The 57,671-nt window shown below is 39.0% G+C and carries 51 protein-coding genes (2 of these 51 cut by a window edge); 25 read left to right on the top strand and 26 right to left on the bottom strand.

Annotated features, from left to right (window positions below):
* On the top strand, nucleotides 1-1,316 hold the 3' portion of the coding sequence (gene clpB, locus SKC36_RS03635) for an ATP-dependent chaperone ClpB (protein WP_459464643.1). Its footprint begins 1,288 nt before the window's first position; 1,316 of the gene's 2,604 nt are visible here — the last part of the coding sequence; the start codon falls outside the window, past its left edge; its stop codon occupies nucleotides 1,314-1,316.
* 114 nt (nucleotides 1,317-1,430) lie between these two features.
* Here the strand turns inward: clpB and SKC36_RS03630 are convergent, their stop codons facing one another.
* Genes SKC36_RS03630 through SKC36_RS03620 form a run of 3 tightly spaced genes read right to left on the bottom strand, consistent with a single transcriptional unit; the run spans nucleotide 1,431 to nucleotide 4,369 of the window.
* Entirely contained in the window at nucleotides 1,431-2,921 is a 1,491-nt protein-coding gene (locus SKC36_RS03630; RefSeq protein WP_459464641.1) for an aldehyde dehydrogenase (NADP(+)), read from the bottom strand.
* Nucleotides 2,921-3,760, bottom strand: coding sequence for a fumarylacetoacetate hydrolase family protein (locus tag SKC36_RS03625; RefSeq protein WP_459453164.1), 840 nt, complete (start codon nucleotides 3,758-3,760; stop codon nucleotides 2,921-2,923). Before SKC36_RS03625 ends, SKC36_RS03630 begins: the two co-directional genes overlap by 1 nt.
* A gap of 18 nt (nucleotides 3,761-3,778) precedes the next feature.
* On the bottom strand, nucleotides 3,779-4,369 hold the full coding sequence (locus SKC36_RS03620) for an IMPACT family protein (protein WP_459464639.1): 591 nt from the start codon (nucleotides 4,367-4,369) through the stop codon (nucleotides 3,779-3,781).
* 26 nt (nucleotides 4,370-4,395) lie between these two features.
* Between SKC36_RS03620 and SKC36_RS03615 the strand changes: the two genes are divergently transcribed.
* The 4 genes from SKC36_RS03615 to miaA all read left to right on the top strand — a co-directional run bounded on the left by SKC36_RS03615 (nucleotide 4,396) and on the right by miaA (nucleotide 9,299).
* The gene (locus SKC36_RS03615) at nucleotides 4,396-5,952 is read left to right on the top strand and encodes an NFACT RNA binding domain-containing protein (protein ID WP_459464637.1); all 1,557 of its coding nucleotides are present in this window, start codon (nucleotides 4,396-4,398) and stop codon (nucleotides 5,950-5,952) included.
* Between the two features lie 96 nt (nucleotides 5,953-6,048).
* Complete coding sequence (locus SKC36_RS03610) at nucleotides 6,049-7,722, top strand: sodium/sugar symporter (RefSeq protein ID WP_459453161.1); 1,674 nt, start codon at nucleotides 6,049-6,051, stop codon at nucleotides 7,720-7,722.
* Between the two features lie 9 nt (nucleotides 7,723-7,731).
* Nucleotides 7,732-8,391 (top strand): hypothetical protein, encoded by a 660-nt coding sequence (locus tag SKC36_RS03605; protein ID WP_459453160.1) that lies wholly within the window; start codon nucleotides 7,732-7,734, stop codon nucleotides 8,389-8,391.
* A complete protein-coding gene (miaA, locus tag SKC36_RS03600; RefSeq protein WP_459453159.1) occupies nucleotides 8,388-9,299 on the top strand; it encodes a tRNA (adenosine(37)-N6)-dimethylallyltransferase MiaA in 912 nt (303 codons plus the stop codon). Before SKC36_RS03605 ends, miaA begins: the two co-directional genes overlap by 4 nt.
* Before the next feature lie 78 nt (nucleotides 9,300-9,377).
* On the opposite strand, the gene SKC36_RS03595 is transcribed toward miaA, so the two are convergent.
* The 5 genes from SKC36_RS03595 to SKC36_RS03575 all read right to left on the bottom strand — a co-directional run bounded on the left by SKC36_RS03595 (nucleotide 9,378) and on the right by SKC36_RS03575 (nucleotide 13,603).
* Nucleotides 9,378-9,659: a rhodanese-like domain-containing protein gene (locus tag SKC36_RS03595; RefSeq protein WP_459464635.1), complete on the bottom strand. Its 282-nt coding sequence runs from the start codon at nucleotides 9,657-9,659 to the stop codon at nucleotides 9,378-9,380.
* A 1-nt stretch (nucleotide 9,660) separates the two neighbouring features.
* Nucleotides 9,661-9,960 carry a rhodanese-like domain-containing protein gene (locus tag SKC36_RS03590; RefSeq protein WP_459453157.1) on the bottom strand — a complete coding sequence of 100 codons (300 nt, stop codon included), beginning with the start codon at nucleotides 9,958-9,960 and terminating at the stop codon, nucleotides 9,661-9,663.
* 4 nt (nucleotides 9,961-9,964) lie between these two features.
* A complete protein-coding gene (locus tag SKC36_RS03585; protein WP_459464633.1) occupies nucleotides 9,965-10,738 on the bottom strand; it encodes a PASTA domain-containing protein in 774 nt (257 codons plus the stop codon).
* A gap of 139 nt (nucleotides 10,739-10,877) precedes the next feature.
* Nucleotides 10,878-12,212, bottom strand: a complete 1,335-nt coding sequence (locus SKC36_RS03580) for a Gfo/Idh/MocA family protein (protein WP_459453156.1) — start codon at nucleotides 12,210-12,212, stop codon at nucleotides 10,878-10,880.
* Between the two features lie 29 nt (nucleotides 12,213-12,241).
* Entirely contained in the window at nucleotides 12,242-13,603 is a 1,362-nt protein-coding gene (locus tag SKC36_RS03575) for a 3-keto-disaccharide hydrolase (protein ID WP_459453155.1), read from the bottom strand.
* 202 nt (nucleotides 13,604-13,805) lie between these two features.
* On the opposite strand from SKC36_RS03575, the gene SKC36_RS03570 reads away from it, so the two are divergent.
* The 7 genes from SKC36_RS03570 (at nucleotide 13,806) to SKC36_RS03540 (ending at nucleotide 22,014) form a co-directional block, all read left to right on the top strand.
* A complete protein-coding gene (locus SKC36_RS03570; RefSeq protein ID WP_459464631.1) occupies nucleotides 13,806-14,969 on the top strand; it encodes a trans-sulfuration enzyme family protein in 1,164 nt (387 codons plus the stop codon).
* 3 nt (nucleotides 14,970-14,972) lie between these two features.
* Nucleotides 14,973-16,061, top strand: coding sequence for a complex I subunit 1/NuoH family protein (locus tag SKC36_RS03565; protein WP_459453153.1), 1,089 nt, complete (start codon nucleotides 14,973-14,975; stop codon nucleotides 16,059-16,061).
* Between the two features lie 156 nt (nucleotides 16,062-16,217).
* Nucleotides 16,218-18,533 (top strand): TonB-dependent receptor, encoded by a 2,316-nt coding sequence (locus SKC36_RS03560; RefSeq protein ID WP_459464629.1) that lies wholly within the window; start codon nucleotides 16,218-16,220, stop codon nucleotides 18,531-18,533.
* Between the two features lie 2 nt (nucleotides 18,534-18,535).
* The gene (locus SKC36_RS03555; RefSeq protein WP_459464627.1) at nucleotides 18,536-19,690 is read left to right on the top strand and encodes a DUF4249 domain-containing protein; all 1,155 of its coding nucleotides are present in this window, start codon (nucleotides 18,536-18,538) and stop codon (nucleotides 19,688-19,690) included.
* A 36-nt stretch (nucleotides 19,691-19,726) separates the two neighbouring features.
* Nucleotides 19,727-20,737, top strand: coding sequence for a ferrochelatase (gene hemH, locus SKC36_RS03550; RefSeq protein ID WP_459453150.1), 1,011 nt, complete (start codon nucleotides 19,727-19,729; stop codon nucleotides 20,735-20,737).
* Nucleotides 20,738-20,741: 4 nt separating this feature from the next.
* Nucleotides 20,742-21,608 carry an EamA/RhaT family transporter gene (locus tag SKC36_RS03545; RefSeq protein ID WP_459453149.1) on the top strand — a complete coding sequence of 289 codons (867 nt, stop codon included), beginning with the start codon at nucleotides 20,742-20,744 and terminating at the stop codon, nucleotides 21,606-21,608.
* Nucleotides 21,609-21,618: 10 nt separating this feature from the next.
* Nucleotides 21,619-22,014, top strand: a complete 396-nt coding sequence (locus tag SKC36_RS03540; RefSeq protein ID WP_459453148.1) for a DUF6941 family protein — start codon at nucleotides 21,619-21,621, stop codon at nucleotides 22,012-22,014.
* Between the two features lie 306 nt (nucleotides 22,015-22,320).
* Here SKC36_RS03540 and SKC36_RS03535 read toward each other — a convergent pair whose 3' ends face one another.
* The 6 genes from SKC36_RS03535 to pdxA form a co-directional block, all read right to left on the bottom strand.
* The gene (locus SKC36_RS03535) at nucleotides 22,321-23,211 is read right to left on the bottom strand and encodes a YicC/YloC family endoribonuclease (RefSeq protein ID WP_459464625.1); all 891 of its coding nucleotides are present in this window, start codon (nucleotides 23,209-23,211) and stop codon (nucleotides 22,321-22,323) included.
* Nucleotides 23,212-23,215: 4 nt separating this feature from the next.
* Nucleotides 23,216-25,651: a hypothetical protein gene (locus SKC36_RS03530; RefSeq protein ID WP_459464623.1), complete on the bottom strand. Its 2,436-nt coding sequence runs from the start codon at nucleotides 25,649-25,651 to the stop codon at nucleotides 23,216-23,218.
* 9 nt (nucleotides 25,652-25,660) lie between these two features.
* Nucleotides 25,661-26,089 carry an FKBP-type peptidyl-prolyl cis-trans isomerase gene (locus tag SKC36_RS03525; RefSeq protein WP_459453145.1) on the bottom strand — a complete coding sequence of 143 codons (429 nt, stop codon included), beginning with the start codon at nucleotides 26,087-26,089 and terminating at the stop codon, nucleotides 25,661-25,663.
* Between the two features lie 85 nt (nucleotides 26,090-26,174).
* The gene (locus tag SKC36_RS03520) at nucleotides 26,175-28,616 is read right to left on the bottom strand and encodes an endonuclease MutS2 (RefSeq protein ID WP_459464621.1); all 2,442 of its coding nucleotides are present in this window, start codon (nucleotides 28,614-28,616) and stop codon (nucleotides 26,175-26,177) included.
* The gene (locus tag SKC36_RS03515; RefSeq protein WP_459464618.1) at nucleotides 28,613-29,539 is read right to left on the bottom strand and encodes an NAD(P)-dependent oxidoreductase; all 927 of its coding nucleotides are present in this window, start codon (nucleotides 29,537-29,539) and stop codon (nucleotides 28,613-28,615) included. Before SKC36_RS03515 ends, SKC36_RS03520 begins: the two co-directional genes overlap by 4 nt.
* A 1-nt stretch (nucleotide 29,540) precedes the next feature.
* Nucleotides 29,541-30,548 carry a 4-hydroxythreonine-4-phosphate dehydrogenase PdxA gene (gene pdxA / locus SKC36_RS03510; RefSeq protein ID WP_459464616.1) on the bottom strand — a complete coding sequence of 336 codons (1,008 nt, stop codon included), beginning with the start codon at nucleotides 30,546-30,548 and terminating at the stop codon, nucleotides 29,541-29,543.
* A gap of 213 nt (nucleotides 30,549-30,761) precedes the next feature.
* Between pdxA and SKC36_RS03505 the strand changes: the two genes are divergently transcribed.
* From SKC36_RS03505 to SKC36_RS03485, 5 genes are all read left to right on the top strand, one after another.
* Nucleotides 30,762-34,622: a pyruvate carboxylase gene (locus SKC36_RS03505; RefSeq protein WP_459464614.1), complete on the top strand. Its 3,861-nt coding sequence runs from the start codon at nucleotides 30,762-30,764 to the stop codon at nucleotides 34,620-34,622.
* Nucleotide 34,623: 1 nt separating this feature from the next.
* Complete coding sequence (locus SKC36_RS03500; protein WP_459453140.1) at nucleotides 34,624-35,370, top strand: PI-PLC domain-containing protein; 747 nt, start codon at nucleotides 34,624-34,626, stop codon at nucleotides 35,368-35,370.
* A gap of 40 nt (nucleotides 35,371-35,410) precedes the next feature.
* Nucleotides 35,411-36,313 carry a sugar phosphate isomerase/epimerase family protein gene (locus SKC36_RS03495; protein WP_459453139.1) on the top strand — a complete coding sequence of 301 codons (903 nt, stop codon included), beginning with the start codon at nucleotides 35,411-35,413 and terminating at the stop codon, nucleotides 36,311-36,313.
* A 20-nt stretch (nucleotides 36,314-36,333) separates the two neighbouring features.
* Entirely contained in the window at nucleotides 36,334-37,554 is a 1,221-nt protein-coding gene (locus SKC36_RS03490; protein WP_459464612.1) for a TCR/Tet family MFS transporter, read from the top strand.
* An 84-nt stretch (nucleotides 37,555-37,638) separates the two neighbouring features.
* Nucleotides 37,639-38,376: an outer membrane lipoprotein-sorting protein gene (locus SKC36_RS03485; protein ID WP_459464610.1), complete on the top strand. Its 738-nt coding sequence runs from the start codon at nucleotides 37,639-37,641 to the stop codon at nucleotides 38,374-38,376.
* 261 nt (nucleotides 38,377-38,637) lie between these two features.
* Here the strand turns inward: SKC36_RS03485 and SKC36_RS03480 are convergent, their stop codons facing one another.
* Genes SKC36_RS03480 through SKC36_RS03470 form a run of 3 tightly spaced genes read right to left on the bottom strand, consistent with a single transcriptional unit; the run spans nucleotide 38,638 to nucleotide 40,671 of the window.
* On the bottom strand, nucleotides 38,638-39,558 hold the full coding sequence (locus SKC36_RS03480; RefSeq protein ID WP_459453136.1) for a sugar phosphate isomerase/epimerase family protein: 921 nt from the start codon (nucleotides 39,556-39,558) through the stop codon (nucleotides 38,638-38,640).
* 3 nt (nucleotides 39,559-39,561) lie between these two features.
* Nucleotides 39,562-39,921 carry a transmembrane 220 family protein gene (locus tag SKC36_RS03475; protein WP_459464608.1) on the bottom strand — a complete coding sequence of 120 codons (360 nt, stop codon included), beginning with the start codon at nucleotides 39,919-39,921 and terminating at the stop codon, nucleotides 39,562-39,564.
* Between the two features lie 18 nt (nucleotides 39,922-39,939).
* Nucleotides 39,940-40,671, bottom strand: a complete 732-nt coding sequence (locus SKC36_RS03470) for a tetratricopeptide repeat protein (protein ID WP_459453134.1) — start codon at nucleotides 40,669-40,671, stop codon at nucleotides 39,940-39,942.
* 181 nt (nucleotides 40,672-40,852) lie between these two features.
* Between SKC36_RS03470 and fsa the strand changes: the two genes are divergently transcribed.
* Nucleotides 40,853-41,512 carry a fructose-6-phosphate aldolase gene (gene fsa / locus SKC36_RS03465; RefSeq protein WP_223144211.1) on the top strand — a complete coding sequence of 220 codons (660 nt, stop codon included), beginning with the start codon at nucleotides 40,853-40,855 and terminating at the stop codon, nucleotides 41,510-41,512.
* A gap of 8 nt (nucleotides 41,513-41,520) precedes the next feature.
* A complete protein-coding gene (locus SKC36_RS03460; protein WP_459453133.1) occupies nucleotides 41,521-42,192 on the top strand; it encodes a cell division ATP-binding protein FtsE in 672 nt (223 codons plus the stop codon).
* An 80-nt stretch (nucleotides 42,193-42,272) separates the two neighbouring features.
* Here SKC36_RS03460 and porX read toward each other — a convergent pair whose 3' ends face one another.
* Nucleotides 42,273-43,838 (bottom strand): T9SS response regulator signal transducer PorX, encoded by a 1,566-nt coding sequence (gene porX, locus SKC36_RS03455; protein WP_459453132.1) that lies wholly within the window; start codon nucleotides 43,836-43,838, stop codon nucleotides 42,273-42,275.
* Between the two features lie 141 nt (nucleotides 43,839-43,979).
* Between porX and SKC36_RS03450 the strand changes: the two genes are divergently transcribed.
* Both SKC36_RS03450 and SKC36_RS03445 read left to right on the top strand, forming a co-directional pair.
* Complete coding sequence (locus SKC36_RS03450) at nucleotides 43,980-44,276, top strand: HesB/IscA family protein (protein WP_459464606.1); 297 nt, start codon at nucleotides 43,980-43,982, stop codon at nucleotides 44,274-44,276.
* The gene (locus tag SKC36_RS03445; protein WP_459453130.1) at nucleotides 44,273-45,163 is read left to right on the top strand and encodes a Ppx/GppA phosphatase family protein; all 891 of its coding nucleotides are present in this window, start codon (nucleotides 44,273-44,275) and stop codon (nucleotides 45,161-45,163) included. Before SKC36_RS03450 ends, SKC36_RS03445 begins: the two co-directional genes overlap by 4 nt.
* 601 nt (nucleotides 45,164-45,764) lie before the next feature.
* On the opposite strand, the gene SKC36_RS03440 is transcribed toward SKC36_RS03445, so the two are convergent.
* The 5 genes from SKC36_RS03440 to SKC36_RS03420 form a co-directional block, all read right to left on the bottom strand.
* Complete coding sequence (locus SKC36_RS03440) at nucleotides 45,765-46,655, bottom strand: DUF3078 domain-containing protein (RefSeq protein ID WP_459453129.1); 891 nt, start codon at nucleotides 46,653-46,655, stop codon at nucleotides 45,765-45,767.
* Between the two features lie 26 nt (nucleotides 46,656-46,681).
* Nucleotides 46,682-47,641, bottom strand: coding sequence for an aldose epimerase family protein (locus tag SKC36_RS03435; protein WP_459464604.1), 960 nt, complete (start codon nucleotides 47,639-47,641; stop codon nucleotides 46,682-46,684).
* Entirely contained in the window at nucleotides 47,632-48,414 is a 783-nt protein-coding gene (locus SKC36_RS03430; protein ID WP_459453127.1) for a TIGR02757 family protein, read from the bottom strand. Before SKC36_RS03430 ends, SKC36_RS03435 begins: the two co-directional genes overlap by 10 nt.
* Nucleotides 48,415-48,584: 170 nt before the next feature.
* Nucleotides 48,585-49,520 (bottom strand): septal ring lytic transglycosylase RlpA family protein, encoded by a 936-nt coding sequence (locus SKC36_RS03425; RefSeq protein WP_459464601.1) that lies wholly within the window; start codon nucleotides 49,518-49,520, stop codon nucleotides 48,585-48,587.
* Nucleotides 49,510-50,265: a hypothetical protein gene (locus SKC36_RS03420; RefSeq protein ID WP_459464599.1), complete on the bottom strand. Its 756-nt coding sequence runs from the start codon at nucleotides 50,263-50,265 to the stop codon at nucleotides 49,510-49,512. Before SKC36_RS03420 ends, SKC36_RS03425 begins: the two co-directional genes overlap by 11 nt.
* 72 nt (nucleotides 50,266-50,337) lie before the next feature.
* Between SKC36_RS03420 and kdsB the strand changes: the two genes are divergently transcribed.
* The 3 genes from kdsB to metF all read left to right on the top strand — a co-directional run bounded on the left by kdsB (nucleotide 50,338) and on the right by metF (nucleotide 55,909).
* Nucleotides 50,338-51,090, top strand: a complete 753-nt coding sequence (kdsB, locus tag SKC36_RS03415) for a 3-deoxy-manno-octulosonate cytidylyltransferase (RefSeq protein WP_459464597.1) — start codon at nucleotides 50,338-50,340, stop codon at nucleotides 51,088-51,090.
* Between the two features lie 100 nt (nucleotides 51,091-51,190).
* Complete coding sequence (gene metH / locus SKC36_RS03410) at nucleotides 51,191-54,952, top strand: methionine synthase (protein ID WP_459464595.1); 3,762 nt, start codon at nucleotides 51,191-51,193, stop codon at nucleotides 54,950-54,952.
* A 3-nt stretch (nucleotides 54,953-54,955) separates the two neighbouring features.
* Nucleotides 54,956-55,909, top strand: a complete 954-nt coding sequence (gene metF, locus SKC36_RS03405; RefSeq protein ID WP_459453121.1) for a methylenetetrahydrofolate reductase [NAD(P)H] — start codon at nucleotides 54,956-54,958, stop codon at nucleotides 55,907-55,909.
* 35 nt (nucleotides 55,910-55,944) lie between these two features.
* On the opposite strand, the gene SKC36_RS03400 is transcribed toward metF, so the two are convergent.
* The gene (locus SKC36_RS03400) at nucleotides 55,945-56,517 is read right to left on the bottom strand and encodes an NUMOD4 domain-containing protein (protein WP_459453120.1); all 573 of its coding nucleotides are present in this window, start codon (nucleotides 56,515-56,517) and stop codon (nucleotides 55,945-55,947) included.
* 352 nt (nucleotides 56,518-56,869) lie between these two features.
* Between SKC36_RS03400 and SKC36_RS03395 the strand changes: the two genes are divergently transcribed.
* The gene (locus SKC36_RS03395) at nucleotides 56,870-57,226 is read left to right on the top strand and encodes a CoA-binding protein (protein ID WP_459464593.1); all 357 of its coding nucleotides are present in this window, start codon (nucleotides 56,870-56,872) and stop codon (nucleotides 57,224-57,226) included.
* 39 nt (nucleotides 57,227-57,265) lie between these two features.
* Here SKC36_RS03395 and purS read toward each other — a convergent pair whose 3' ends face one another.
* Nucleotides 57,266-57,517 carry a phosphoribosylformylglycinamidine synthase subunit PurS gene (purS, locus tag SKC36_RS03390; protein WP_459453118.1) on the bottom strand — a complete coding sequence of 84 codons (252 nt, stop codon included), beginning with the start codon at nucleotides 57,515-57,517 and terminating at the stop codon, nucleotides 57,266-57,268.
* Nucleotides 57,514-57,671: the end of a CDP-diacylglycerol--serine O-phosphatidyltransferase gene (gene pssA, locus SKC36_RS03385; RefSeq protein ID WP_459464591.1), read on the bottom strand. The gene runs 565 nt beyond the window's last position; 158 of the gene's 723 nt are visible here — the last part of the coding sequence; the start codon falls outside the window, past its right edge — the gene reads right to left on this strand; it ends in the stop codon at nucleotides 57,514-57,516. The genes purS and pssA overlap by 4 nt, the downstream gene beginning before the upstream one ends.

The following is a 57,671-nucleotide window of genomic DNA, read 5'->3' as shown; positions in this document are numbered from 1 at the left end:
AGAATAATAAAGAAAAGGAAACGATTTTAAGTCGGGATTTGGCAGATTTATCTGAAAAGCGTGATGCTTTAAAGGCTCGTTGGCAATCGGAAAAATCGGTCTTAGATACCATTCGTTCTGAAAAAGAGAAGATAGATAAGTTGAAGTTGGAAGCAGAACAAGCGGAGCGTCAAGGTGATTATGGTAAAGTTGCGGAGATTCGTTATGGCCGTTTGGTTGAGTCCGAACAAAAATTAAAAGACTTACAATCGGCTTCTTCAGGAGAGAATACCATGTTGCAAGAAGAAGTGACTGCCGAGAATGTAGCAGAGGTGGTGGCAAAATGGACGGGAATTCCGGTAAGTAAAATGTTGCAGACGGAGATCGATAAGCTTTTACACCTAGAAGATGAATTGCACAAGCGAGTAGCTGGTCAAGATCAAGCGATTGAGTTGGTTTCAGATGCGGTTCGTCGCTCCAGAGCTGGCTTACAAGACCCTCGTAAACCGATAGGCTCTTTTATATTTCTAGGTACAACGGGAGTAGGTAAAACAGAATTAGCGAAGTCTTTAGCTTCTTATTTATTTAATGATGAGAATGCTATCGTACGCATAGATATGTCAGAGTACCAAGAGCGTCATGCGGTGAGTCGCTTGATAGGAGCGCCTCCGGGATATGTGGGATATGATGAAGGGGGACAATTGACAGAAGCCGTACGTAGGAAACCTTATTCGGTGGTCTTGTTGGATGAGATAGAAAAGGCCCATCCGGATGTTTGGAATATCTTATTGCAGGTCTTAGATGAGGGTCGATTGACCGATAATAAGGGAAGAACTGCCAATTTCAAGAATACTATCATCATTATGACCTCCAATATTGGTAGTCATTTGATTCAGGAGAAGATGGGACAAATGGAAGGATGGAATAACCAGATAATAATGGATGAGACGAAGGAAGAAGTGATGACTTTGTTGAAACAAGTAGTTCGTCCAGAGTTTTTGAACCGAGTGGATGAGGTGGTATTGTTTGAACCATTGTCTGAGGAACATGCTCGTAAGATTTTGGGTATTCAGTTTAAAGAAATCCAACGTCGATTGGCGGATCAACAAATCACTTTGGAGGCTACAGATGAAGTATTATCTAAATTGGCCAAAGATGGATATGATCCTAATTATGGAGGAAGACCAATGAAGCGAGTACTTCAACGTGCGGTTTTAAATGAATTATCGAAAGAGATACTTTCTGGCAAAGTGAAAAAGGATTCAGCCGTATTGATGGATTTAGATGCAGCTGGAAATATTGTCTTCGAAAATGTACCCAATCCTGAAGTAGTCTAACATATTGGGGTAAAAATAGGTAGCCTGAGAATAAATTCTCAGGCTATTTTTTTTGTAACGTTGTCAAGGTTCCAAACCTTGCCAACGTTGAGAAAATCGAGTTTATTGTATCAATTAATTGATTAAATCAGCTGGAAAATTTTGGTAGCAAATTGGACGTGTAAAGCGGTAAATAGCTTGTGTCCCTACCGAGGTTCCTCTTGAATCACTGGTGGCAGGAAATGGTCCTCCATGCACCATGGCTGGAGAAACTTCCACACCCGTAGGGAAGCCATTTAACAAAATTCGGCCCACTCGAAGGCTTAATGCCTCAATCAATTCGGGAAATGCCTTAATCTCTTCCAAGGTTCCATGAATAGTCCCTGTTAATTGACCTGGCAATGATTCAATAAAGGCAATAAGCTCTGCTTCGTCTTCTACCAACACAGCTAAGGTACTTGGACCAAAAACCTCTTCTAAAATTTCTTGGTCTTTCATGGCCGCTTTGGCGGTAGTCACAAATAAGCTGGGCGAAGGGATATCCTGAGTCGTGTAACGTTGTACGTCAGCATGCTGGTCTAACTTTTGACAGCCATTTTTATATGCTTGGGCTATTCCTTGAGTTAAAAAAGCATTCAAAGGCATGGTGTCTAATTGTGCTGCCAAATCCTTTAAAAATGCCTGGTCTGCTTTCTTGATGACGATTAGGCCTGGATTGGTACAGAATTGACCTTGACCTAAACAAACAGATTGACTGAAATTGGCCGCAAGGCTAGCACCGTTTGCAGCTAATCCTTCAGAAAGTAAAACCACCGGATTAATGCTGCCCATTTCAGCATAAACTGGGATTGGGTTCGGTCTTCTCACCGCTAAATCATATAAGGCTTTTCCTCCACGATAAGATCCTGTGAATGCCACGGCTTGAATGTCGGGATGTTGTACTAAATATCCTCCTAATTCATGGGACGTGGTATGCACTAAAGAAAATATGCCTTCGGGCATTCCCGTTTTTTGTGCAGCAGCCTGAATAGCTCTTCCAACCATCTCACAAGTGTTAGGGTGAGCAGGATGTGCTTTGAATACCACTGGACAGCCAGCGGCCAAGGCCGACATGGTATCACCACCTGCCACAGAAAAGGCCAATGGGAAATTACTTGCCCCAAATACAGCTACGGGACCTAAGGGGATTTGTTTTTGAAATAAGCTAGGTTTAGGTAATGGCTGACGCTCAGGAAGGGCAGGGTCATCTATGGGATTTACCCAAGCTTTATTTTTAATGAAATTAGCAAAAGCCAGGACCTGTCCTGTGGTTCGACCACGCTCGCCTTGGATTCGTGCCGTAGGTAATCCTGCTTCAAGGCAGGCCATTTCGATTAAGGGATCTCCAAGGGCATTGATTTCCTCTGCGATAGCCTCTAAAAATGCGACTCTTTTTTCATCCGATATTTTTCTTAAGCTAGCAAATGCCGATTTGGCTTTGGCTACTGCCAAGTCAATTTCAGCTTTGGTAGCTTCATAAAATGGAGTCGAAATGGCTATGCCAGAATCAGCTTGCATGCCTTGAAATGTACTTGTACCTAGTTTGGAAAATGATTTTCCTATGATTTGTTCACCTGTAAGGTTCATTATGCTACAATTTGAATTAAAGTTCCGATGGGTTCAATTTGAATTTCAATGCGATCGCCAGACTGCAAGGTGAAAGGATAATCAGGTACCACGCAGGTTCCGGTCATGAGGTAAGTACCCTTTGCAAAGCTCATCTCTCTGGTCAGAAATTCCACTAATTCCGCATGAGTTCTTTTCATTTGAGATATTTGAGTATCACCTTGGAAAACCTCAATACCATCCCGGAAAATACGCATGTCAATCACTGTCTCAGGTGCCAAGGCTTGGTCGGTCACCAATAAACAGGGTCCAATTCCCGCTGCACCATCATAAACTTTAGCCTGGGGTAAATACAAAGGGTTTTCGCCTTCAATATCACGCGAACTCATGTCATTACCTATGGTATAGCCGGCTAATTTACCTTGGGAATTGATGAAAAGCGTTAATTCTGGCTCTGGTACATTCCAGGCTGAATCTTTACGAATTCTTACTTTGCCTCCATGACCTACGGCCCTATGGCTATTTCCTTTGTAAAAAATCTCTGGTCTTGGAGCAGAATATACCTTATCATAAAATGTATCTCCTCCTGAATCTTTGGATTCTTCCATTCTAGCCACTTTGCTTCGCAAATAGGTAACTCCCGCCGCCCAAATTTCTTGCTGGTCTACTGGATGCAATAAATGAATATCACCAAAATTCACTTCGGTACCATGGGCAAAAGCGGAGGCACAAGCATCAAATAAGTTTTCTTGATTGATGAAATCATCCCAAGAGCTGGCTTGATGAAAAATTGATTTATCCGAATTACTGGATTGAATGACATGTCCGTGAGGAGTACGGTACAGTTTAAAATAGTTCATTTGAAATAGGTTTATGTATTATAGTCGGCTTATTTTTTCAAGGGCTTTCATGACTTCGGAAGCATTTCTTTGAGTGAATGAAAGATTGAAAGTACAAAGATTGTCAATTTTTTGATTTAGTATTCGAATTGGCAATTTTTTACAGATTTTCATCACCTCATTTAATTCAGAATACGGAAATCGAATTTCTTCTTCCACTAAGGGTTCATACTCGATGATTTCCGCTTGAGACAAAGCATCCAAACTAGCTTCTTTGTAAGCATGTATTAAGCCAGGAACTCCCAGTAAGGTACCTCCAAAATATCGAATCACGGCAATGAAAACATAGTGTAATTTTTGAGACAGAATGGTATTCAAAATAGGTTTCCCGGCACTTCCCGCTGGTTCTCCATCGTCGTTAGATCGGGCTTCTTCTGGACTAAATCCTAAGCGATAAGCATAACAAATATGCCGAGCTTTGGGGTGAAGTACCGCTAATTCTTGCAGGCGCATTTTAATTTCTTCCAGATCTTTCACGGGATAAGCCATGCCGATGAATTTACTTCCTTTATCTTTGTATAGACCTTCAGAAGGCGAGGCAATGGTTAAATAGGAATCTTGCTGAGACATGAAGACGATTAAATTCCCCGCAATTTATGCACAATAATTATTATTTCTTGCGCGTGTTGGCTTCGAACCTACGTCAAAAATTGATGTATGCACGATTGAAGCAATGTTTCTCTCAAGAAAAAGATGAATTGGTGTTGGGGTTTGAACGTCAGAATGGCGAAGATTTTTGGATCAAATGTTGCTTGGGCCCAACTTTTTCTTGCTTTCAGTTTCTAGAAACCTTTCACAGAGCAGGAAGGAATTCCGTTGATTTGTTTTCGGATGTTTTATTGGCTGAGGTACAGGAAGTTGAAATGTATGAGAATGAAAGAGCTTTTAGCATTCATTTTTTAGGAGATTTTGTGCTTTTGTTTAAAATGTATGGCAATCGGGCAAATATCATCCTGTACCGTGATGCTGAGTACCAAAGTCTTTTTCAATCTCGCCTAAAAAAGGATTCAGAATTATCTTTGGCTTCTATTCATCGGCCTTTAGATCAAAGTTGGGAGGCCTTTCAAAACCAAGACGGGGAGTGGCAAACCCTTTTTCCTACTTTTGGAAAGGAGATAAAATCTCATTTATTAGGTTTGGGTTTTGAGGAGGCTAATTTGAAATCTCGTTGGGAACTCATACAATCTTTGCTTGCCGAATTAGAAGAACCTACGATATACGTGTATCATCGTGAGGATGGAATCTATTTAAGTCTATTAAAATCCAAAGGCGAAGCTTTGTATGTTGGCCATGATCCTTTGGAGGCTTTAAATGCACTATATAAATTTCATTATTCCATTGGGAAGTTTCTCAAAGAGAAAAATCAGCTTCTGGCATTTTTTCAAAGAGCGCAGGATAAAACGCGGCTCTACCTTCAAGATTTAGAAAATCAAGGTAATAAACGAGGCGCTAGTGTTCCTTATGAAGAAATGGCTAACATCATTATGGCACATCTGCATTTGATTCCTGCCAATGTTAGCTCGGTGGAATTACCTGATTTTTACCGAGATACCACCATTAAAATTAAACTAAATGCTAGTTTAACGGCCTCTCAAAATGCTGAGAATTATTACAGGAAGTCGAAAAACTTTACCAAAGAGTTAGCTCATTGGCAGGAACAAGTCGACCGTAAAAAAGCCGAAATTCAAGTTTGGGAGGAGCGCTGGCAACAAGTTCAACAAGCCACTTCTCGTAAACAATTGAAGGCTTTCATTCCATTGTTGACTAAGGATACATCACAAAAAGCTGCAGAAGAAATTCCTTTTCGAGTTTTTGATATACAAGGTTGGACCGTTTGGGTGGGAAGAAATGCTAAAAACAATGATTTGTTAACCATGAAGTATACCAAGCGTCAGGATGTTTGGTTGCATGCTCGGGATGTTGCAGGTTCTCATGTGGTGATTCGCAATCCCCAACAAAAGGTAGTTCCCAAATCAGTTATCGAGGAGGCCGCTGGCTTGGCTGCGCATTTTTCTAAAAGGCAACATGAGAGTTTATGCCCGGTGATTATCAGCTCAAAAAAGTACATTAGAAAGACTAAAGATTTATTACCCGGTCAAGTGATTGTAGACCGAGAAGAAGTAATTTTAGTACCACCCACTAGAATAGATTAAATTACATTTTGTCTAACTATTCTGCAATATTTTTTTATTTTCCTTCGGATTCCTCTAAATTAGTAAACTTTTGACCCATTCACTTTAAGAAAAACTATGCAATCTCAAGGTTTACAATTACTCGATTACCTCGTGTTCCTCTTTTATTTTATCGTTGTTTCCGGATATGGTTACTGGATTTATAAACAAAGACAATCAAAAATTTCTAATTCCAACGACTTCTTTTTAGCAGAAGGTTCATTGACTTGGTGGGCTATTGGAGCCTCATTAATCGCCTCTAATATCTCCGCTGAGCAGTTTATTGGTACCTCAGGAGATGGTTTTAGATTAGGATTAGCCATTGCCACCTATGAGTGGATGGCTGCTGCCACCTTGTTAATTGTGGCGATTTTCTTCATGCCTATTTATTTGAAGAACAAGATTTTTACCATGCCTCAATTCTTGACTCAACGCTATAGCCCTACGGTTAGTTTGATCATGGCCGTGTTCTGGTTGATGTTATACATTACCGTTAACTTAACATCTATTTTGTATTTAGGGGCTTTGGCTGTAACTACCATCTCGGGTGTTGACTTTACCGTATGTATGATCGGTATGTCGGTATTTGCTATTTTCATCACCTTGGGTGGTATGAAAGTAATTGGTTATACCGATGTGATTCAAGTGGTGTTCTTGGTCTTAGGAGGTTTAGCAACTTCTTATTTAGCCTTGAATATGGTGACTGACCGTTTCGGTGGTTCAGGTGTGGTTGACGGCGTTAATCACTTATTGACCAAGGCTCCTGAGCATTTCCACATGATTTTACAAAAGGGAAATCCAAATTACCCAAGCTTACCAGGTTTAGCGGTTTTGATTGGTGGTATGTGGATTATCAATTTGAACTATTGGGGATGTAATCAATACATTACCCAAAGAGCCTTGGGTGCCGACTTAAAAACGGCTAGAAACGGTATTTTATTTGCTGCTTTCTTGAAGTTGATGATGCCAATCATTGTAGTATTACCTGGAATTGCCGCTTATTTATTATATAAAGACGGGATGTTCCAAACAGAGATGTTAAAAGACGGTGTCTTAAATAAGGATAATGCCTATCCTGTATTATTGAATTTGTTGCCAACAGGATTAAAAGGTCTTTCGTTTGCAGCTTTAACGGCAGCGGTGGTAGCTTCTATGGCAGGTAAAGCCAATTCCATTTCTACCATTTTCACCTTAGATATTTATAAGAAATACATCAACCCGAACGCTTCTGAAAAGAAATTAGTGAACGTTGGTCGCTTTGCGGTAGTAGGTGCTATGGTTACATCGGTGATTGTGGCTCCTATGATGGGAATCGATAAAAAAGGTGGTTTTGAGTTTATTCAAGAATATACGGGCTATGTTTCTCCAGGTATTTTTGCCTTGTTTACCCTAGGTTTCTTCTGGAAGCGTGCCACATCTAAAGCAGCATTGGTTGCATTATTGGGTGGAGTTACTTTCTCTATTTTGACAAAATACATACCTTCTTGGACAGGTGTAACGGAGTGTATGTTCTATTCTTCTTTCCCAGATGAAACAGGCCGCATGATGATTCCATTCATGGATCGTATGGCTTGGGTATTTATCTTTTGTGTGACTTGTATGGTGATTATTTCATTGGCAGATCCAGAAAGCAAAAACAATCCAAAGGGCTTAGAAATCGACGCGAGTATGTTCAAATTATCTCCTTCCTTCATTGTAGGATCGGTGGTTATTTGTACCATTTTGACTTTCTTATATACCTATTTCTGGTAAACTCAAAACATGAAAGAAGTATTTCAAATTCTTTTATGTTTACATATTGCTGGAGGAGGCCTAGGCTTGTTGGTGGGAACTTTGATTCTTTTTCTAAGAAAAGGGGATCGGAACCATCGGAAGCTGGGCCTTCTTTTTTATGGGGGTATGTGCCTTGCTGGTGCTACATCTTTGCTTATGGCCATCATCCATCCCAATTACTTTTTATTCATAGTCGGGATTTTTACCTTATACATGAATTTGAGTGCCAAACGCTACCTTCGGTTTAAAAAGAAAGAGCAACAGGCTCAGTTTTTTGATTATGTGATAAGCGTATTTATGCTCATTTTTGGACTGATTTTCATCGGATTTGGAGCTTATTTACTTTTTAAATCTCAAATTTTCGGTTTGGTTTTTCTTACATTCGGTTTTATTGGCTTGCGTTTTGTCTATCAAGATTACCGATTTAAACAATCAGCTTATAGCATCAAGCTAGCATGGCTTTCCAACCACATTCAGCGGATGATGGGGACGTACATTGCTTCATTGACTGCATTTTTAGTGGTGAATAGTTCCATTTTCCCTCAATTTATTCCTTCCTTTGTTTTTTGGTTATTACCTGGCATCATCGTGGGTCCATTGATTGGACGCTTTGTCAGGAAATATACCCAAAAAGTGAAGATTCAATGAAGGTAAAACAACCCATTTTATTGGTGATTGCAGGCCCTACGGCGGTGGGTAAAACGGCTCTTTGTGTGGAGTTAGCCAAACAGTTAAAAACAGAGATCATCTCCGCGGATTCCCGCCAGTTTTATCGGGAATTGTCCATCGGTACTGCCAAACCCAGTCTAGAGGAACAAGGTGGAATCAAACATCATTTCATCGATTCTCATTCGATACAAGAATATTTCTCACCCGGAGATTTTGAACGAGAGGCTTTAATTCTGTTGGAGGAATTATTCCAACAGCATGAGGTCGTGATTTTAACGGGTGGATCAGGTTTGTACATCAAAGCCTTATTGGAGGGTTTGGATGAAATGCCCGAGGTGGACTTAGCCCTGAGAGAACAATTGAATCAACAATTATTGACCGAGGGAATAGCGCCTTTGAGGAAACAGTTACAGGATTTAGACCCAGAATACGCTGCTCAAGTAGATGCCCAAAATCCTCAACGTATTGTTCGGGCTTTGGAAGTATGCCTCTCGACAGGAAAACCATATTCTGATTTTCGTAAAAAACAATCCGTAGAACGCCCTTTCCACGCCATAAAAATTTGTTTGGATAGGCCAAGAGAAGAATTGTATGCCCGCATCGATCAACGAATGGATATGATGTTGGCTCAAGGTTTGGTGGAAGAAGCCAAGCACTATCAGGATTACCAGCATTTGTATGCGCTCAAAACCTTGGGCTATAAGGAAGTTTATGCGCATTTGAGAGGCGAATACGATGAAAAAGAAATGATTCGCTTACTGAAGCGAAATAGCCGTCATTATGCCAAAAAACAGTTGACTTGGTTCAGACACCAAGGAGAGTTTCAATTTTTACATCCGGATGATGTGAAGGGGGAAGTTTTGAGGAGGATGAAGAATGAAGAATGAAGAATGAAGAATGAAGAATGGAGGCGGTGCAGATTTGTCAAATTTTCAAAATTTGACAAATCTTAAGTTCACATTACCTCATAAGCCCAAATACGCCTCTAATCCACCCTCCAGATTCTGGCATGAAATACCTTTCGCTGAAAGAAGTCGACAAGCGATGCTGCTCTGGGTGCCGTTATAGCAAAGAATGGTGATGGGTTGGGGTAGGGTTCGGAGCTCTTCGATGCGCTCCAATACCTGATCTAAAGGAATATGAACACCTCCCAGATTGAATTCATCCCACTCGCGGGGCGTACGAATATCTAGGAGGTGTAAATGGCTGAATTGTTCTTTGAATTGAACCGCCGAAATGGATTGCATCTTAATATCCAGCTGCCTGCCAAGCGAGCATGCCGCCAATTAAATTACGGACATTGCTGTACCCTTCACTGCTTAAATATTCTTTGGCACGACCAGAACGTGCGCCTGAGCGACAATGCACAATGATTTCCGCATCTTTATCAGCTTCAATCTCATCTAAACGCTCGGGTAATTCTCCCAATGGAATCAATTGAGCTCCAATATTGAACTCATCAAATTCATGTTCTTCACGGACGTCAATGATGTACAAAGACTCATTTTTATCCATTCTTTCCTTTAATTCTTCTATTGTAATATCCATGTGATTATTGGTTTTCTCCTCCGCCAACTACCCAAAGGTCGATGGTATCTCCCGGGTGAATACTTGTTCCGGTGCAGGTAGCACATACCTGTTTAAATACCACACCCGGTTGAAATTCTTCGTTGGCCTCGTAATAAATTTTACCGACGGTCAGGTTCATACCTGCCAAAATAATATTGACTTCATCCAAAGGTTTACCTACTAAATCGGGTAATTCCATTTCTACATTGGCCGTTCCGTTTCCAATAAACAAATCAACCATGGTTCCCTTTGGTATAATAGCCCCAGCTTCAATCTTGCGTCCATTCACTTGCATTTCAATCACTTCCTTCACTCGTGGGTCATTGATTTCATGCACTATGCCTTTTCTCAGACCAGAAATTAACAGCTGCTGCTCCGCACTTCTTACTGATAGCCCAATTAGGCCCGGCATTTTGATGGTAGGAGGGGTCTCGGAATTGATGGTGATGTAAATTTTACGACCCGATTTCACCAAGGCATTAGGCAAAGGATATTGGGATAAAATCGTCAAGGGAGGTTTATCTGCCGTAAAAGTACAGTCGGAAATTTCGTAGGTTAAATCATTAGCATCCACCAATTCTTCCATTTTTTCCATGGTCATTCCCTTCAAATTTGGCACTTTGATGGTTTCCCCATGGTGGGTGCTCCAAGGTAAATACACAAAAAAGAACCCGAAAAATAAAACCAGAAATAAGGAGATCAGAATCGCGATGTGCGTGTACAGATCTTTTTTGGTTTGGGTAGGGATTTTCATCATGAGGGATGCGTTCAAATAATGCATGCAAGTTAGGGAATTGTCGGGAAAACAAAAACCCATTTTGTTAGGCCAATCTACGAATTTGACATAAAAAAACCGGGTAGTGTTTCACCACCCGGTTCATTAAAATTAGCTATTCTTAGTATTTGAATACTTTTGAACCTGCCATTACTTCTTGTGTCTTCTCGTTGAAAGTAACACGCTCTCCTGTACGGTAAGCCGCATTGGCCATGATCGTAGCAATTGAGTGTTGGTAACCTGCTTCGATAGGAGCATTTGGCGTTTTACGTGAACGTACGCATTGCATCCAGTTTTTGATGTGCTCAAAAGTCAAGCTATCACCACCCGTGTTAGAACCTGTTTCTACTTTAGGGCCTTCAATTTTCAAAGTAGGTAACAAATTCGCTTGCATACCCATGCCTCTAGCTTCACCTTCTGTCAATCCTCCATTAGGAGAAATCATGTTGGTATCTAAGTTTAATTCACCACCATTTGAATAGTAAATTTCTTTCGTTCCACCTGCTGAGTTAGAGAAACGAGACGTAAAGCTTACTTGGAAGCCTTTGTTTGGTTGATCTGCTGGGCCGTAATCAAATACAGTAGTCATGGTATCTGCATTCTTACGTCCGTCGTTCCATTGGTAAATACCTCCATTAGAAACCGCCGAACGTGGATGAGCTAAGCCAGAGAACCAGTGTACGGTATCAATTTGGTGAGACATCCACTGACCTGGAATTCCTGAGGAATATGGCCAGAATAAACGGTACTCTAAGTATTTACGAGGATCGAATGAGTCTTTAGGACGGTTCATCAAGAAACGGTTCCAATCGATATCGGATTCTTTTAAGTCTTTGCAAAGGTTCACTCTTCTCCAACGACCTGGCTGATTCACGTTCCACATCAATTCCACCATTTTGATATCGCCAAATTTGCCTGACTTGATGAATTCATCCGCAGCCCAGTAGTTGGCACCACTACGGCGTTGAGAACCAATCTGTACAATTTTACCCGATTCTTTTACAGCTTTTAATACCGCACGAGCATCTTCCATGGTTTCTGCCAAAGGCTTCTCTGCATAAACATCACAACCTGCTTTTACGGCTTCGATGGTGTGTAATGCATGTTGGAAATCGGCAGTGGAGATAAATACGGCATCTACTCCTTTAGCCGCATATAATTCGTCGTTATTTCGGTAAGTAGTGATTTTACTTCCTAATTGGGATTCCAGATAAGCCTTACCTTCTTCACGTCTGCGGTTCCAAAGGTCAGATACTGCTACCATTTCAAAATTCATTTCTTTTTGTAAAATTTTGAATGGAGGAACGTGGGAAGAACGGTGACGGTCAGAAAAACCTACACAGGCTACACGAACACGGTCATTTGCTCCCAGAATCTTGCTGTAAGATTTTGGACTGAAGGCAAATGTTCCAAGGGAGGCAACAGCGCTCTTTTGGATGAAATCTCTTCTTTTCATGTTAAAAATTATTTTTGAGGTATCGTTTGTTATTTAATTTCTCTGATTTTGATGTTCTTGTAAAATACCGAATCACCATGCTCTTGCAACAAGATAGGACCTTTTGCCTTCATACCAAAACCTGGCCATTTGTTGTATTTACTATGAGCTACTAATACTTTATAAATATTACTTCCGCGAACATATTCAAGCACTTTATATCCGTTTAACCAATGCTGTACTACGTTATTCGGATAAACTACTACTCGTCCACGGTTCCAATCACCAATCTTTTTGATAGACCGTTTGTCTTTGTCTGAAGGAATCAAGTCGTATAAACTAGACAAAGTTCTGTTTCCTTCGGTACCTAATTTAGCATCTGGATGCTTTTCATCATCCAATACTTGATATTCTAAACCGATGGCTGACATACCTGAGTTATACGATTCATCTACGAAATACTTCACCCCAGAATTGGCCCCTTCGGTTAATTTGAAATCAAAAACCAATTCAAAAGCTCCGAATTGTTCATTGGTTAAAATATCACCACCATTTCCTGATTCTTTTCCACCTTTACTATTCACGTGCAAAGTACCATCAGATTCAACAGTCCAAACCGATGGAGGTGCTGTTGTTTTAAAAGCTGAACGCCAGCCGCTCAAATCTTTACCGTTGAACAATAATTTATAACCTTGAGCCTCTTCTTGTGGAGAAAGCGTGTTTAGGGTATAATTTTCAACAGGAGTAGTCTTATCCAATGGACGAGGACGCATCTGACTTCCAGTTTGAATCTTGATGTTTTTCCACATCACTTGCGTTCCTTCTTTTTGATCTTTACCTATGGCATGTACTTGGAAAGCAATAAATCCTTTGGCAGTCATATCATCTACTAAGTAGGTAACTGGGATATTATTTACCCAAGTACGAATAGTATTTCCGATAGCCTCTATACGATAGTGGTTCCATTCTCCTTTTTTGAAGGCTTTTTTAGCCTCTACATTTTTCTCAACTGGGTATAACCAACCTCTACGGGCTTCATCATACAATCCACCTGACCAAGCACGATCTGAAGGATCTATTTCCACTTGGTAACCATGTACGCGGCCATTCATTACATCTGGAGAGGAAAGGCTACGTATTTGAATACCTGAATTCATGGAGTTGTCAACCTTTAGGTCTACTTCTAAAATAAAGTCACCATATTCTTTTTCTGTGGCCATGAAAGAATTGGGAGTATTAGCTACGGTTGTGCCCACCATGACGCCATTTTTGACTTCGTATTTGGCTTGACCGTTTAATTGTTTGAATCCTTTGAACGTTTTACCATCAAAAAGATTGGTCCATTGTTCATTTTGAGCCAAAACTGGCATCATTACCCCTAAAGCAAGGAGTAGTGTAAATAATTTCTTCATAGTTTCTTTTAAATGTATTAATTACCCGTAAAAGTCCAAAAAAGAATTGATTTACTCAAATTCCGGGAATTAATCCTCTTAATTTTCTGTAGGGTCTTGACCTTATTCCATTTTGAGCTTCTTTTTATACCAGCCCGCTTCAGAAATATTAAATTTGATATTCGGTCTATTCCATTAAATTTGTAGATTAAATTTAGCCTATATGAAGAAACAAACTCAAGCCATCCGTATTCAAGCTAAGCGTTCACATAACCGTGAGCACTCAGTGCCATTGTACCTGACCTCTAGTTTTACCTTTGAGGATTCAGAGCAAGGTAGGGCTATTTTTGCGGAGGAGATTCCTGGGAATATTTATTCTCGTTACCAAAATCCCAACGTGGATGAGTTTGTAGAGAAGATGTGTATGCTGGAAAATGCCGAAGCTGGATTGGCTTTTTCTACTGGAATGGCGGCTATTTTTTCATCCATGGCGGGTTTGTTGAAGCAAGGAGATCATGTGATTGCATCCAATGCACTTTTTGGTTCGGCGATTCAAATCTTAACAAAAATTACTGCCAAATGGGGCATAGAATGCACATTTGTAGATGGTCATGATATCAAAGCATGGGAAGCTGCTATCAAGGATAATACCAAATTCTTTTTCTGTGAAAGCCCTTCCAATCCCGGTTTGGATTTAATCGATATTGCGGAATTAGCTGCGTTAAAGCAAGGAAAGGATATTATTCTTGCCGTAGACAACTGTTTCGCAACCCCAATTTTACAAACTCCTTTGGATTTAGGTGCTGATTTAGTCATACATTCAGCCACTAAATACATCGATGGTCAAGGTCGTGTTTTGGGGGGAGTTATTTGCGGAAAAGCTGAATACATTGCTGAAATTCGTTTCTTTGCTCGCCATACAGGGCCGTCCTTATCTCCATTTAACGCTTGGATATTGTCCAAGAGTTTGGAATTATTGGATCTACGCATGCAAAAACACGCTGAAAATGCCTTAGCCTTGGCAGAAGCCTTAGATGGGCATCCTGCCGTTCATGCGGTAAAATATCCTTTCTTGAAAAGCCATCCACAATATGAATTGGCTAAAAAGCAAATGAAATATGGGGGAGGTATTCTTACTTTGGATATCAAAGGAGGTTTTGAGAAAGTACAAAAATTAAGTCAATTGCTTCAAGTGGTGTCTATTTCACCCAATTTGGGAGATACACGTACTATTTTAACTCATCCTGCTTCTACAACTCACTCCAAGTTATCTGCGGAAGATCGGGCTGCTGTAGGCATCACCGATGGATTAGTACGAGTGGCGGTAGGTTTGGAGGCGATTGAAGATTTAAAAGAAGATTTTTTAAACGCGTTAAATCAGCTTTAATCCATGTGGATAGCCCTAGTGGTATGTTTGGTATTACTGACTATCAATGTGGTCGTAGGTGTTTACGTAGAACGTAAACTCTCTGCGTTTATGCAGGACCGTTTGGGCCCAATGGAAGTTGGGAAGTGGGGCTTATTGCAAGTTTTTGCTGATTTATTGAAGTTATTTCAAAAGGAGGATATTGTTCCCGCGTCCGCCCAAAAGCAATTGTTCTTATTTGCCCCCTGGATTATATTTCTAGCGGTATTTGGTTCATTTTCAGTGATTCCCCTCAGTTCCGGTAGTTTTTTGCAAGGAAGTCAAACCGAAATGGGCATCATGTTGCTCATGGGCATTGTTTCTTTAGATTCCTTGGGGATTTTATTGGCGGGCTGGACATCCAATAACAAATATTCTTTACTTGGAGCAATTCGTTCAGCCGCTCAATTAATCTCTTATGAGATCCCCATGGGATTAAGTATTCTTTGTGTGGTATTAATATCCTCTAGTCTGAATTTGCAAGATATTGCCATGCAACAAGGGGTTTTTAGTCCTAAGACCAATTACCTTTTTGGATTATCTTTTTTAAACTGGGATGTTACCCAGGTAGGCGGGATATTAACCTGGAATGTGGTACGTGTACCTTTCTTTTTTTTCCTATTCATTTTGTTTTTTATCGCTAGTTTAGCCGAGGCTAATCGGGCTCCTTTTGATATTCCTGAGGCAGAATCTGAGCTGGTAGGCGGCTTTCATACAGAATACGCTGGTATGCGTTGGGCATTATTGTTTTTGTCAGAATACGGAATGATGCTGCTGGTTAGTGTTCTGGGTGTTATCCTTTTTTGGGGTGCCTGGTATTCTCCTTTTCCCAATGTAGGAAGTCTGCGATTAGCTGATTGGACCAATGGAACTCCTGGAACTTTAAGTGCCACTCTCATCGGTTTTGTTTGGCTCATGCTAAAAACTTACCTGTTAATTGCTTTACAAATGTGGGTTCGTTGGACCTTGCCACGTTTACGTGTGGACCAGTTGATGTATTTGTGTTGGAAAGTATTAACTCCGGCCGCTTTGGTTTTCGTCGCAATATCCTCCATTTGGTCGATGTTCATGTAATTCCATTTCCCCATCTCAAGGATTATACGTAACATTGATTTTATTACCTCAAACCAAAGTATGATAAAACTCTTTACCAGAGTCTTTTGCGTTTTATGTTGTCTTTTCATCTTTCACAAAAGCTATTCCCAGTCCCCCACAACTACCTTACCCTATTTGGAAGGGAAAGTAGTTGATGCACAAACAGGAGAACCCCTCCGTGGTGCGGATATATCAGTTGATTTCAAGAAATCAGGAACTTCCACAGACTCTTTAGGTCAGTACCGTATTTATTTGCCCTATGGTGAATTTGTGGTTAAAATTAGTCATGTAGGATATAACCCCTATCGGACTAAAGTATACATCAAATCTAATACGACCCTGAATGCTCAATTGAATGACGTGACCAAGCAATTGGAAGAGGTTATTGTTTCTAGTGCTGCTACCAAGCGAGACATTCAAACACCTTCCTTGGGAGTGACCGTTTTAAGTTTAAAGGGTATCAAAAAGCTACCTACCATGATGGGGGAGGTGGATGTTATCCGAAGTTTACAAACGCTTCCCGGCGTATCTTCCGTAGGTGAAGGCGCCAATGGTTTGAATATCCGAGGATCTAATGTGGATCAGAATTTGATTTTCATTGACAACACACCCATTTTCAATCCAACACACATGTTTGGTTTGTTTTCGGTTTTTGCCTCAGACGCTATTCGTGATTTGGAATTATACAAAGGAGGAGTACCCTCACGGTTTGGAGGTAGAACGGCAGCAGTTTTGGACATCAAAATGATTGAACCCAATACCGATAAATTTAAAATGCAAGGAGGGGTAGGTTTGGTTTCCAACCGTGTCATGGCAGAGATTCCTTTGATCAAAGAAAAATTATCCATCTTAGTGGCGGGTCGATTGTCCGTGAATGATTTTATGTTCAAATGGTTTGCTCCGACCGAGTTGAAAAACATTCGTGCCAATTTCATGGATGTGGCTACCAAGGTTTTTTATCGCCCCAATAATAAGAATACCATTTCTATTTCCAATTATTTGAGTCAGGACTACTACCGAGTAGACTCCCTGTTTAGTATCGAAAACGTCGTGGCTAAGCGGACATCCTTTGATTATGGACATAATAATTTGGCTGTACATTGGAATCATTATTTTTCAGATAAGCTGAATATGATGTTAAGCGCCACGAGTACCCTGTACAAAACAAAAACGTATTCTCCTGATTCGGTCAATGCGATAGATTTACAAAGCTCCATTGATTATAAAAATGTGCACTTGAGTTTTGATTACCAACCGATAGAAAATCACAAAATGAATTTTGGGGCTATGGCCACCCGCTATTATGTCAAACCAGGGTCCTTAAATGATGGGGTTGTTTCTCGGGTAGCAAAAGTGGTATTACCAGATGAACAATCCATTGAAGCCGCCATTTATGCGGATGATGAATGGACTGTGAGTCCTAAATTTACCATTCAGGCAGGTTTGCGATATGCACAATATTGGCGAATAGGAGCAGGAGTCGTTAATCAATATGATCCAAGTCGAATGCCAGCAGCCAATACTATTATTGCCAAAAAGGTGTACGGAGACGGCGAGGTGATGGCCAGCTATGGCGGTCTAGAACCTCGTTTGACCATGAAATACTCTCTGGCAGAAAATACCACCATGAAATTTGGGTATAATCGCATGCAGCAGTTTTTTCAATTGCTTTCCAATAATACTACGCCACTACCTACTTCCCGTTGGAAAACGGCCGACTCTTTCATTAAACCACAGCAGTCCGACTTTTATTCTTTAGGTTTCTTCAAAACCTACAATGAAAACGTATTTGAAGCCTCACTGGAAGCCTATTACCGTGATGTAAGAAACACCTTGGATTTTGTTTCAGGAGCCAATTTACAATTGAACCCGAACATAGAGACTCAATTGATTACGGGTAAGAGTAAGGCTTATGGAATGGAGTTAATGGTTCAAAAGAAAAAGGGCGAAGTCTCGGGATGGGTGAGTTATACTTATGCTCGAGCATTTAATCAAATGATTGGCGATTTCCCAGAGGTACAAGCCATCAATGGTGGAGAATGGTTTGCCACCAATTATGATAAGCCTCACACCTTTAACATGATGTTAAATATTCAGCCAACCACGCACCATAGTTTCTCCTTTACCTTTGCCTACAATACAGGAAGACCTTTCTCTTCTCCTTCAGGAAGCTATGAAATTGCAGGTAAACGTTATCCTGTTTTTGCGGCTAGGAACAACGACCGTATTCGTGATTACCACCGTTTGGATTTCTCCTGGACCATCAGTAACCCATCTATGGTTAAAAAGAGATGGGAAGGCAGTTGGGTTTTTACCGTCTATAATTTGTACGGAAGACAAAACCCTTATTCGGTGTTTTTTAAATCGAATAAACAATCCTTACAGCCCTATGAACTAAGCGTGTTTGCTGCTCCATTTGTATCCTTGACCTATAATTTTAAATTTTTATAGAAATGCCTAATAAGTTAATTAGCTATATTTTCTTGAGTTTTTCCCTGTTTTTTATGACATGGGCTTGTATAAATCCGATCAAGGATTTTAAGCAAATAGACTCTACTTCTTACTTGACTATTGAAGCTGACATTGTAAACGATCCTTCCATGTGTAAGATTCGTATCACCAATTCAGCCAATAAAATCATGTCGGTGCTTTCTTTGCCGGTGACTAAGGCGGATGTTTACATTGTTGACCAAAACGGCCTTAGAACCACTTTCAAGGAAGTTACTGGAGGAGCCACGGGTACTTACCTACCACCTACGGGTTTTGCGGGAAAGGTAGGCTCAACCTACCAGCTTTTCATCAAAACCTTGGACGGTAGACAATATCAAAGTAATCCAGAGGTCATGAATGCCGTGCCTGAGATTGAAAATATTGTCACTCAATTTGAGGTATTAGATCAATATTCCAAAGGCGATATTCGTCGGGTAGGATATACGGTTTATTTAGATTTTCAAGATAGTCCCAAAGAAGGAGATTATTACATGTGGAATTGGAGACATTATGAACCTATATCTATTTGTGCTACTTGTGATGGTGGTGGAACTTGGAATTTTAGGACAAACATGTGTATCACTCCTGTTGTGGCTACAGATCAAATCTTAAATTATGGATGTAACGGAAAATGTTGGGATATTACTAGTAATAATGATTTGAACGTGTTTTCGGATGTATTGACCAATGGCCAGCGGGTTGTGGGAAGGCAAGTGGCTCGTGCGCCATTTGATAATTATACTCCCTACTACTTTCGTTTAGAGCAAAGAGGTATTTCCAAAAGTGCCTTTACCTTCTACCAAAGTTTAATCGCTCAAGTTCAATCTAGCGGGTCTTTGTTTGATGTTCCTGCCGAAACTAGGTTCTCGGTCAATATGAAATCGATTACCAACCCAACAGAAAAAATCTTAGGAATTTTCAACGTTTTCTCCATCAGTAAGAAAATCTTTTACATAGATCGCACCAAAGGAATTCCTCCGGGCGAAAAGGCGTATATCCCTCAAGTTCCGGGAGAAATGTTTTATTGTCCAGGTGTTTCTCCAGGATGCCAAGACAAAGTTCCTTGCGTGGAAGGACCCTCAAGAACAAAGATTACACCAGAAGGGTGGACTTTATAAGAATTTTGCATCATCTTTGCGGCAAATTAGGAACAAATGGTAGGAGTTTTATTGGTTAATTTAGGTACGCCGGATGCCCCGGATACTGCTTCAGTACGTCGATATTTAAGGGAATTTTTAATGGATGGTCGGGTCATAGATATCCCCTATCCTTTTAGATTCTTATTGGTCAATGGCATCATTGCTCCCTTTAGAGCGCCTAAATCGGCCAAAATTTATCAACAACTTTGGGAAGAGCGTGGTTCTCCTTTGAAATTTTACGGAGAGGATGTACGTGATGAGCTTCAAAAAAGTTTGGGCGATGAGTATGTGGTAAAATTAGCCATGCGCTACCAAAATCCCGATTTGCCGTCTGTTTTGAAGGAAATGGAAAAGATGCAATTGAAAAAAATGATCATCATTCCTTTCTTTCCACAATATGCATCTGCTACAACAGGCTCTGTATATGAACGCGTAATGGAACTAATGAGTTCTTGGCAAATTATGCCCGATGTTTCCTTGGTTAGTTATTTCTATGATCGACCTGGATTTGCGGCATATTTTGCGGATAAAGCAAAGAAGTACCAAGCGGAACATCAGTTTGATTATTATTTATTCTCCTATCATGGTGTTCCAGAGCGACATATCAGAAATGGAGATATCACGAAAAATACCTGTGTTTTTGGGACATGTTGTGAGCAAATCACCGAGAAAAATCATGGATGTTATCGGGCACAATGCTTTGAAACTACACGTCTTATAGCCAAGGAAATGGGTCTGAAGGAAGGAACTTATGGAACAGCCTTTCAAAGTAGGTTGGGAAGAGATCCGTGGCTTCAACCCTATACCGATGAGACGATCAAAAAATTGGTGAAAGAAGGCAAGAAAAATATCTTGGCATTTTCTCCGGCTTTTGTGTCAGATTGCTTGGAAACTACCATCGAGGTAGGAGAGGAATACAAGGAATTGTTTGAAGAAGCAGGCGGAGAGCATTGGCAATTGGTGGAAAGTTTGAATAATTCACCAGAATGGGTTACGTTCTTGAAAGATTTGGTGCATCAATACTAAGTATATGCTATACTTTATCTTAAGTGTTTTCTTTTCGGTATTGCTCCTGGTTAATTTTCGGATGCATGCCAAATTCAAGGTTGACACCAGCTTGACCATTTTATTAAATTATCCCATTTGTTTTTTGACAGGTTGGGCAGTTCAACCCAATGCCCTACCATTTCATTGGCCAGCTATGCCTTATTCCATGGGTATGTTGGCACTAGGCTTGGGTTTTGTGGCTACTTTTTTGCTGACGGGTTTTTCGACTCAGAAAAATGGTATGGCGACCACCTCTTTGGCCAATAATATATCATTGGTGATTCCTGTGCTGTTTAATTTGTTGATTTGGAATCGGGGAGGGGCAAGCTGGACATGGCAAATTATAGTGGGTTTGATTTTGGCTTTTGGAGCTATTTATTTCTGTAGTCCGCCAATGGATGGAAAAGAGCAGAATAAATCATTGACAGCATTATTGTTAGTTTTTGTTGGATATGGTATTACCAATACCGCCTTCAATTTTTTAAATGCCGAAGTGGCTAATGAAGCTAGAGGAACCATTCCCTTTATGCTGATGATTGTTGCTGGAGCCATTGGTGCCTCCATCTTAGAATTGATTCGCGGAACAATCCTTGGAAAGTTTACTTGGAACAAATCCTCCATATTAGCCACTATCCCCTTGGGTTTGCCTAATTTTTTCTCCTTTTATTTTTTATTGAAGACTTTAGACTATTTTGGAAATAATGGAGCCATAGTTTTACCTATCTTTAACATAGGTGTCATTGTAGGTTCTACGGCAGTAGCTTATTTATTTTTTAAGGAGAAAATTAGTGGCCGCCAGAGCATAGGCATAAGCTTAGGATGTATTGCCATTGTGTTATTATTGCTTTAATGAAACAACTATGGAAGTAGAAATATTTACGTTGGCGGATTATGCTGCTGATTACGGTCAAGGGAAATTAGTGATAAATGGCACATTTGATAATATCTCTGCCAAGGACTTTCCCGCTATTCATCCCTCTTGTGCGGTAGTTGCTCGAATTCGTATTGCCAATTCAGAAGCAGGATTGCATTATTTTCAAATTGATGCGCTTAACCCCCAAGGTGATAATTTTCATGAACCCTTTAAAGGGGAGTTTACTACAGTCAAGAATCCGAATGCTGAACATACTACCTTAAATATTATTTGGAATTTAGTACATTCCAAATTTGATGTACCAGGTAAATATGCCTTTGAATTTTACTATGATGGCGAATTCAGAACAGGATTAGGGCTTACGGTTGGGAAGCAGGGCTAGGGGAAGAATGTAGAATGTAGAATTAAGAATTAAGAATTAAGATTTTTTTGCTACCAGAAATTGAAAAGAACAATCTTAATAACAAATAATTCTTCATTCCAAATTCTTCATTCTACATTCTTCATTCTTCAATCTTCATTCTTCATTCTACATTCTTCATTCTTCATTCTACATTCTTCATTCTACATTCTACATTCTTCATTCTACATTCTTCATTCTACATTCTTCATTCTACATTCTTCATTCTACATTCTTCATTCTTCATTCTACATTCTTCATTCTACATTCTTCATTCTACATTCATAATTACAGCACATTCGCTGTTTGCTCCTTGATTTTCTCCAATTCATCTTTCATGTTCACAACCAATCGCTGGATTTGAGAATCATTCGCTTTAGAACCTATGGTATTGATTTCACGGCCGATTTCCTGCGCCATAAAGTTTAATTTTTTACCATTTCCTTCTTTCAATACTTCTAAGAAATATTCCAAGTGAGTCGAAAGGCGCACTTTTTCTTCTGAAATGTCAAATTTTTCAATGTAGTAAACTACTTCTTGCTCAAAACGATTTTGGTCGAAATCTTCATTTAAACCTAAATCAAGCAATGATTTTTTCATCCGCTCCCGAATGTTAGGCATGCGGATTAAATCTTGCTCCTTTACAGCATCTAGTCCCGATTTAATCGAGGCTATATATTCTTTGAATTTCTCTTCCACCACATTGCCTTCTCTCAATCGAAAGGCTTTACATTCTTGTGTGGCCTCCTGAATGATTTCAAAAATGGATTGCCATAAGGCCTCTATTTCTTCTTCCGATTCTTGAGTTTGTTCTGGCTGAATGGTATTGGGCATAGAAAGCGCATGTAAATACAAGGCAGTTTCGTTAATAGGCTCCACGCCAATTTGCGTCGCAACACGCTTTAATTCACTAAAAAGATCTTCTATTTGCTTTTCAGGCAGTAAACTAGTGGAAGTAGTTTCGTTGGCCTTTTGCATGGTCAGCGATAACTCAATTTTACCCCTTTCTAATTGTTGAGTTAGGTAATTCCTTACTTCAATTTCTCTAGCAGATAAGGATTTAGGTAATCGACAAAATAAATCGGTGAACTTGGAATTCAAACTTTTGACCTCTACTTTGATTTGAAGATCTTGTATTTCTTTTTGGGCTTTACCAAAGCCGGTCATGGAATAAATCATATACTTATACTTTCTTTTTTCTATACTCTAATCCCAAGGACAATCCAAGGAATATAATCAAACCGATAGAGGCTAATCCATCTATATTAGCTCCAGTCTCTACTGATTTAGGAGCAAATTTAAACTCTATTTGATGCTTTCCTGCAGGAACAACCATGGCACGTAAGATATAATTAGCTCTTACATGTGGGCTTTCTTTGCCATCTATAAAGGCTTTCCAATCTTGATTTCCTCGGTAATAAATTTCAGAGAAAACCACCAAGGTAGGAGCGCTTAATTGACTTTGATAGCTTAATTTATTGGGGGCATAGTTAGTTAAAACTACTGTTCCACTGCTCGGGACAGGCTGGAAATTGCCTAGCCATTTTTTATCTTGGTTTTCTAAAATAGCTTCTTGCGCGGGATTGATTTTTTCAACGGCATTCAAAGCCTCATCGGCATTATTCGTCCATTTGATTTGGGAAACGACCCATGCATTACCAAGGGCACTTGGATTGGTTTGAGCAATCGGTCGATTGGTAGAATCCATACCAATCACATATTTGGTATTCAACATGTTCAATACCGTCATTTGAGCAGGATTACCTGCAAAATACTTTTCAATCAATTCTTGATAACGACGAAGTTTTGCACCATGGTAACCTCCAATGGAATGGTGGTAATAACTGGTGGTGGCATCATTCATAAAGGATACCGTAGAATTCAATACTCTGAATTGGCTTTTGTCAGCGAATATTTGTTGGTCCGCCGGACTAGGCTCAACCTGCTCATCTAAGGTACTTTTTGAAACAAAAAAATCTTTGCCAAAATAGCGTTTGGCTACGGGTGCAACGTCCAAAACCAACAAAAGTACCATACCAAAAACCCAAATGCTTTTCTTGACTTTTTCTATTGTGCTTAAAAATACTAATCCAGCTCCCAACAAAATAAAGAAGAAGCTTCTCCAAGCATCTGAAGTAAATAAGGCAATACGGTCTAGGCGAATGCTATTCCAAATGGCATTATTCAAATTGGTGTCTTGGATTAATTGGATACCGTCTTGTGGTCCTTTAAAAGATAGAAATACATCAGGTAAAAGGGCCAAAATAAGACATAAACCCGCAGTTAATCCCGTGGAAATCCATAATGGCTGTTTAATTTCAGCAAAGCTTGGTTTCTCTTTGGATAATTGAATTAAGCCTAACATGGCTAAAGCCACTAAACCAAACTGAACGAAAGACAAGACCATGGTGATGGCTCTAAATTTATTAAAGAGCGGAAAATGGTCGAAAAGAAAACCGTTGAATCCAAAGTTCTTACCCCAGGAAAAGGTGGTAAATAATACGGTAATGAAGATAATCCACCATTTTTCTTTGCTTTTGACATAAAGTGCAGCAAATAAAAATAAGAAAATAACTAGGGCACCGGCATAAGCTGGCCCAGCCGTATAACTTTGTTCTCCCCAATAAGTAAATCCTTTTTCCACGAAAGCTAAGGTTTGTTCCTCAGGAATCCCCGCATCTGTCATGGTTTTGTAGGTGTTCGATTTTGTTCCTCCAAGGTCACCTTGAGAAGCTCCTCCCATGAAATTAGGGATTAATAAAGTGCCTGTCTCCGCTATTCCGTAAGACCAGTCAAAAGCATACCCTTTTTCTAATCCGTTTCCACGGCTGGCATTGGCTTTTAATTCTGAAGGTCCACGGGTTGTTTCCTTGCTATATTCATAATTATTCCACAAGCGCATGCTGTGCGTTCCTAGGGCTAAAACGAGTCCCAAGGCCATCCATAATCCATTGATTAGCCAGCGTTTAAATTGGCCGGTTTTAATGGCTTCACTTAGTAAATACAGCTTTATTGCTCCAATGATGAAGAATAAATAATAGGTTATTTGAATGTGGTTGGCATAAAGTTCTAAGGCCATTCCCAAGGTAAAAATGGCTAATCCTAGCCATTTACGTTGACCCCAGCAAAGTCGTAATCCTGCCAATACCACGGGTGCATAGGCTAAAGCAAGCACCTTGGAAGTATGTCCAGCAGGAATAATGACCATGTTGTAGGTAGCAAAAGCATAGGCTACCGAACCGGCAAATCCCAAAATGGGCGATATGCCCATAGCCCATAAAAATAGGTACATGCCTAATAATTGTAAAAATATTAGGTTGACAGGGTTAGGTAGTATGTTAGTAATCCAGCTACCTAAGTAGCTGGAAATACTGTATGGATAAGATCCTGAAATTTGGTAGGTGGGCATTCCACTAAACATGGAGTTGGTCCACCAAGCATCTTGACCCGTTTCATTTTTGAATTGAACACTTTCCCTTGCCGCAGCTTGCGCTTGCTGTATGTCGTGCTGAATTAATACTTTTCCCTGTAAAACAGGACCACAGTAAATAAAAGCAATGACAATAAAGCCTAGAATTACTAATCCATGGGGCAAAAAGGAACGAAAATCAATTTTCATGAGTGTGAATTATTTAATCGCTACTAACTCTAATTCAAAGGTTAAATCTTTTCCTGCCATCGGGTGATTGGCATCTAAAGTCACATGTGTATCTGTCAAATCTGTTACAGTTACCTCAATGACATGTCCACCATCCTGGTGCATGTTTAAAGTAACACCCAATTCAACTGGGATATGGGAAGGAATTTGACTTCTTTCGATTGTTACCGTATTTTCTGGAGAATGTTCGCCATAAGCTTCTGCTGCAGGGATGGTAATGGTTTTTTTCTCTCCAATGCTCATTCCTGTCACGCCATCATCAAAGCCTTTGATAACCATGCCTGAACCTAATTGAAATTCTAAAGGATTGCTTCCTACGGATGAATCGAAGATACTGCCATCAGTATGTTTCCCTGTGTAATGAACGGCAACGTTGTCGCCAGTTTTTGCAATAGACATAATGTATTGTTAAGTGTAAAAAATCAGAGACAAAGGTCAGTATTTTTTTTATTAATCGAGGTATGAAAGTCTGGAAGTTTTTCGGCTATTTCATGGTAACTACACTGATACCAGCACCTCCTCGGTCCGCATGCTCATCTTGTACTTGCTTAATTTGAGCATATCGTTTTAACTGCTCTCTCACTAAATTCCGTAAAATCCCATCTCCTTTTCCATGCAGTATTCGTACTTCAGGCGCCCCCAAAAGCAGCACATCATTGATGTATTGATCTAAGCTAACCCAAACCTCTTCACCTCTTTTGCCACGTAAATCTAACGTTAGGCTAAATTGAGCCATACGGTCGTTGATATCAATTCCTTTTAAGGGAGATGTCTTCGTTTTTTCTGATTTAGGCGCTTGAACTTTTTGTAATCGTTTCAATTTGATGGTTGTACTGATGGAGCCTAAGGCCAACAAGGCATCTTTTCCTTTGATTTCAAGGACTTGCCCAATAGTAGGTTCACTACCTCCATCTTGAATTGCGACCCAATCCCCCACGGTGATAGGACCATGAATGGCTTTTAGCACAGGGTTGGTGTTGACTTTCGGTTTCACAGGTGCCTCAACCAAAGCTTTTTGAGCAAAATCATCCAGTTTTTCCCGTAATTGTTTCGTCTCTTCCTTTCCTGCGGCTTTCTCTTTAATTTCTCGAATGGTCTGCTCAATACGTTGGTTAGCTTCTTTGACTAAAAGTTTTGCCTCTGCCTTCGCCTTGTTAATGATGTTTTTTTGTTCTTCTTGTAAATGGCTTTTTAGCTGCTCATACTGTTGCTTGATGGCATCTACTTGCTCATTTTGTAAACTAAGACTGTGATTTTTACTTTGCCAAATTTGTTTCTCTGTTTCCGTTTCAAGCAATAATTTGTCGAAGTCGACCTGTTTTTTACCTAGTTTTTTTCTAGCATTTTCAATGATTCCAGTTGGTAAACCAATTTTTTGGGCAATTTCAAAGGCAAATGAACTACCCGGTTTTCCCATATCTAGGATAAAAAGTGGTTCCAAATGGGCCGTATCATAGCGCATGGCGGCATTGAATAATCCCTCTTTTCGGTCAGCTAAACTTTTTAGATTGCCAAAGTGGGTATTGATTGCACCGTAACAACCTTTGTCCGACAATTTTTCCAATATGGCCTCTGCAATGGCTCCGCCAAGCGATGGTTCAGTGCCTGTTCCAAATTCATCCACCAATATCAAGGTTTTGGCATTAGCATGTTGGAGAAAGTAACGCATGTTACTCAAATGAGAACTGTAGGTACTTAATTCATTTTCAATATTTTGCTCATCTCCCATGTCCAGGAAGATTTGCTGAAAGAAGCCCATGCTGGATCCTTCTTCGATAGGTACTAAACAACCCGATTGATATAAGTATTGTAGAAGTCCTACCGTACTCAGTGTAACTGATTTACCTCCGGCATTCGGCCCTGAGACTACCATTAGACGCTTTTTTTCATCTAGAAGAATCGACAAGGGCTTAATTTTCTTGCCAATTTTTTCTAAAGATTTTTCCAATAAAGGATGACGTGCATTCCGCCAATCCAAACTCGGTTTCTCTTCTAAATGCGGTAAAATAGCTTGATGCTCTTGTGCCCAAATGGCTTTGGCACGAATAAAATCTATTAATCCTAACCACTGAAGCCATTGGCCAAGCATAGGCACCAAGGGTCTCACGCGGTCTGATAATCGGGAAAGTATTTGAATAATTTCTCTTTTTTCAGCAGACTCTAAGGATTTGATTTCATTGTTGGCCGTTAGTGCATCTGCCGGTTCTAAGAATACTGTTTTTCCCGTATCTGATTCATCTTGTACAAATCCTTTGATCTTCCGCTTATGCTCAGCGGCTAAAGGAATTACCATACGGCCATTTCTAAGGGTCAATGAAAAATCTTTGGAAATCCATCCTTGTTGTTGTGCTTGATTCAATAAGCTATCCAACTTCTTTCTTAATCCTTGTTCCTCAGCATTTTTTTTCCTTCTAATCTCGCCTAATTCTGAAGAGGCATTTTCTTTAATTTGCCCATTGGCATCAAATACACGGGATAATTCCTGGAGAACAGGCAATAGTTGCATGTAATCCTGATCTGATTTTTCAGCTATTTTTTGAGAAAATTGCCTAGTTAATTGATGTAATTCTGGGTAGGCCTCTGAATCCAATAAATGAAAGAATCGAATGCATTGGTATAATACTTCTATTCCTCTTTGCCAATCTCTCCATTGGTCTGCTGAAAGGTAATTTCCTTCTAAAGTTAAAGGTGCCAACCAAGGACGTAAATCATAATAATCCACTTGGGGCCACTCGCCACCTCGTTCCGCCATCAATTGTTTCATTTCATGTACCTGATTGACCCATTGTTTTACCATGGGAAATCGGTTAGAAAATCGCATTTTTTCGGCAAATTCAACTCCCATAGGGCTGAGGCATGCCGCTTTGATGTCGGCCTGAACATGGCTAAAGCCAATTTTGTCAGCTAATCCTTCTGGGTAATTCATGCGGTGTAAAAGGCTTTAATTTTGGCTAGAAGTACCTCGTTGATTTTTCGGTAACTTTCATGGGTCCATCCAGCCACATGAGGGCTGAAGACGGTAGCAGGGAATGAACTGATTTTTTGGAAGAGTGATTTTTCTTCCTCTGTCCAAGTAGCTAATTTTTCATTTGGCAGGACATCCAGAATTAATCCTCTAATTTGGCCTTTTTCCAATCCTGATTTTAATGCAGCTAATGGACTGATGGGTCCGCGTGAACTATTGATTAAAACAATGGGCTTTTTAAACTGAGCAAGCCATGATTCATTGACCATGCCACGTGTTTCATCTGTTAATGGAATATGTAAAGAAACAATGTCAGCTTGATCAAAAATATTCTCCATTGTGGCGCTATATTGATCTACAGCTTGGTATTTATCATAGGCCAAAATCCTTAATCCAAAACTGCTTAAGCGACTAGCGACTGATTGTCCCATGTGACCATATCCAATGATTCCGATTGTTTTTCCTGAAATTTCCCAACCTCGATTTCCCTCTCTGTCCCAAATTCCTTGCCTAACTTCACGGTCTGATTTATTCAAATGATGTGCCAAGCTTAATAATTGCCCAATCACATGTTCTGCTACAGCTTCTTTATTTCCTTCATTGGCGGCAAATACCTCAATCTTTTTTTGACGAGCCGCCTCCAAATCGATTAAATCCAAACCAGCCCCAGCACGAGCGATAAAGCGAAGAGAGCTAGCTTGCTCTAGGAATTGGGCATCTATTTTGAGCTTACTTCTGACCACTAAGCCTTCTATATTTACTAGCTGTGCCAGTATCTCCTCTTTGGTCCAACTAACTCCATTAACCACTTGAAACCCCATAGCCTCTAGACCTAGGGGCATGGATTCATGTACTTCATCAATGATTAGGACCTGAGCGCGCATATTATGCCTGCATTCTATTTTTTACTAAATCCATTGCCAAAAAGATGGCGTGCATGAATGAACTTGGATCCGCTTCATTTTTTCCAGCGATATCATAGGCAGTTCCATGATCAGGAGAAGTACGAATGATGGGTAGACCAGCGGTAAAGTTCACTCCAGTATCAAAAGCAATGTATTTAAATGGAATCAAACCTTGATCATGATACATGCCTAAAACGCCATCAAACTCTTTGAATTGTGCTTTACCAAAAAATCCATCTGCAGGATAGGGCCCAAAAACTAGATTTCCTTGGCTTCTAAACTCATCAATAACCGGCTGAATAATTTCTAATTCTTCTTGTCCTAATAATCCCGATTCGCCTGCATGTGGATTCAAACCTAAAACAGCAAGTTTAGGTTTATCGATGCAGAAATCTTCTTTCAAACTTTTTAAAAACAGAGCAATCTTATCCTTAAGCATTTGAGTATTTAAAGCTTTGCTTACTTCTTGTAAAGGCAAGTGGCCAGTTACAACCCCCATTCTCAAATTGTCACTTACCATCATCATTAATGATGATTTGGAATCAAATCTTTCGGTTAAATATTCTGTATGACCTGGAAAGGCGAAATCGGCTGATTGAATGTTATGCTTATTGATAGGAGCGGTCACTAAAGCAGCTAATAAACCTCGATCTAAATCTTTAATAGCCATTTCTAAACAATCAAAAGCAGCTTTTCCAGCTTCTGCTGTTACTTTTCCGGGCTCAACTAGCGTGTCTTTGTCGTCCCAGGCCTTGACCAAATAGCTTTGTCCTTCATTAACTTGGTTTAGGTTATCCACAATCTTGATGGACCAATCCTTTAGTTCTAATTTTTCACGATAGAAATCTAAGACCTTTTTGGAACCATAAATAACGGGCGTACACCATTTTAAAATTCTTGGGCTTCCCAATGCTTTTAAAATGATTTCTGGACCAATGCCATTATAATCACCTAGGCTAATACCAATCAATGGTTTATTTGTGTTCATGCTTCAAAAATTCAGCCTGCAAGTTAAGAAATTTCGAGGGAAGAGGGCCTGATTTTTTTTATTAGCCACATTTGAGAAAATATTCTATCGCTAAATTGGTAACGAACCCTATAATTATTGTAAATTTTTAATATTCAGCAAAGAAAATGGGGCAATTAATGCAAAAATGCCAATTATTTTAGCATTTTTGTTAGAATGCAATAATTGAAGATAATGCCAAAGTCATACGTAAGAAAAATTTCTAGTCTCCTTATCGCCAATCGTGGTGAAATCGCTATTCGTATCATGCGTGCAGCTTCCGAGTTGGGGATTCGGACCGTCGCTGTTTATACCTTTGAAGACAGGTATTCCTTGCACCGCTACAAGGCGGATGAGGCCTATCAAATTGGTAAAGACGATGAACCATTAAAACCTTATTTGGATTACGAGGGCTTGATTGCTTTGTGTAAAAGCAAAAACATTGATGCTATTCACCCAGGATATGGGTTTTTATCTGAAAACGTCAATTTAGCGCGTAGGTGTAGAGAAGAAGGAATCGTTTTTGTAGGACCTTCTCCAGAAGCGATGGACGCACTTGGAGATAAAGTAGCAGCAAAAGTGGCGGCCATGAAGGCCAATGTTCCCATGATTCAGGATTCCAAAGGTGATTTGTCTGTTTATTCTTTGGCTTTGTCAGAAGCAAAACGTATCGGTTTTCCTGTCATGGTGAAGGCTGCAGCTGGTGGGGGAGGACGTGGTATGCGGGTGGTTCGTTTAGAAGAGGATTTAGAAAAGGCTTATAATGAGGCGCGGAATGAAGCTAAGAATGCTTTTGGAGATGAAACAATTTTCATTGAAAAATTCATTGATCAGCCGAAGCACATCGAAGTTCAATTATTGGGGGATCAGCATGGAAATTTAGTGCATTTATATGAGCGTGATTGTTCCGTTCAGCGACGTTTCCAAAAAGTAGTGGAGATAGCTCCCTCTTTTGGTCTAAAAGATGAAACTAAAAAGAAATTATACCAATATGCCTTGGCGATTGGTAAAGCGGTAAACTACTACAATGCAGGTACGGTTGAGTTTTTAGTAGACCGTGATGAAAATATCTATTTCATTGAAGTTAACCCTCGTGTACAGGTAGAGCATACCATTACGGAAGAGGTGACAGGAATTGATATCGTTCGTACACAAATATTAATTGCCCAAAATTATAAACTATCTGATCCAGGTATTTATATTCTATCACAAGAAGATATTCCTTTGCGAGGATTCGCCATTCAATGTCGAATTACTACCGAGGATCCTACCAATGGTTTCAAACCCGATTTTGGCACGATCATTGCCTACCGCAATGCAGCTGGCTTTGGTATTCGTTTGGATGAAGGATCTTCTTATCCTGGGGTAAAAATTTCACCTTATTTTGATTCCATGTTGGTCAAGGTATCTGCTAAAGGTAGAACTTTATTAGGTGCAGCCGAGCGTTTAAATCGTGCTTTGACAGAATTCCGTATTCGTGGGGTGAAAACCAATATTCCATTCTTGAGAAATGTTATTTCACATCCCATTTTTCAGAATGGACAGTGTACCGTTCAATTCATCGATACCCATCCTGAATTATTTAAATTTATTCCAACCAGAGACCGTTCCACTAAAGCCTTACGTTATTTAGGTGAAGTGATTGTCAATGGTAATCCAGATGTTAAGGTTAAGCCCACCAATAGTTTCAGACCACCAATTATTCCTTATTCAGATCCTTTGTCTGATTTTCCAAAGGGAAATAAGCAATTATTGATGGAATTGGGACCTGAGAAATTTGCCAAACACATACGGGAAACCAAACAAGTATTGTTTACCGATACTACTTTCCGCGATGGTCATCAGTCTTTGTTGGCTACTCGGGTGAGAACACAAGATATGTTGGCCGTAGCTTCTGGCTTTGCCAAATCCTTTCCTCAGTTATTTTCCATGGAAGTTTGGGGAGGGGCAACTTTCGACGTGGCCATGCGGTTTTTACAAGAATCACCATGGAAGCGTTTGCAAGAGTTTCGTCTTGCCATGCCCAATATGTTGCTTCAAATGCTTTTCCGTGGTTCTAATGCCGTGGGATATTCGGCTTATCCAGATAATTTAATTGAGAAATTTGTAGAGAAATCCTCTGAGGCGGGTATCGATGTCTTCCGTATTTTTGACTCACTAAACTGGGTAGAGGCGATGAAAGTGTCTATCCGAGCGGTGAGAGAAAGAACTCCGGGAATTGCGGAAGCGGCTATTTGTTATACAGGGGATGTATTTACCAATGAAAAATATAACCTACAGTATTATTTAGATTTGGCGCGTCAACTGGAAGATGAAGGAGCCCATATGTTAGCTATCAAAGATATGGCTGGCTTATTGAGGCCTTTCCAAGCAGAGCTTTTAGTGAAAGAATTGAAAAAAGCAGTGGATATTCCTATCCATTTGCATACACATGATACGGCTTCCATTCAATCAGCTACTTATTTAAAGGCCATTGAAGCGGGTGTTGATGTGGTGGATGGTGCTTTAGCTGCTATGTCAGGATTAACCTCTCAGCCTAATTTAAATTCCTTGGTAGCTATGATGCAAGGTCAAGCCAACCAGGATACTTTAGATTTGGAAGAAATGAACCAATATTCCAATTATTGGGAAGCGGTAAGAACTTGGTATACGCCATTTGAATCTGAACTAAAAGCAGGTACTGCTGAGGTATATGACAATGAAATTCCGGGTGGACAATACACCAACCTACGTGGACAAGCTGTTGCCTTGGGCGTAGGTGATAAGTTTGAGTTATTAAAGGACAATTATTCAGAAGCGAATAAGTTGTTTGGAGATATCGTTAAAGTAACACCGTCATCTAAAGTTGTAGGTGATATGGCTATTTTCATGACGGCTAATTCCTTAACAGCAGAAGATGTATATGCTAAGGGAGCGACATTATCTTTCCCAGAATCTGTAAAAGATTTCTTCAAAGGCGGCTTAGGTCAACCATATCAAGGATTCCCTAAGCAATTGCAAGAAATTATCTTGAAAGGAGAGGTGCCCATGGATGGAAGACCAAACGACCACTTAGCGCCAATCGATTTCGATAAAGATTTTGCTGCCTTCCAAGCCAAATTCCCTGATAATGAAGGAGGATTCTATGATTATTTGTCGTACAAAATGTATCCAAAAGTATACGAGGACTACTACAAAAATCATCAAATATATGGGGACTTAACGGCTATGCCTACTCCAGCCTTCTTCTATGGCTTAAAGCAAGATGAAGAAATCATGATTACCATTGAGCCTGGTAAAACCATCATTGTGAAGTTCCTACACATGTCGGAGCCTGATGAATCAGGTTTACGTAATGTTACCTTTGAATTGAATGGTCAAGCACGTAGGATTAAAGTCTTAGATAAAAATATCAAAGTTGAGCGTCCACAACATGTGAAGGCTTCTCAAAAAGGAGATATTGGTGCTCCATTACAAGGTCGCCTGAGTCGTATTTTGGTGAAACCGGGTGAGGAAGTTAAGAAAAATGCTCCTTTGTATGTGATTGAAGCCATGAAAATGGAATCCATAGTTTCTGCTCCATTTGAAGGTATCATCGGAAATGTGGTATTGCATGAAGGAACGGTGGTAGAACAAGATGATTTAGTATTAACCTTAGAGGAGGCTAAATTACCAGAACCTAATGTAGAAGAGTATTTATTTGTTTATGGTACGCTTCGTCGTGATTGCGGTAACGACTTACACCGTTTATTAGCTCGAAATTCGGATTATGTGGGTATGGCGACCTACCAAGGACGTATGTACCAAGTAGCAGAATATCCGGGTATAATTGCCTCGGAAGATTCGAAAGATCAGGTAGTAGGTGAATTGTATTTATTGTCAAATACGATTAAATTGTTGGGCGTGCTAGATGAATATGAGGAGTTTGATGCTGATAAACCAGATAAAAGTTTGTTTGTTAGAACCAAAGTTCCAGTGAAGTTGAATGGTCAGGTGGTAGAAAGTTATGCTTATTTATACAACAGACCAACGCAAGCAGACACACAAATTGTATCAGGAGATTATTTAAAGAAATAAGATGAAAGTATTTTTCGGGTTTTTGCTTTGCCTATTTGCCAATCATTTGGTAGCTCAAAAAGCCTTATTGAAAGCACATGCGCACAATGATTATGAGCATACGAAGCCCTTTTACGAAGCATATAATTTAGGATTTGGTTCGATTGAGGCAGATGTTTATTCCATCAAAGGAGAGTTATTAGTAGCCCATGATGTAAAAGATGTAAAGGCAGACAGAACGCTTAAAACCTTGTATATTGACCCCATTGTTAAAGTCTTATCAGAAAACAAACAAGGGAATTTTCATCAATTTTTAATTGATTTCAAAACAAGTGCAGATTCTACCTTGCCTGTCTTGATTAAGGCATTGGAACCTCATAAAGACTTGTTTATCAAACGAGGTTTGCGGATTGTTATTTCAGGAAATAGACCAGCCATAAAAAATTATGTTTTGTATCCTACATGGATTACTTTCGATGGGCGGTCGACAGAAACTTATCCTGCAGGCTTGGGTAATCGAGTTATCTTAGAAAGTGAGTCATTGTATAAATTTGGTGCATGGAGTGGACAGGGGCCCATTAGTCCGGAGTTGAAAGAAAAGTTAAAAGCCTATGTCGACCGAGTACATGCTCAAGGAAGAAAATTGAGATTATGGGCCACGCCAGACAGTTTAATCGGATATCAAACTTTATATGATTTAGGTGTGGATTATATTGGCACGGATCATTTAAGCGAATTAGCTGATTTCTTACGATTAGCCGTTAAGTAGATTTGACAAAACCCTAGCTTTACCTAATAAACCTACAACCATGATTAAGCGTCGAGAGTTTCTACAACAAAGTTCTTTATTAGCCTTAATGGCTTCATTTCCTGCTATGAAGGCGGATTCTTCCTTTAAAATGGGTTATTCAGCCATTACTTGGGGAGGTAAAGATGAACAAGCCATAGTAGATATTGCCTCATTAGGATTCAAAGGAATTCAATTAAGAGCCAATTCTTACACCAAATACAAAGATAATCCACAGGAATTAAAGGCCTTATTGGACGCCTCTAAACTTCAATTGGTGATGTTTTCAAGTGGAAACGTGGAGATTGATCCTGCCAAAGTTCCTGCCTCCATCGAGCAACATGTAAATCATGCTAAGTTTGTAAAAGCTTTGGGTGGTGATTCCATACAATTGACTAACAGCCTTAGAAAAAAGGGTGAAACACCTAGTCAAGAGGATTTGGTGAAATTAGCTGAGGTGATGAATGAAATTGGTAGAAGAACAAAAGAGGTGGGCGTACAAGCGACTTACCATAATCACATGAACCAATTTGGAGAAACTCCAGAAGAAGTCGATATTTTGGTAAAAAGTATGAATCCAGCTTACTTACGATTATTGTTGGATGTAGCGCACTACCATCAAGGAGGAGGAAAGCCTGCAGATGCAGTTTTGAAATACAAGAATATCATTCATTCATTCCATATCAAAGATGTGGAGAGTCCTATCAAAGGACAAGAAGCTAATCCTTCTTCCTATAAGTTTGTGGAGCTTGGACAAGGGAAAGTAGATATGAAAGGCATTTTCAATAATATGCGTAAAATCAAGTTCAAAGGATGGGCCATTGTAGAATTGGATGGTGTGCCTGATAAGGCTAAATCTCCCTTACAATGTGGAACAATTAGTCGAGACTTTTTACGCGATACCATAAAATACCATTTTGACTAACATGCCTCAAATAGTATAATATGGCTCGAAAAAAAGGTTCAGCAAGTATTTTATTCATTTTTATAACATTAGTTATCGATGTGTTAGGGATAGGTTTAATTGTACCTATCATGCCAACCTTGATTTCGAGTTTTACAGGAGGTGATTTAAGTTCCGCTTCGCAATATTCCGGTTGGATGATGGCTTCCTATGCCATCATGCAATTCTTATTTTCACCTGTTTTAGGGGGGGTATCGGATCAATTTGGGCGCAGACCAATCATTTTAATCTCTTTACTTGGCTTTAGTTTAAACTATTTAATTTCTGCTTTGGCTCCCAATTTATTGTGGTTGTTTTTGGCCCGAATATTTTCGGGCATAACTGGTGCTAGTTTTACAACGGCACAGGCATACATTGCAGATATTTCCAAGCCTGAAGATCGGGCCAAGAATTTTGGGATGGTGGGTGCGGCCTTTGGTATAGGTTTTATTATTGGACCTGCCGTAGGAGGATTTTTGGGTAGCTATGGCGTGACGGTTCCATTTTATGCTTCGGCTATATTGACTTTGCTAAATGCCTTGTATGGATATTTTGTATTACCAGAATCTTTAGCGCTAGAAAATCGAAGAAAGTTTGATATCACCCGGGCCAATCCTTTGGGGTCATTGAAGATTTTCACTCGATATCCATTGATAACTGGCTTAGTAGGAGGCTATTTTTGTTTGCAATTAGCTGGTCAAGCTCATCCAAGCACGTGGTCATATTTTACCATGAAAGTTTTTTCATGGTCTCCTACTGAAGTAGGCTATTCTTTGGCATTTGTTGGGGCCATAGTCGCCATTGTTCAAGGAGGATTATCTCGTTTTATCATGCCCAAATTGGGTGATAAGCGGGCCATTCTATATGGTTTAATGATGTATGGCTTAGGGTTTTTCTTGTTTGCTTATGCCACTAAATCTTGGATGATGTATGTATTTATGGTACCATTTGGCTTGGGTGGTATTGCGGGACCAGCTTTACAAAGTATGATTACCCAGCAAGTAGGCCCTGATGCTCAAGGTGAGTTACAAGGAGGTTTAACTAGTTTGCAATCCATTACTACCATTTTAGGTCCTTTGGTTGCCTCTAATCTTTTCGCTTATTTTACTTCTACCACAGCACCCATACAATTTCCTGGAGCAGCTTTTTTTATTGCAGGTATTCTTGTTTTTATAGGACTTGCTGTTGTATTGTCCTCCATATCTTCTAGAAAAAGAATTTAATTGATAATTGGCAGATTCAGGGGATGAATGATTTCTCCAATAGTCTACAATCAGCTATTTTTGAGATCAAATAAAACTCTAATCATGAGAAAATTCGTTTATTTATGGGCAATCATTGCCATCTGTGTCAGTTCGTTTGCTGTTTCGGCACAAACTGTCGACGAGATTTTAGCCAAGCACCAAGAAGCCATGGGTGGATTGGATAAGTGGAATAAAGTAAAAACCCTGGTGCAAAATACCAAGTTTACCATTCAAGGTATGGAGATTCAGTCCAAATCGTCAATATTGGTCGGAAAGGCCTTTCGTTCAGAAATAGAGGTAATGGGCAATAAAATGGTGCAAGTAGTGGAAGGGGAAAGTGGCTGGTGGATTCGTCCGCAGATGATGGGAGGTTCTGGTGAGCCTGAGGATATGCCTAAGGAGATGATTAAAGTAAGTAAGAACCAAGAAGCTATTGGATCTTTATTACTAACCGCTAAAGCTGAAGGTAGCAAAATTGATTTGGTGAATAAAGAAAAGATGGATGGGGCTGATGTCTATGTTATTCAGATTACTAAAAAAGATGGTGATGTAGGAACTGTTTATCTTTCTGCGAGCACTTATTTAGTCTTAAAGTTTGCCGCAAAGGTTAACTTGGGCGGACAAGCCGTCGATACTGAATTGAAATTCTCTAATTATAAAGCGGTAGATGGCTTATATTTTCCTTTTTCTGTTGAAACAGCAAACCCTATGGGCGGAGGAACCATGCAGGTAGATACGACTTCCATAGAAATAAACCCTAAATTAGAAGCTTCAATTTTTGTTAAGCCAGCGAAAAAATAATTGGTGGGAATCGGAGATTCAATAAAGAAGCCGAGGATTTAAATCCTCGGCTTTTTCATTGAATTTTGGTCAATTTTCTGCCGTTTTTATGATGGCCGAGGATTTAAATCCTCGGCTTTTTTATTGAATTTTGCTCAATTTTGGGCCGTTTTTTTATGGTGGCCGAGGATTTAAATCCTCGGCTTCTTATTGAATTTTGATCAATTTTGGGTCGTTTTTTATGATTCCCGAGGATTTAAATCCTCGGGACCCTATTCAAATCTAAGGTAAAAATTGCTGGATATGATTTCTAGCACTTAATATGGCCTTTTCAATGTCTTCATCGGAACCTTCATAAGCTTTATCCTCCACCTCAATGACAATCGGTCCACGATATCTTACATCATTTAACGCCGAAATAAATTTACCCCAATGAATATCTCCTAAACCAGGAATTTTAGGGGAATGATATTCCAATGGATTAGCTAAAATCCCCACTCGATTCAATTTTTCTGGGTAAACCTTTACGTCCTTCAAGTGAATATGATGTAATTTTTCCGCATAATGATAGATAGGATAGGTATAATCCATCATTTGGAATACCATGTGCGAAGGATCATAATTTAAACCAAAGTTGGTGGATGGAATGATGCTGAATAATTGATCCCAAATTTTTGGTGTTGTCATCAAATTCTTTCCACCAGGCCATTCATCATCTGTGAAGAACATAGGGCAGTTTTCAATGCCAATTTTTACATTTAATGAATCAGCTAATGCAATAATTTCAGGCCAAACCTCTGTGAATTTCCCAATATTATAAGCCACATTTTTAGTATAGTCTCTTCCAATGAAGGTATTCACGTTCCCAATGCCTAAAACTGCAGCTGCTTTTATTACCTTTTTGATGTGTTCCCGATAAAACAAGGCTTGCTCTTCATTAGGATCCATTGGGTTAGGATAATACCCTAATGCTGAGATTTTAACTGGATGCAAAGCTAATTGAGCTTTTAAGGCTAATAATTCCTCCTGAGAGAGGCTATCAACCGAAATATGGCTAACTCCTGCATATCGACGTGTATCGGCATTGCTGGAGGGCCAGCACATGATTTCTACACAAGCAAATTGTTGGGCATGAGCAAAATCTAATACTTCCCACAATGTTTTGTTCGGAAGAATGGCTGAAACAAATCCTAAATCAAGCATGTATTAATTGTATTTTTTATCCAATAAATAAAAGGTAGCAAAAGATAAAGTAGTTATCCATAGCCCCACAGCCTCACGGGCTAATTCCTGATTGATGGTTTTCATACTTAACCCATCTGTCATAAATCCTTCCCAGGCTGTCATTTCAACCCAGGTTTGTAAGCCCGCCACACCCGAAAGTAAGAACAAAATGACCATTAATTCCGAGTTTACTTTTCCGCTTATCGCTTTAAAAGAAGTATAAGTAGGTATTAGGTAAATCGGTACCCATAAGATTGGATCTGGGTCATTTAGTTGCCAATAGGCAAACAATATGAATATGAGTGTAAAAAGACTGCCAGAAATCAAAAATGCTTTATTCATAAGGATAAGGTTTAGGTATTATTCACATAATTTATGGACAGCCTCTTTGGCTCCCGGATAATTCAGTTTTCCAGCTTGCTGGAAGGCTAAACATGCTTTTTCGTTCAATTTTTGTTGGTATAAACTCAGTCCTAAAGCATAATAACCTTTTCCAAATGTAGGATTAATTTCTACAGATTTCTCAAAGTCCTTGGCTGCCTCTGTCAGGTTATTTCCTTGATAATATATATTTCCTCGGTTATACAAAGCATTTATTTCGCTCGGGTTTTTAGACAAACAAGTGCTAAAATCCGCAATGGCTTGTTGAGGTTTGGCCAATGCAGCCCATACAATTCCCCTTTGAAGATAGGCAGAGGCAGAATCTGGCGAGTTTTTGATGGCAATCTCCAAAGGAGCTAATGCTTTTTCCCAATTGGATTTTTCCATTCGAACAGCCGCTAAATTCAGTTGGGCTTGATATAAGGAAGGTTTTAACTCCGTCGCCTTGATATAATTGCTCTCGGCTTCTTCATATTTTTTTTCTTGGAAATCAATTACCCCAAGCATATTGTATGCTTCAGCTAATCCCGGGTTTTTCTCTATGGATTTTTTCAATGCCTCTCGGGCAGAGACTAGTTCGCCTTTTTTTAAGCGTGATTTAGCCTCTTCTAACCACTCATTTGCAGAAGATGAACAGGAAGAAACAAGGGCCAAAAATAGACAGCTAACTAGGGTCCAGGATTTTAGGTAAGATGTGTTGAATGAAAGCATGTTCAAAGTTAATGCCTAGCCTGAAAATATCGGTATGTATTTTGAAAAAAGGGGCATTTTTTATTATCTTTGCAGTGGCAAATTACCAGCTCCCGCTGAATCCCCCAGGTCTTGATCGAAGCAAGGGTAAGTTGGTTGTAGCGGTGAATTTGCCATTTTTTTGTTCAAACCAATCCATCCCATGAAATTTTTTATAGATACAGCTAATTTAGAGCACATTAAAGAAGCACAAGACTTAGGTATTTTAGATGGTGTTACCACGAATCCATCCTTGATGGCCAAGGAAGGCATCAGTGGGAAAGATCAGGTGTTAAAGCATTACAAAGCGATTTGCGATATTGTGGATGGTGATGTTTCTGCTGAGGTAATTGCAACAGATTTTGCCGGAATGATTCGGGAAGGAGAAGAGTTAGCTGAATTGGACGAAAAAATTGTAGTTAAAATTCCTATCATTAAAGATGGCGTAAAGGCCTTAAAATATTTTTCTGACCACGGTATCAAAACCAATTGTACCTTAGTTTTTTCAGCAGGCCAAGCGCTATTAGCTGCAAAAGCGGGTGCAACCTACGTTTCCCCCTTTATTGGTCGCTTAGATGATATCTCATATGATGGTATTCAATTAATCGAGCAAATTCGATTGATTTATGATAATTACGAATTCGAAACAGAAATTTTAGCTGCTTCGGTTCGCCACCCTATGCACATCATTAATTGTGCTGAAGTGGGTGCCGATGTAATGACAGGACCTTTATCTGCCATTCTAGCTTTATTAAAACATCCATTAACTGATAGCGGCTTGGCTACCTTCTTGGCTGATCACGAAAAAGCAAAGAATAAATAAAGAAAGCTATGGCCGTTCTATCCTTTGAAAATGTTACTATTTTGCAAGATGGTATTCCAACCTTGCAAAATATCAATTTGGAGATGAATGAAGGGGAATTCGCCTATTTAATAGGTAAAACAGGTAGCGGAAAAAGTACCTTGTTTCGCTCCATTTATGCAGAACTTCCTATTGAATTAGGCCTAGCAAAAGTAGCCGGCTATTCATTAAATGACATTAAGCCTAAGGATGTTCCTTTTCTACGTCGTAAACTTGGATTTGTGTTTCAAGACTTTCAGCTACTAACAGATCGTAATGTAGAAAAGAATCTTTCATTTGTTTTGGAAGCTACAGGACATACCAATCCAGAAGAGATACGGTTTAGAATAGAACAAGTTTTAGCGCAAGTTGGGATGAGTAATGCCATTCAAAAAAGGGTACACCGACTTTCTGGTGGAGAACAACAGCGCATTTGTATTGCTAGGGCCATTTTAAATAAACCCGTTCTACTTTTGGCCGATGAGCCAACGGGACACCTAGATCCAGAAGTTTCATTGGAAATCATGCAATTGTTTAAGCAGTTGAACCAACAAGGCACTGCGATTTTGATGGCAAGTCATGATTATAACACCATGCGGCAAGTACCAGGGCGATTCCTTAAATGTGAAAGCGGAAATATTTTTCCGGTAGAAAGCCTTTAAAATTTTAGAAAAAAAAAATAAAGGGCCCAATGGATGTATGTTCCATTGGGCCCTTTGTATTTTCGAATAAGTATGACTACTTATTTACCGGTTAAATACACGACCGGTATGATGCATTCCTCCAAGGAGATTCCTCCATGCTGAAATGTATTTCGGTAGTGGTTTACATAATGATTGTAATTGTTGGGATAAGCGAACATATAATCCTCTTTGCTAAACACATAGGTAGTTGATACATTAGGTTTTGGTAAGAATAATTGTTCTGGCTTTCGTGAAACCATCATTTTATTGGAATTATCCCAATTTAGATTTTTCCCCTGCTTGTACCTTAAATTAGTGTTGGTTGTTCTGTCGCCAACAATTTTGATGGGATTCTGCACGCGAATCATGCCATGATCCGTAGTAATAATCACCCTTCCTTTTTTATCAGCTATTCGTTTTAATAAATCAAAAAGGGGCGAGTGTAAAAACCAACTCACCGTTAAGCTTCTATATGCTGACTCATCCGGGGCTAATTCCTTAATCATAGCCATATCCGTTCTGGCATGAGAAAGCATGTCCACAAAATTGTACACAATAACATTTAAGTCATTGGTTAATAACTTACTAAAATTATCTACCAAGTTTTTACCTTGATATTGATGTATGATTTTATGATACGATGCCTTGGCATTGATTCTTAATCGTTTTAATTGCTCCTGTAAATAGAACTCCTCATATTGATTAAATCCTTCTTCATCTTCCGAATCCCCTAAGTCAAAAACCCATTTATCTGGATAATTTTTCTGAATTTCTAAAGGCATCATACCCGCAAAAATCGCATTTCTGGCATAGGCGGTAGTGGTAGGTAAAATGGAATAATAGGTCTCCTCTTGTTCCAATTGGAAATATTCTTGAATAAATCCTTCCAAAATTTTCCATTGATCAAAACGTAAATTGTCTACCAGAATAAAGAATAAGGGGCTTTTTTCTTTCAGTTTAGGAAAAACATATTTTCGCATCATCAAATGCGACAAAATAGGCGTCTCAGAATCTGGTTTTTGAAGCCAGTTTTCATAAGAATTCTCAATGAACTTGCTGAAATGTACATTAGCTTCTGATTTTTGACTACTTAAAACTTCAGCCATGGACTTATTTTCAGTCTTGTCAATTTCAAGCTCCCAATACAAAAGTTTTTTATAAATATCCGCCCATTCTTTGGCACTCAATTGATCCTGATATTGTAAGGATAAAGCCCTGAATTCTTGCTGATAACTGATGTTCGTTTTTTCTTCTTCCAATCTTTTTTTGTCAAAAATGCGTTTGACGGAAAGTAGTAATTGGTTGGGATTTAAGGGTTTAATTAGGTAATCCGCAATTTTTGAACCAATGGCATCTTCCATCAATTCTTCCTCTTCGGATTTCGTAATCATAATCACAGGAAGATTGGGTCTGATTTGTTTGATGGAAATAAGGACTTCCAAACCTGACATTCCTGGCATGTTTTCATCCAAAAATAGCACATCAAATTTTTGTTTTTCTACTAATTCTAAGGCATCAGCTCCCGAATTAACGGTCGTCACTTGGTAACCTTTATTTTCAAGAAAAAGTATGTAAGGGGTTAATAAATCAATTTCGTCGTCAGCCCAAAGTATCGAATACGTCATATGGTATAATTTTATTCTTTTCCCTTAACCCTTCTCATCATGAATTATTGTCCTATCAAAAATTTAATTTTTGTTAAATGGACAATCTAGGTTTTGGTCACCTAAAATTAGCTAATTTTGTCTTGGTAATCATTTTTTTCCATGCCTAATACAGATGCTCCCGTTCGATTTACTGAAAGTGCCAAAGCGAATTTACGGCCATTGGTTCAGGAAGGTAAAATGCCCGAGCCCTTCATTCGAGTTGGTATGAAAGGAGGGACCTGCGGGGGAACCTATGTTTTGGGCTTTGATTCAAAAACAGAATTTGACGAAGAATATCTGATTGATGACATACCTTTATTGATAGACCGCCGACAATTACTTTTTGTTCTTGGTACAGAAATAGATTTTGAAGCGCGTGCCAATGGATTTTATTTACATAAACCTACTGTCTCATGAAATTTGCTGCTATTGATATTGGTTCCAATGCTGCCCGCCTACAAATTTCTAGTGTCTTGGAAAATGACGGTGTCATTAGTTTCAAACGTATTGAATATGTTCGCTTTGCCTTGCGTCTAGGGCATGATGTTTTTATAGATGGGGTCATTTCTCCTGATTCAGAAGTTAGAATTTTTAAGTTATTACATGCCTATAAATTATTGATGGACTTGCATGAAGTGAAAGATTATGCCATTTGTGCTACTTCTGCCATGCGTGAAGCCTCCAATGCCCCAGATATCATTACTCGCATTCATAAAATTTTGGATATGAAGATCAATGTGATTGATGGAAGTAGAGAAGCAGAGTTGATCAATGATGTGGTGGTACAATCTTTACATCCCAAGAAAAATTACTTGCACATTGACGTAGGCGGTGGTTCCACCGAATTAAATATTTATCGAAATCGTCAAAAATTAGCTTCTAAATCATTTAAAATAGGCTCTGTTCGTCTATTAGAAGGAAAGGAAAAGGAAGGCGACTGGGAGAAAATGCAAAAATGGATTACCCAGCAAAAAATGGATATTCCAGGACAAATGATTGCCGTGGGTACAGGTGGTAATATAAGTAAGTTGTACAATATTTCAGAAAAGGTAAATGAATCTAAAATGATGCAATTCACTGAATTGCAGCGTATTTCTGATTATGTAGCGTCATTTACTTATGAAGAAAGGGTACATAAATTACGTCTTAATACGGACCGTGCAGACGTTATTGTTCCCGCAGCTTCCATTTATTTGGCAGCCATGAAAACGGCAGGTTGTGAGGAGATTTTTGTGCCAGATTTAGGCCTTAAAGACGGAATCATCCAGCTTTTGTATGATCGCTATTTACAACGAAAAAAATAGGGGAGATTTAGGGGTTAGTTTTTAGTTCTTAGGTCTTAGTGTTTAGGTCTTAGTGTTTAGTTCTTAGATCTTAGTGGTTAGATTTTTGTATTTAATTTTATTTACGTTCTACATTCTACATTCTTCATTCTACATTCTACATTCTCCATTCTACATTCTACATTCTTCATTCTACATTCTCCATTCTACATTCTTCAATCTCCATTCTCCATTCTCCATTCTCCATTCTTCATTCTACATTCTACATTCTACATTCTTCATTCTCCATTCTACATTCTTCATTCTTCATTCTTCATTCTTCATTCTTCATTCTTCATTCTACATTCTTCATTCTCCATTCTACATTCTTCATTCTACATTCTTCATTCTCCATTCTACATTCTTCATTCTACATTCTCCATTCTTCATTCTACATTCTACATTCTCCATTCTTCATTCTACATTCTACATTCTACATTCTTCATTCTCCATTCTACATTCTTCATTCTACATTCTACATTCTCCATTCTTCATTCTACATTCTACATTCTACATTCTAAATTCTCCATTCTCCATCCTCCATTCTCCATTTCTCTCATAACTAATCCCTAGCAACTAATAACTATTTAGTTATTTTATACAACAAGCCCATAGAAAGAATTTGTGAAAACTGCCAATTAGGGTCTTGGTCATAGTCTCGAAATAGAACGGCTTGCACATTGGTACTCAAGTATTTATTTACCTTCATGGTCAAATTGGCATCAAACCGATGTACAATACCGTTGGACACACCAAATCTAAAATAGTCCATAAGGGCTGAATAGCGGGCCTTAAGGTTGACATTTTCAAAAATATTTTTGTCGACGTTGGCCAAAAATTGGAATACAAATTGATTTCGAATATTATCTCCAGGTTTTTGCAAACCATATAAACCTGCCCTAGAGATTCGTTCATCCAAAACAAAAGTTTGACGTAAACTACCAATACCAAATCGGGTATAAAATGCTTTTTGAGGATGGTATTCAAAACCCATGGAGGTAGTCAAATAAGCAGGAGCAAAAATAGATGAAGTGATAGAATCCACAGGAATCCCTAAGCTGTTCTTTTTATTGTATTCAAATCCTTGAAAAAATTGAGTTTGAAAGTTGGTTGAACCATAATAATCCCATTTTGGACTAATTCGATAACCCGCTTTAAATTCATAAAATATGCGATCTACGTTTTTACGTAAACTTTGGGTTCTATTTTGTAGGAAACCTACTTGCATTTGTAAATCACTCGCTAAACGCCAAGAATTATTTTGCACACTGGCGGAATGATTTAAATACCAACCCGTTGCAAAGGTATTGGTTCCTCCTCCTTTCCAATTATCACTAAAACTTGATTGATTTAAATTGATACCAGTGGTAAATTCCTGCTTCCATTTTCTAACGACACTGTCAGGCTTCATCGAGGCCATCGACTGAAAAGCAATAAAAATGCTAGTGAATATTAGGAGTAAATGGACCTTCATGTGACAAATGTACAAAATTGATTGTTCTACCTTGTGAGCTCTAACGGATTTCCTACCCAAATTTGTACATTTCCTTGAAAAAAATCTCCTGATTTTAATTGAATCAATCCATCCAAGGTATTAAAAGCATCCGTATTAGCTGTCATGGGCTCAATAGCGACACAATTTTCATTGGCAGGGGCAAAGATTACTAAAAACGGAAAAAGTTTACTAGACTGCTGAACAAATAAGGCTCTTTTTTGCTTCGTGTCCACCAATTCAGTCAAGTGGATATCCATTGGGTTCAATCGAAAAACGTGGTCTATTTCTTGGATTCTAAAGGATAGGCCTTTTGTCATTTCCATCAATTCTTCTTTCATTGGAATCATTTGTGAATCAGATAAAAAGCGGCTTTTACCCTGAAAGTATATATGATAATCTGCTAAATCAGTTCCTGGAATTTGAAAATAGGGATGCCAACCGCATGCAAAAGGCATTTCACCCTCACCTGAATTAGTACATTTCATAGAAACATCTAAAATTCCTTCCTGACCTAAGCTAAATTCCCATTCAAACACAAAAGGGAAGGGGTAGGCTTCATAATCTCCCTCATAGTTGTAAATTAAAGAAATCTTGGCAAATCCATCAGTACATACTTGTTTCCCCAATTCAAAAGGCCTTCTAGCAAGAAATCCATGTATGGCATTACCCAAGGCCTTTTCATTGATGGGTAATTGATAGTTCTTTCCCAAGAATGAGTAATTACCGTTTCTGACACGGTTTACCCAAGGGCATAGTAAAGCACTTGGGTATAAATCATTGTCCCTCATTGAAAATTGCTTCGATTGAGGGATAGCAATGATGTTTTCTAATTTACCAGCAAAACTGACATATAAGCTTTTTAAGGCTCCCCCTAGGTCTGCTAGTATTTCAGCTGATTCACCAGTCGCGGGATTGCGCAATTGAACTACTCGGCCATCAGGTGAATCGATAAAATTTATTTCCATAGCGTTTTTTCCTCTATTCCCATACCATACAAGGCAAAGTCATATTGTACAGGATCGGTTGAATTATATTGTTTTAATACTTGTGTTAGTTCTACCGCTTTCTTCCAATGGGTAGGTCCAGGAGAAACCAAGTGTAACCTTTCCGCAGTTCGCTGCGAATGTACATCCAAGGGACAAATTAATTGATGAGGTGCTATTTTTGACCAAATTCCAAAATCCACTCCAGCCTGGTCTTTTCGTACCATCCATCGTAAAAACATACATAAGCGCTTACAGGCGGAGTTTTTCACGGGAGCAGATACATGTTTTTTCGTGCGTTCGGGAGCCCAAGATGGCTCAAAAAAATAGCGATAAAAGCCATTTAATGCTTCTTCTATATCGGAGTTTTCTGTATTAAAATTTCCTAGCACAAAGGCCTCTTCCAAACTGGAATACTGCTGATAATGATTCCGAAAGAAGGAAAGAAAATATAAGGTGTCTGTATAATTAAAAGTCCGATGTTTAAATTGCTCGAAGCGTTGAAGATCCTTTTCCTGATGTTGTAAAACAAAATCATAAGGAGCTCCATCCATCAAATCAATCAACTCCCGTCCCTTTTGTAAAATGGTTTTTCTTTGTCCCCATGCCAGCATGGAAATCCAAAATCCCATGATTTCTATATCCTGCTTTTTACTAAAAAGGTGTGGAATCGAAATGGGGTCATGTTCAATGAACCTAGGATGATTGAAAAAGGCTACTTTTTTATTTAATAGCTCGACTAAATCATCCTGCATCTTTCTATTTTTTGGAACCAAAGAAAGCTATGATTTTGGAAGGTAAAGAAAATATCCAGACCAAAATGGTAACTAATACTGAAAATGCAGCTATGAAAGGGTAGGATAAGATAAAAAATACCTCAAAAACTACATTTCCTGCTGTAATTGGTCTTTTCCGTTTTGCCATATTATTGAACTAAATAACTTATTTCAGCTCTAATACGTTTATCCACTGCATTTAATCGCTCAAATGCTTTTGGGGATAATTTAATAATTACCTTGTTATCGGTGTTAGGTAAACGACCAATCACTTTAACCCAAATGCTTTGGTTATTTGCCAAGTTTTTAACCAATACCAAGGTTCCAATTGGGGCCGATTTGTGTAAGGCTAAATATTTACCAGAATTGTCGGGAACATCAATTAATTCAGCAATACCCGTTTCAATGGTCTTGCGAATACCTTCTTGTGTCGTACTTCCTTCCGGGGTGCCGCTTGCAGCAGCTGTTGAATTTTCTTTAGCTGCCGGTAAGGTCATATCAATTTTAGCTTCCTTGGTTTCGGCTACCTTTTCTGTTTTGTTAGGTAATAAGGAAGTCTTGTCTATGCTGCTTGCACTTGGTTCCGCAATAATTAAACGCTGTCCCTCTTGAAGACGATCAGAGGTTAAATTATTCCATTTTCTAATTTGTGCCATCGTCACCTGATGCATGTTGGCAATAGTCAATAAACCTTGTCTGCGAGCTACAATGTGAATCCCTTTATCCGATTTATTTCCGTCCTCAACGGTTTTTTCAGGGCTGGTTGGAGCCACACTAACTTCATTCGGTTTGTCGATGGTTTTTAAAATACTAGGGCTTTCCTCTAAATAATGTAATGGAATAAACACCAGTTCTCCTGTTTTTACTGGAATCCCAATTTCTGGATTCACTTGTTTGAATTCGCTTAGGGATAAATTATAACGACGAAGTATCGAGAATAAGGACTGCTTAGGACCCACTTTAAATACTACATAAGTTTTATTGTTTTCTTTTTTTAAGCCCAAAGAATCTACTGTCATGGCTTTTATTTGAGCAGAAAATCCCAAACAAATAAAGAAGAAGAGTATCAATGATTTAAAATTCATAAATTTCTAGTTGTAGCTTGTGTTGAATAAATAATAAGTGATTTTGGAAAATTTGAAAGGTATGATATCCCATCAATTCCCCTTCTTCCAAAAGTTCATGTAAAATGATTTGGAAATGATTGTCACAGACCAAAAGGTAATTTTTCCATGCACCATCGTAAAGATAATAAGAAAAAATTAGCTTATCCTCGCCTTCCCAATAATCCAAACCCTTTGCAATCTGTAAACTGAATTTGAGCTTAAAAAATTGTTTAAAGGCAGAAAATTGTTCTTGACTTTCTTCTATATGATGTGGGTTTTCAAATGCAAACATCTCACTATCAGTTGATTCCCTTTGTTTAGAAAGAATTTTACCAGAATCTAGGTCTAAAATCAAAGCCGATTTCCCTTGTTGGATTACCAGTTGATCTTCTGATAATTCCTTTGCTTGTTGACTTTCTATGGCATATTGTAATTGCCCATCTAACAAATTGTAAGCCTCTACAGCCTCTATTCCCGGGTTTTTTCCTGACTGTAAGCGTACAAATACCCCTAACTTTTCACGGCCTTTGAGCCATTGCAAATGACTACTATGAGCTGGTAAATTGGAAATAAGTCTTAATTCGTTGGACTTGAAATCATAGGAATACCAATGTCCTCCAGTGGCATCTTTAGCTTCTATCCAAAGTTTGGGAGTCTCTTTGTTACCCCAATAGCCTAGGCTCCAAACGGGTTGCGAAAATTGATATTGGAATTTTTTTTTCAAGTCAGACAAAAGGTTTCTAGGCAAATAATGTGCAAATTTGGCAATATTCTATCAATTAACGTACATCTGAATATGATGCAAGGCAAAAAAGTGGTAGCTGTCATTCCTGCTAGGTATGCTTCTACACGCTTTCCCGGAAAACCTTTGGTTGATTTGGGAGGCAAACCCATGATTCAACGCACCTATGATCAAGTAGCTTCCGTTCCAGGATGGGAGAAAATTATTATTGCCACGGATGATGAACGAATATTTGATGTAGCTCAAAAGTTTGGTGCAGAAGTGATGATGACTGATGCCTCACATCAATCAGGGACAGATCGCTGCGCCGAAATTTTAAGTAAATTGGATAGCCCTGTAGATTATTTAGTCAATATTCAAGGTGATGAGCCATTTATTAATCCTGATCAATTACTAGAACTAAGCACAGGTTTTGAAAGTAATGCCCCCATTCTAACTTTGGTTAAGGAGATTCACGATGAATTGACCTTATTTAATACCAATGTTCCCAAGGTGGTGATGGATGAACAACATAATGCATTGTATTTTTCCCGACAAACGATTCCATACTTGCGAGGAGTGGCTACGGAAGATTGGTTTGATCACCATCACTTTTTTAAACACATAGGACTTTATGCTTATCGGGCAGATGTCCTGCCTGTTCTTAGTCAATTGCCTGTTTCTAGTTTAGAAAAGGCAGAAATGTTGGAACAATTGCGTTGGCTTCAACATGGTTTTCAAATTAAACTCATCGAAACCCAACACGAAACCGTGGGAATCGATAGTCCTTCTGATTTAGAAAAAATTAAGAAATTAGGCTTTCTTTAAATAAATATCTCTTTATCTAGACCTTCAAAAGGCGTATCTTTATAAGATTTTTAAGAGGTTATTCGAATTATTGTACGATTCGGAGAAGGTTTATATCAATATGCAGAAACAAAATATTTTAGATCGATTGAAAGATCGAATCTTAGTGCTTGATGGCGCTATGGGTTCTTTAATTCAGCAGTATCAATTAACAGATGGAGATTATCGTGGAGATAGGTTTAAAGACTTTCCTCATGAAGTAAAAGGAAACAATGATTTGTTGTCCCTTACACGTCCAGACGTTATCAAGGAAATTCATGCCAAATATTTTGAGGCAGGCGCTGATATAGCAGAAACAAATACTTTTTCGGGTACCTCCATTGCCATGGCGGATTATCACATGGAAGATTTAGTTTACGAATTAAATTTTGAATCAGCCAAGATAGCCAAAGAAGTTGCCGATGAGTATAGCTTAAAAACTCCAGAACAGCCTCGCTATGTGGCAGGTTCAATTGGGCCAACCAACCGTACTCTTTCCTTATCGCCCGATGTCAATGATCCTGGTTTCAGAGCCGTATCTTTTGATGAATTGGTTGAGGCCTACCAAGAACAAGTACGTGGATTAGTGGATGGAGGTGTAGACTTACTTTTGGTAGAAACAGTATTCGATACACTCAACGCTAAGGCAGCTCTTTTTGCCATAGATCAATATTTTCAGCAAAATCCAAATCAACCTTATTTACCTGTCATGGTCTCAGGGACCATTACAGACGCTTCCGGTAGAACTCTTTCCGGTCAAACTACAGAGGCATTTTTGGCATCTATTGCCCATATGCCTTTATTGTCGGTAGGTTTAAACTGTGCCTTGGGTGCAGATTTAATGCGACCATATATTAAGACTCTTTCTGATAAATCACCATTTTTAGTATCTGCTCATCCGAATGCAGGTTTGCCAAATGAAATGGGTGAATATGACCAAAGTCCAGAACAAATGGCTGCGGTGATTGAGGATTATTTGCAAAATGGCTTCATTAACATCATTGGAGGCTGTTGCGGTACTACGCCAGACCATATCCGCTTGATCGCTCAAACGGCAGCAAAATATCCACCTCATCAATTACCAGCTAAAAACCTAAATCAGAAACTTTCTGGATTAGAACCTTTGGAAATTACCGAATTGACCAATTTTGTCAATATTGGTGAGCGTTGTAATGTGACCGGCTCAAAAAAATTCGCTCGATTGATTCGTGAGGAAAATTTTGAAGAAGCTATTGCCATTGCCAGGGAGCAAGTAGATGGTGGTGCTCAAATCTTGGATGTCAACCTTGATGAAGGTATGATTGACGGTGTTAAAATGATGCCTCAATTCCTCAATTTATTGATGTCTGAACCCGATATCTCCCGCTTACCCATCATGATTGACTCTTCCAAATGGGAAGTAATTGAGGCGGGATTAAAGTGCGTTCAAGGTAAATCTGTAGTGAATTCCATTTCCCTTAAGGAAGGAGAAGAGCGTTTTATTGAATTAGCTAAAAAAGTAAAGCGATACGGTGCTTCTGTGGTCGTAATGGCTTTTGATGAGCAAGGTCAAGCAGATTCTTATGAGCGTCGAATTGAAATTTGCCAAAGAGCTTATGATATCTTAGTCAATGTGGTAAATTTCCCTCCACAGGATATCATCTTTGACCCTAATATTTTGACGGTTGCTACTGGAATGGAAGAGCATAATAATTATGCCAATGATTTCATTAAAGCAACTTCCTGGATTAAGAAAAACCTACCTTATGCCAAGGTATCAGGTGGTGTATCCAATATTTCCTTTTCATTCCGTGGAAATGAAGTCGTTCGAGAGGCGATGCATACCGTATTTTTATATTATGCTATTCAAGCAGGTATGGATATGGGTATTGTAAATGCCAGTCAATTAGGCGTTTATGATGAGATTTCTCAGCCTTTAAGGGATCTGTGTGAAGATGTTCTGCTTAACAGAAATCCCGATGCTACTGAAAAATTAGTCGCTTTTGCCGATACCGTTAAATCCTCTGGCAAAGAGCAAGTGGTAGATGATGCTTGGAGAAAATTACCTGTTAATAAACGTTTAGAGCATGCCCTTATCAAAGGTTTAACTGAGTTTATTGATGAAGATACCGAAGAGGCTAGAAAGTTAGTTGAGCGTCCTATTCAAGTTATTGAAGGACCTTTGATGGATGGAATGAATGTGGTGGGTGATTTATTTGGAGCAGGAAAAATGTTCTTGCCTCAGGTAGTAAAATCTGCCCGTGTGATGAAAAAGGCGGTAGCCTATTTATTACCATTTATTGAAGCAGAAAAACAAGTAGGAGAGAGCTCTTCTGCAGGAAAAATTTTATTAGCTACGGTAAAGGGCGACGTCCACGATATCGGTAAAAATATCGTAGGGGTGGTGTTGGCTTGCAATAATTATGAAGTAATTGATTTAGGTGTCATGGTTTCCTGTGATAAGATTTTGGCTGCTGCCAAAGAACATCAAGTGGATATCATAGGCTTATCGGGCTTAATTACTCCAAGTTTGGATGAAATGGTCTATGTGGCAAAAGAAATGAAGCGCATGGGCTTTACCATTCCTTTGCTGATTGGCGGAGCTACAACTTCTCGATTACATACCGCAGTAAAAATAGATCCTCATTATGATGGACCTGTTATTCACGTATTGGATGCATCACGTTCGGTTCCCGTGGCAGGTAGATTATTACAAAGCGAATTATCCCAAAAGGAAATATTCAACGAAATCAAGGAGGAATATGCTCAGATACGTGTTCAACATGCAGCGCGTCAGCAAGAGAAAAATTATTTGACCATTGACCAAGCTAGACAAAAATCGAGAGGAATCGATTGGTCTGATTTTCAAGCTTTTCAACCCACTTTCTTAGGGGTAAAATACTTTGAAGATTACTCTTTGGCTGAGATTGCTAAATACATCGACTGGACTCCATTTTTTGCCACTTGGCAATTGAGTGGAAAATATCCTCGTATTTTTGATGATGCCGTGGTGGGTCATGAAGCAAAAAAGCTATTCCAAGATGCCCAAGATTTATTAGCCGAAATTATACGTGATAAATCCTTACAAGCTAAAGCTGCCTTAGGATTTTTCCCAGCAAATGCCTTTGGTGATGATATAATTTTGCATGATTTTAAGGCCAATGAAAATAAGGTAGCTTGTGAAAAACATGGCGAACATGTCCATGTGAATTATGAGATTGTAAAGAAGGATGAAAATTCTGATTCGAGTCAATGGCTTCATCATTTGCGTCAGCAAAATGTCAAAGCTGCAAACCTGGCTAATCATTGTTTAAGTGATTTTGTGGCACCTTTAGAAACTGGAGTTACCGATTACGTGGGAGCTTTTGCAGTAACCGCGGGTATTGGTATTGAAGCGCTATTAGAAAAATACGATAAAGCGCATGATGATTATAATTCCATCATGGTCAAGGCTTTAGCAGACCGTTTGGCAGAGGCCTTTGCCGAATTGTTGCATGAGCGAGTTCGTAAAGAATTCTGGGCTTATGAGCGTGATGAAGATTTGACTAACGAAGATTTGATTGCCGAGAAATATACGGGCATTCGTCCAGCTCCAGGTTATCCTGCTTGTCCAGATCATACGGAAAAGAAGCGATTGTTTGAATTATTGGATGCTGAAAATCAAATTGGAATTAAGTTGACCGAAAGCTATGCCATGTATCCCGCATCTTCAGTTTCAGGTTTTTACTTTTCTCATCCTAAATCCACATATTATGGTTTAGGAAAAATTACCAAAGATCAAGTGGAGGATTATGCTCAACGTAAACAAATGCCGGTTGAGGAGATAGAACGTTGGTTAAGTCCAGTTTTAAATTACGATGCATAGAATATGACCAAAATTACCGAGTATTTTAAGAATTCAGGAGGTAAAACCTTATTTTCTATTGAGATTATTCCACCGGTTAAAGGGCAGCATTTAGGCGAATTAATGAGCCATATTGAGCCTTTAATGGAGTTTAAGCCTCCCTTTATTGAGGTTACTTATCACCGTGAAGAATATGTAGAGAAGGAGGTAAATGGTGAAGTAAAAAGAATTCCTATTCGTAAGCGTCCTGGCACCTTAGGTATCTGTGCTGCTTTAATGCAGAAGTTTAAAATTGAGGCTGTTCCTCACGTTATTTGTGGAGGATTTACCCAAGAGGAAACAGAAGATTTCTTGATTGACCTACATTACTTAGGGATAGAAAATGTCTTGGCCTTACGGGGTGATCAAGAAAAAGGGGAGGATCGATTTATTCCTAAAAGCGGTGGACATGCCTATGCTAATGAATTGGTGGCGCAGATTAGTCGAATGAATAAGGGGCAATTGTTGTATGAAGAGACGGAATCTTTTCCTACTAACTTTTGTGTGGGTGTCGCTGGATATCCAGAAAAACATTTTGAAGCAGTTTCCTTGGATACCGATCTTCAATACTTAAAACAAAAAGTGGACGCAGGTGCTGACTATGTAGTTACGCAAATGTTTTTTGACAATCAAAAATACTTTGATTTTGTGAAGGCATGTAGGGCCAACGATATTCATGTTCCCATCATACCGGGCATTAAGCCATTGGCTACTGTCAAGCAATTAGAGATTTTACCAGCAATATTTCATTTGGAGATCCCTCAAGCATTATCATCTGCTGTTTTGGCGGCTTCCAATTCGGCAGGTATTAAGCAAGCAGGAATCGAATGGGCGATTCAGCAAGGCAAAGAATTAATGAAGGCCGGTGTTCCAGCCTTGCATTTCTATACCATGAGTAAATCAGATAGCGTTAGATCGATTGCTTCGGCCTTGTTTTAATTGAAAGGGCGATTTTGCAATCGCTCTTTCAATGATTACATAGCACTTGCTGTCTCTTCCAATTTCACATGCTTCCAATTTTCACCCGAACGAATTCGATTGAGCTGGGTATGTGTAATGCCAAATTGTTTTGCGATCATTTTAAATCGACTCTTCTCCGATTTTAGCATCTTTTTAATCATCAAAACCTTGCTTTCCGTCAACTTGTAATTCTTGGTTCTTTTCGGAATTTGACGATTAATAACACTTGGATTGTTTTTGTTATGCGCCGTGACTAGACTACGATTTCCCCAAGCTAAATTCTCAGCTCGGTTGTTCATCTTGTCATGATCCAAGTGCAATACAAAATTGTCGGATTCATCTTTTTTCATAACAAAACACTCCGCCACCAATTTGTGGATATAGCGATTAGCGGATTTTTGCTGAAAGCGAATATTTAGGGATCGATATCCTTGAATCATGGAACCTTGTATTAATTCGCCTTCCGGATTATTCTGAAAGCTTTTTACACGGCCATAATTAGAGATCTCGTAATGAATTTGATTGTCAAATTCAGGGAAAGGAATGCGCTTCCATTGCTCATTCCAATAGTTTTTTAAGGCGGTCATAGTATTAATAGTACGTATTATAGAACGGTAGTAATCGCAATTTAAAGATATTCCTTGAATTGCAAAAGTTTAGCTGAAAACGAAAAAGAATAATTAATATTGTATCCCTATTATTTGAGGTATTCTTCAAATCATTAGTTCTGCTTTTGAAATCAATGGATTGTCGTTTTCAAATAAGGGATTTAAATTTCAATTTGATTTGTTGGGTAAAAAATATCAATTTCTGCATCAAAAAATTGCTTAATGTCCTTTTTCTTTTTGTACTCATTCCTAACATGAAGTTATTTCCATTAGCTAAATTTGAATGATGTTTATTTGGGTGAAAGGTAGGTTTATGATATATTGATTTATTATGAAAGTCTTAGTTTACGGTGCCTCCTTGAATCCACAACGTTATGCTTACCTAGCTGCCCAAATGCTGCATCAAAAGGCTCATGAATTGGTATTAGTCGGCACTAAAAAAGGGGATTTATTGGGCCATGAAATACATCAACCCGGTTGGATGGAGCCCGATGTGCATACCGTAACTTTGTACGTAGGACCACAAAATCAAGGAAATCTGTTGGACTATTTAAAGCAACTACAGCCTAAGCGAGTAATTTTTAATCCTGGAACAGAAAATGAGATGCTAAGAAGAAGTTTGGAAGCAGAAGGTATTTCGACTGAAGAAGCCTGTACCTTGGTATTATTACAAACGGGTCAATTTTAAAGGGTATCTGCCAGGAGATCCTAACAGATACCAATCAAGTTATATAGCTTTCAAGACGAAGTCAAATTCTTCCATGATCAAGTTAGCTAATAATTTTTTACAAGCATTCGTCACAATTTCATTGGCTTCAGCCTCTGAATTAGCTTCTAATTGTAGCTGAATATGTTTGCCAATACGCACATCAGCCACCTGATGAATATCTAAGTTTTGTAAACCTATGCGTACAGCTTTACCTTGTGGGTCAAGGATTTCTTTTTGAGGCATTACATTGATTTCAGCTAAAAATTTCATTTTTTTTGGGTATTAAGTATGTAAATAACTCCCGACAGGAGGATATAGGATGCTACTAACAGTGGCAATGCTGCAAATTTAAGGAAAATCAGTCCAGCAACACAAAAAACTAGGAAAATGAATTTAATTTGGTTGCTTTTCCAATCCCAAGTTT

This window comes from Aquirufa sp. OSTEICH-129A (genome assembly GCF_054558355.1).
Note: the sequence above shows the minus strand (reverse complement) of the source record. Positions and strands in the feature narration are given on the sequence as shown.

What these genes read in the sequence shown, in the direction of transcription:
- SKC36_RS03470 (WP_459453134.1), bottom strand. Translation starts at nt 40,671, where the DNA reads ATGCTTTCATTCAACACATCTTACCTAAAATCCTGGACCCTAGTTAGC.
- SKC36_RS03440 (WP_459453129.1), bottom strand. Translation starts at nt 46,655, where the DNA reads ATGAAGGTCCATTTACTCCTAATATTCACTAGCATTTTTATTGCTTTT.
- SKC36_RS03460 (WP_459453133.1), top strand. Translation starts at nt 41,521, where the DNA reads ATGGCCGTTCTATCCTTTGAAAATGTTACTATTTTGCAAGATGGTATT.
- porX (WP_459453132.1), bottom strand. Translation starts at nt 43,838, where the DNA reads ATGACGTATTCGATACTTTGGGCTGACGACGAAATTGATTTATTAACC.
- SKC36_RS03425 (WP_459464601.1), bottom strand. Translation starts at nt 49,520, where the DNA reads ATGAATTTTAAATCATTGATACTCTTCTTCTTTATTTGTTTGGGATTT.
- pdxA (WP_459464616.1), bottom strand. Translation starts at nt 30,548, where the DNA reads ATGAACACAAATAAACCATTGATTGGTATTAGCCTAGGTGATTATAAT.
- SKC36_RS03590 (WP_459453157.1), bottom strand. Translation starts at nt 9,960, where the DNA reads ATGGATATTACAATAGAAGAATTAAAGGAAAGAATGGATAAAAATGAG.
- SKC36_RS03525 (WP_459453145.1), bottom strand. Translation starts at nt 26,089, where the DNA reads ATGTCTATTGCAAAAACTGGCGACAACGTTGCCGTTCATTACACAGGG.
- SKC36_RS03485 (WP_459464610.1), top strand. Translation starts at nt 37,639, where the DNA reads ATGAGAAAATTCGTTTATTTATGGGCAATCATTGCCATCTGTGTCAGT.
- SKC36_RS03620 (WP_459464639.1), bottom strand. Translation starts at nt 4,369, where the DNA reads ATGTCTCAGCAAGATTCCTATTTAACCATTGCCTCGCCTTCTGAAGGT.
- fsa (WP_223144211.1), top strand. Translation starts at nt 40,853, where the DNA reads ATGAAATTTTTTATAGATACAGCTAATTTAGAGCACATTAAAGAAGCA.
- SKC36_RS03515 (WP_459464618.1), bottom strand. Translation starts at nt 29,539, where the DNA reads ATGCGCGCTCAGGTCCTAATCATTGATGAAGTACATGAATCCATGCCC.
- SKC36_RS03625 (WP_459453164.1), bottom strand. Translation starts at nt 3,760, where the DNA reads ATGAACTATTTTAAACTGTACCGTACTCCTCACGGACATGTCATTCAA.
- SKC36_RS03565 (WP_459453153.1), top strand. Translation starts at nt 14,973, where the DNA reads ATGTGGATAGCCCTAGTGGTATGTTTGGTATTACTGACTATCAATGTG.
- SKC36_RS03555 (WP_459464627.1), top strand. Translation starts at nt 18,536, where the DNA reads ATGCCTAATAAGTTAATTAGCTATATTTTCTTGAGTTTTTCCCTGTTT.
- SKC36_RS03615 (WP_459464637.1), top strand. Translation starts at nt 4,396, where the DNA reads ATGCACAATAATTATTATTTCTTGCGCGTGTTGGCTTCGAACCTACGT.
- metF (WP_459453121.1), top strand. Translation starts at nt 54,956, where the DNA reads ATGACCAAAATTACCGAGTATTTTAAGAATTCAGGAGGTAAAACCTTA.
- SKC36_RS03545 (WP_459453149.1), top strand. Translation starts at nt 20,742, where the DNA reads ATGCTATACTTTATCTTAAGTGTTTTCTTTTCGGTATTGCTCCTGGTT.
- SKC36_RS03530 (WP_459464623.1), bottom strand. Translation starts at nt 25,651, where the DNA reads ATGAAAATTGATTTTCGTTCCTTTTTGCCCCATGGATTAGTAATTCTA.
- purS (WP_459453118.1), bottom strand. Translation starts at nt 57,517, where the DNA reads ATGAAATTTTTAGCTGAAATCAATGTAATGCCTCAAAAAGAAATCCTT.
- SKC36_RS03505 (WP_459464614.1), top strand. Translation starts at nt 30,762, where the DNA reads ATGCCAAAGTCATACGTAAGAAAAATTTCTAGTCTCCTTATCGCCAAT.
- SKC36_RS03575 (WP_459453155.1), bottom strand. Translation starts at nt 13,603, where the DNA reads ATGAAGAAATTATTTACACTACTCCTTGCTTTAGGGGTAATGATGCCA.
- hemH (WP_459453150.1), top strand. Translation starts at nt 19,727, where the DNA reads ATGGTAGGAGTTTTATTGGTTAATTTAGGTACGCCGGATGCCCCGGAT.
- SKC36_RS03495 (WP_459453139.1), top strand. Translation starts at nt 35,411, where the DNA reads ATGATTAAGCGTCGAGAGTTTCTACAACAAAGTTCTTTATTAGCCTTA.
- SKC36_RS03580 (WP_459453156.1), bottom strand. Translation starts at nt 12,212, where the DNA reads ATGAAAAGAAGAGATTTCATCCAAAAGAGCGCTGTTGCCTCCCTTGGA.
- SKC36_RS03630 (WP_459464641.1), bottom strand. Translation starts at nt 2,921, where the DNA reads ATGAACCTTACAGGTGAACAAATCATAGGAAAATCATTTTCCAAACTA.
- kdsB (WP_459464597.1), top strand. Translation starts at nt 50,338, where the DNA reads ATGATGCAAGGCAAAAAAGTGGTAGCTGTCATTCCTGCTAGGTATGCT.
- SKC36_RS03435 (WP_459464604.1), bottom strand. Translation starts at nt 47,641, where the DNA reads ATGGAAATAAATTTTATCGATTCACCTGATGGCCGAGTAGTTCAATTG.
- SKC36_RS03595 (WP_459464635.1), bottom strand. Translation starts at nt 9,659, where the DNA reads ATGCAATCCATTTCGGCGGTTCAATTCAAAGAACAATTCAGCCATTTA.
- miaA (WP_459453159.1), top strand. Translation starts at nt 8,388, where the DNA reads ATGAAGGTAAAACAACCCATTTTATTGGTGATTGCAGGCCCTACGGCG.
- SKC36_RS03570 (WP_459464631.1), top strand. Translation starts at nt 13,806, where the DNA reads ATGAAGAAACAAACTCAAGCCATCCGTATTCAAGCTAAGCGTTCACAT.
- SKC36_RS03585 (WP_459464633.1), bottom strand. Translation starts at nt 10,738, where the DNA reads ATGATGAAAATCCCTACCCAAACCAAAAAAGATCTGTACACGCACATC.
- SKC36_RS03395 (WP_459464593.1), top strand. Translation starts at nt 56,870, where the DNA reads ATGAAAGTCTTAGTTTACGGTGCCTCCTTGAATCCACAACGTTATGCT.
- SKC36_RS03400 (WP_459453120.1), bottom strand. Translation starts at nt 56,517, where the DNA reads ATGACCGCCTTAAAAAACTATTGGAATGAGCAATGGAAGCGCATTCCT.
- SKC36_RS03445 (WP_459453130.1), top strand. Translation starts at nt 44,273, where the DNA reads ATGAAATTTGCTGCTATTGATATTGGTTCCAATGCTGCCCGCCTACAA.
- SKC36_RS03520 (WP_459464621.1), bottom strand. Translation starts at nt 28,616, where the DNA reads ATGAATTACCCAGAAGGATTAGCTGACAAAATTGGCTTTAGCCATGTT.
- SKC36_RS03610 (WP_459453161.1), top strand. Translation starts at nt 6,049, where the DNA reads ATGCAATCTCAAGGTTTACAATTACTCGATTACCTCGTGTTCCTCTTT.
- SKC36_RS03500 (WP_459453140.1), top strand. Translation starts at nt 34,624, where the DNA reads ATGAAAGTATTTTTCGGGTTTTTGCTTTGCCTATTTGCCAATCATTTG.
- SKC36_RS03430 (WP_459453127.1), bottom strand. Translation starts at nt 48,414, where the DNA reads ATGCAGGATGATTTAGTCGAGCTATTAAATAAAAAAGTAGCCTTTTTC.
- SKC36_RS03605 (WP_459453160.1), top strand. Translation starts at nt 7,732, where the DNA reads ATGAAAGAAGTATTTCAAATTCTTTTATGTTTACATATTGCTGGAGGA.
- metH (WP_459464595.1), top strand. Translation starts at nt 51,191, where the DNA reads ATGCAGAAACAAAATATTTTAGATCGATTGAAAGATCGAATCTTAGTG.
- SKC36_RS03540 (WP_459453148.1), top strand. Translation starts at nt 21,619, where the DNA reads ATGGAAGTAGAAATATTTACGTTGGCGGATTATGCTGCTGATTACGGT.
- SKC36_RS03535 (WP_459464625.1), bottom strand. Translation starts at nt 23,211, where the DNA reads ATGATTTATTCCATGACCGGCTTTGGTAAAGCCCAAAAAGAAATACAA.
- SKC36_RS03490 (WP_459464612.1), top strand. Translation starts at nt 36,334, where the DNA reads ATGGCTCGAAAAAAAGGTTCAGCAAGTATTTTATTCATTTTTATAACA.
- SKC36_RS03450 (WP_459464606.1), top strand. Translation starts at nt 43,980, where the DNA reads ATGCCTAATACAGATGCTCCCGTTCGATTTACTGAAAGTGCCAAAGCG.
- SKC36_RS03475 (WP_459464608.1), bottom strand. Translation starts at nt 39,921, where the DNA reads ATGAATAAAGCATTTTTGATTTCTGGCAGTCTTTTTACACTCATATTC.
- SKC36_RS03480 (WP_459453136.1), bottom strand. Translation starts at nt 39,558, where the DNA reads ATGCTTGATTTAGGATTTGTTTCAGCCATTCTTCCGAACAAAACATTG.